This window comes from Hahella sp. HNIBRBA332, assembly GCF_030719035.1.
Taxonomy (GTDB): domain Bacteria; phylum Pseudomonadota; class Gammaproteobacteria; order Pseudomonadales; family Oleiphilaceae; genus Hahella.
The window spans coordinates 4,150,858-4,208,528 of record NZ_CP132203.1; the positions used below are offsets into that span (position 1 = coordinate 4,150,858).

The 57,671-nt window shown below is 53.1% G+C and carries 45 protein-coding genes, 2 tRNA genes and 3 rRNA genes (2 of these 50 only partly in view); 22 read left to right on the forward strand and 28 right to left on the reverse strand.

The genetic code is table 11. The features are described 5' to 3' along the window. The 4 genes from O5O45_RS18285 to O5O45_RS18300 all read right to left on the reverse strand — a co-directional run. Window positions 1-291, reverse strand: partial view of an XdhC family protein gene (locus O5O45_RS18285; protein ID WP_305900801.1) — the 5' portion only. Its footprint begins 645 nt before the window's first position; the window shows 291 of its 936 coding nt (coding positions 1-291); it begins with the start codon at window positions 289-291; its stop codon lies beyond the left edge, outside the window. A 13-nt stretch (window positions 292-304) separates the two neighbouring features. Beyond that, the gene (locus O5O45_RS18290) at window positions 305-2,491 is read right to left on the reverse strand and encodes a xanthine dehydrogenase family protein molybdopterin-binding subunit (RefSeq protein ID WP_305900802.1); all 2,187 of its coding nucleotides are present in this window, start codon (window positions 2,489-2,491) and stop codon (window positions 305-307) included. A gap of 9 nt (window positions 2,492-2,500) precedes the next feature. Beyond that, window positions 2,501-2,959 (reverse strand): (2Fe-2S)-binding protein, encoded by a 459-nt coding sequence (locus O5O45_RS18295; protein ID WP_305900803.1) that lies wholly within the window; start codon window positions 2,957-2,959, stop codon window positions 2,501-2,503. A 214-nt stretch (window positions 2,960-3,173) separates the two neighbouring features. Beyond that, window positions 3,174-5,465: a hypothetical protein gene (locus O5O45_RS18300; protein ID WP_305900804.1), complete on the reverse strand. Its 2,292-nt coding sequence runs from the start codon at window positions 5,463-5,465 to the stop codon at window positions 3,174-3,176. Between the two features lie 292 nt (window positions 5,466-5,757). On the opposite strand from O5O45_RS18300, the gene O5O45_RS18305 reads away from it, so the two are divergent. From O5O45_RS18305 to O5O45_RS18325, 5 genes are all read left to right on the forward strand, one after another. Beyond that, window positions 5,758-6,915: a M48 family metallopeptidase gene (locus tag O5O45_RS18305; protein WP_305900805.1), complete on the forward strand. Its 1,158-nt coding sequence runs from the start codon at window positions 5,758-5,760 to the stop codon at window positions 6,913-6,915. A gap of 54 nt (window positions 6,916-6,969) precedes the next feature. Continuing rightward, a complete protein-coding gene (locus tag O5O45_RS18310) occupies window positions 6,970-7,632 on the forward strand; it encodes a TIGR00266 family protein (protein WP_305900806.1) in 663 nt (220 codons plus the stop codon). Window positions 7,633-7,643: 11 nt separating this feature from the next. Next, a complete protein-coding gene (locus O5O45_RS18315) occupies window positions 7,644-8,327 on the forward strand; it encodes a TIGR00266 family protein (protein WP_305900807.1) in 684 nt (227 codons plus the stop codon). A gap of 11 nt (window positions 8,328-8,338) precedes the next feature. Further along, the gene (locus tag O5O45_RS18320) at window positions 8,339-9,394 is read left to right on the forward strand and encodes a TIGR00266 family protein (protein ID WP_305900808.1); all 1,056 of its coding nucleotides are present in this window, start codon (window positions 8,339-8,341) and stop codon (window positions 9,392-9,394) included. A 189-nt stretch (window positions 9,395-9,583) separates the two neighbouring features. Continuing rightward, the gene (locus tag O5O45_RS18325; protein ID WP_305900809.1) at window positions 9,584-9,706 is read left to right on the forward strand and encodes a hypothetical protein; all 123 of its coding nucleotides are present in this window, start codon (window positions 9,584-9,586) and stop codon (window positions 9,704-9,706) included. Between the two features lie 129 nt (window positions 9,707-9,835). Here O5O45_RS18325 and rrf read toward each other — a convergent pair. The 5 genes from rrf to O5O45_RS18350 form a co-directional block, all read right to left on the reverse strand. After that, window positions 9,836-9,948, reverse strand: a 5S ribosomal RNA gene (gene rrf, locus O5O45_RS18330). A 117-nt stretch (window positions 9,949-10,065) separates the two neighbouring features. Continuing rightward, a 23S ribosomal RNA gene (locus O5O45_RS18335) occupies window positions 10,066-12,956 on the reverse strand. Between the two features lie 320 nt (window positions 12,957-13,276). Then, a tRNA-Ala gene (locus tag O5O45_RS18340) sits at window positions 13,277-13,352 on the reverse strand. A 47-nt stretch (window positions 13,353-13,399) separates the two neighbouring features. Next, window positions 13,400-13,476 (reverse strand) — tRNA-Ile (locus O5O45_RS18345). 113 nt (window positions 13,477-13,589) lie between these two features. Continuing rightward, window positions 13,590-15,124: ribosomal RNA gene (locus O5O45_RS18350) — 16S ribosomal RNA — on the reverse strand. The 16S, 23S and 5S rRNA genes sit together here with 2 tRNA genes alongside, the layout of an rRNA operon. Window positions 15,125-15,765: 641 nt before the next feature. Here O5O45_RS18350 and O5O45_RS18355 point away from each other — a divergent pair. Continuing rightward, a complete protein-coding gene (locus O5O45_RS18355; RefSeq protein WP_305900810.1) occupies window positions 15,766-16,236 on the forward strand; it encodes a GNAT family N-acetyltransferase in 471 nt (156 codons plus the stop codon). Window positions 16,237-16,469: 233 nt separating this feature from the next. On the opposite strand, the gene O5O45_RS18360 is transcribed toward O5O45_RS18355, so the two are convergent. Continuing rightward, entirely contained in the window at window positions 16,470-16,958 is a 489-nt protein-coding gene (locus tag O5O45_RS18360) for a DUF5063 domain-containing protein (RefSeq protein WP_305900811.1), read from the reverse strand. Window positions 16,959-17,239: 281 nt separating this feature from the next. Between O5O45_RS18360 and O5O45_RS18365 the strand changes: the two genes are divergently transcribed. Then, window positions 17,240-18,127 carry an alpha/beta fold hydrolase gene (locus tag O5O45_RS18365; RefSeq protein ID WP_305900812.1) on the forward strand — a complete coding sequence of 296 codons (888 nt, stop codon included), beginning with the start codon at window positions 17,240-17,242 and terminating at the stop codon, window positions 18,125-18,127. 65 nt (window positions 18,128-18,192) lie between these two features. Here the strand turns inward: O5O45_RS18365 and O5O45_RS18370 are convergent, their stop codons facing one another. Together O5O45_RS18370 and O5O45_RS18375 are read right to left on the reverse strand one after the other, a co-directional pair. Beyond that, complete coding sequence (locus O5O45_RS18370) at window positions 18,193-18,798, reverse strand: hypothetical protein (RefSeq protein WP_305900813.1); 606 nt, start codon at window positions 18,796-18,798, stop codon at window positions 18,193-18,195. Window positions 18,799-19,104: 306 nt separating this feature from the next. Then, a complete protein-coding gene (locus O5O45_RS18375; RefSeq protein WP_216739527.1) occupies window positions 19,105-19,857 on the reverse strand; it encodes a TIGR00266 family protein in 753 nt (250 codons plus the stop codon). A gap of 283 nt (window positions 19,858-20,140) precedes the next feature. On the opposite strand from O5O45_RS18375, the gene O5O45_RS18380 reads away from it, so the two are divergent. Continuing rightward, complete coding sequence (locus tag O5O45_RS18380) at window positions 20,141-21,319, forward strand: hypothetical protein (protein WP_305900814.1); 1,179 nt, start codon at window positions 20,141-20,143, stop codon at window positions 21,317-21,319. A gap of 50 nt (window positions 21,320-21,369) precedes the next feature. Here the strand turns inward: O5O45_RS18380 and O5O45_RS18385 are convergent, their stop codons facing one another. Both O5O45_RS18385 and O5O45_RS18390 read right to left on the reverse strand, forming a co-directional pair. Continuing rightward, entirely contained in the window at window positions 21,370-21,852 is a 483-nt protein-coding gene (locus O5O45_RS18385; RefSeq protein ID WP_305900815.1) for a GreA/GreB family elongation factor, read from the reverse strand. Between the two features lie 266 nt (window positions 21,853-22,118). Next, window positions 22,119-23,753, reverse strand: a complete 1,635-nt coding sequence (locus tag O5O45_RS18390; protein ID WP_305900816.1) for a M28 family metallopeptidase — start codon at window positions 23,751-23,753, stop codon at window positions 22,119-22,121. 390 nt (window positions 23,754-24,143) lie between these two features. Between O5O45_RS18390 and O5O45_RS18395 the strand changes: the two genes are divergently transcribed. Further along, window positions 24,144-24,833, forward strand: coding sequence for a crotonase/enoyl-CoA hydratase family protein (locus tag O5O45_RS18395; RefSeq protein WP_305900817.1), 690 nt, complete (start codon window positions 24,144-24,146; stop codon window positions 24,831-24,833). A gap of 31 nt (window positions 24,834-24,864) precedes the next feature. On the opposite strand, the gene O5O45_RS18400 is transcribed toward O5O45_RS18395, so the two are convergent. After that, window positions 24,865-25,503: a helix-turn-helix transcriptional regulator gene (locus O5O45_RS18400; protein ID WP_305900818.1), complete on the reverse strand. Its 639-nt coding sequence runs from the start codon at window positions 25,501-25,503 to the stop codon at window positions 24,865-24,867. Window positions 25,504-25,685: 182 nt separating this feature from the next. Here O5O45_RS18400 and O5O45_RS18405 point away from each other — a divergent pair, with 182 nt between their 5' ends. Both O5O45_RS18405 and O5O45_RS18410 read left to right on the forward strand, forming a co-directional pair. Continuing rightward, window positions 25,686-26,093: a VOC family protein gene (locus O5O45_RS18405; RefSeq protein ID WP_305900819.1), complete on the forward strand. Its 408-nt coding sequence runs from the start codon at window positions 25,686-25,688 to the stop codon at window positions 26,091-26,093. 225 nt (window positions 26,094-26,318) lie between these two features. Then, window positions 26,319-26,561, forward strand: coding sequence for a hypothetical protein (locus tag O5O45_RS18410; protein WP_011395499.1), 243 nt, complete (start codon window positions 26,319-26,321; stop codon window positions 26,559-26,561). Window positions 26,562-28,436: 1,875 nt separating this feature from the next. Here O5O45_RS18410 and O5O45_RS18415 read toward each other — a convergent pair. Continuing rightward, the gene (locus O5O45_RS18415; RefSeq protein ID WP_305900820.1) at window positions 28,437-29,999 is read right to left on the reverse strand and encodes a vWA domain-containing protein; all 1,563 of its coding nucleotides are present in this window, start codon (window positions 29,997-29,999) and stop codon (window positions 28,437-28,439) included. Window positions 30,000-30,646: 647 nt separating this feature from the next. On the opposite strand from O5O45_RS18415, the gene O5O45_RS18420 reads away from it, so the two are divergent. Further along, the gene (locus O5O45_RS18420) at window positions 30,647-33,511 is read left to right on the forward strand and encodes a di-heme oxidoreductase family protein (RefSeq protein WP_305900821.1); all 2,865 of its coding nucleotides are present in this window, start codon (window positions 30,647-30,649) and stop codon (window positions 33,509-33,511) included. A gap of 82 nt (window positions 33,512-33,593) precedes the next feature. Here O5O45_RS18420 and O5O45_RS18425 read toward each other — a convergent pair whose 3' ends face one another. The 4 genes from O5O45_RS18425 to O5O45_RS18440 form a co-directional block, all read right to left on the reverse strand. Then, window positions 33,594-34,658 carry a glycosyltransferase family 28 protein gene (locus O5O45_RS18425; RefSeq protein WP_305900822.1) on the reverse strand — a complete coding sequence of 355 codons (1,065 nt, stop codon included), beginning with the start codon at window positions 34,656-34,658 and terminating at the stop codon, window positions 33,594-33,596. Window positions 34,659-34,680: 22 nt separating this feature from the next. Beyond that, the gene (locus O5O45_RS18430; protein WP_305900823.1) at window positions 34,681-35,658 is read right to left on the reverse strand and encodes an alpha/beta hydrolase; all 978 of its coding nucleotides are present in this window, start codon (window positions 35,656-35,658) and stop codon (window positions 34,681-34,683) included. Window positions 35,659-35,908: 250 nt separating this feature from the next. Further along, window positions 35,909-38,029, reverse strand: coding sequence for a hypothetical protein (locus O5O45_RS18435; protein WP_305900824.1), 2,121 nt, complete (start codon window positions 38,027-38,029; stop codon window positions 35,909-35,911). 376 nt (window positions 38,030-38,405) lie between these two features. After that, window positions 38,406-39,290 (reverse strand): LysR family transcriptional regulator, encoded by an 885-nt coding sequence (locus tag O5O45_RS18440; RefSeq protein WP_305900825.1) that lies wholly within the window; start codon window positions 39,288-39,290, stop codon window positions 38,406-38,408. Window positions 39,291-39,446: 156 nt separating this feature from the next. Here O5O45_RS18440 and O5O45_RS18445 point away from each other — a divergent pair, with 156 nt between their 5' ends. The 4 genes from O5O45_RS18445 to O5O45_RS18460 all read left to right on the forward strand — a co-directional run bounded on the left by O5O45_RS18445 (window position 39,447) and on the right by O5O45_RS18460 (window position 42,901). Further along, window positions 39,447-40,757 carry an amidase gene (locus O5O45_RS18445; protein WP_305900826.1) on the forward strand — a complete coding sequence of 437 codons (1,311 nt, stop codon included), beginning with the start codon at window positions 39,447-39,449 and terminating at the stop codon, window positions 40,755-40,757. Between the two features lie 95 nt (window positions 40,758-40,852). Continuing rightward, window positions 40,853-41,644 (forward strand): hypothetical protein, encoded by a 792-nt coding sequence (locus O5O45_RS18450; protein ID WP_305900827.1) that lies wholly within the window; start codon window positions 40,853-40,855, stop codon window positions 41,642-41,644. Window positions 41,645-41,653: 9 nt separating this feature from the next. Beyond that, window positions 41,654-42,193, forward strand: coding sequence for an XAC2610-related protein (locus O5O45_RS18455; RefSeq protein WP_305900828.1), 540 nt, complete (start codon window positions 41,654-41,656; stop codon window positions 42,191-42,193). 171 nt (window positions 42,194-42,364) lie between these two features. Further along, on the forward strand, window positions 42,365-42,901 hold the full coding sequence (locus O5O45_RS18460) for an XAC2610-related protein (RefSeq protein WP_305900829.1): 537 nt from the start codon (window positions 42,365-42,367) through the stop codon (window positions 42,899-42,901). Window positions 42,902-42,910: 9 nt separating this feature from the next. On the opposite strand, the gene O5O45_RS18465 is transcribed toward O5O45_RS18460, so the two are convergent. Together O5O45_RS18465 and O5O45_RS18470 are read right to left on the reverse strand one after the other, a co-directional pair. After that, window positions 42,911-45,430 (reverse strand): DNA polymerase II, encoded by a 2,520-nt coding sequence (locus O5O45_RS18465; RefSeq protein ID WP_305900830.1) that lies wholly within the window; start codon window positions 45,428-45,430, stop codon window positions 42,911-42,913. Window positions 45,431-45,435: 5 nt separating this feature from the next. Further along, a complete protein-coding gene (locus tag O5O45_RS18470; protein ID WP_305900831.1) occupies window positions 45,436-46,125 on the reverse strand; it encodes a class I SAM-dependent methyltransferase in 690 nt (229 codons plus the stop codon). Window positions 46,126-46,395: 270 nt separating this feature from the next. Here O5O45_RS18470 and O5O45_RS18475 point away from each other — a divergent pair, with 270 nt between their 5' ends. Further along, window positions 46,396-47,106 (forward strand): cyclase family protein, encoded by a 711-nt coding sequence (locus O5O45_RS18475; protein WP_305900832.1) that lies wholly within the window; start codon window positions 46,396-46,398, stop codon window positions 47,104-47,106. Between the two features lie 12 nt (window positions 47,107-47,118). Here the strand turns inward: O5O45_RS18475 and O5O45_RS18480 are convergent, their stop codons facing one another. Together O5O45_RS18480 and O5O45_RS18485 are read right to left on the reverse strand one after the other, a co-directional pair. Further along, window positions 47,119-47,658: a DUF2058 domain-containing protein gene (locus O5O45_RS18480; protein ID WP_305900833.1), complete on the reverse strand. Its 540-nt coding sequence runs from the start codon at window positions 47,656-47,658 to the stop codon at window positions 47,119-47,121. 61 nt (window positions 47,659-47,719) lie between these two features. After that, window positions 47,720-48,709 (reverse strand): phosphatase domain-containing protein, encoded by a 990-nt coding sequence (locus O5O45_RS18485; protein WP_305900834.1) that lies wholly within the window; start codon window positions 48,707-48,709, stop codon window positions 47,720-47,722. Window positions 48,710-48,886: 177 nt separating this feature from the next. On the opposite strand from O5O45_RS18485, the gene O5O45_RS18490 reads away from it, so the two are divergent. Together O5O45_RS18490 and O5O45_RS18495 are read left to right on the forward strand one after the other, a co-directional pair. Beyond that, a complete protein-coding gene (locus O5O45_RS18490; protein ID WP_305900835.1) occupies window positions 48,887-50,950 on the forward strand; it encodes a VIT and vWA domain-containing protein in 2,064 nt (687 codons plus the stop codon). Window positions 50,951-51,102: 152 nt separating this feature from the next. After that, window positions 51,103-51,789, forward strand: coding sequence for a metal-dependent hydrolase (locus O5O45_RS18495; protein ID WP_305900836.1), 687 nt, complete (start codon window positions 51,103-51,105; stop codon window positions 51,787-51,789). A 72-nt stretch (window positions 51,790-51,861) separates the two neighbouring features. On the opposite strand, the gene O5O45_RS18500 is transcribed toward O5O45_RS18495, so the two are convergent. Together O5O45_RS18500 and O5O45_RS18505 are read right to left on the reverse strand one after the other, a co-directional pair. After that, window positions 51,862-52,704: a metallophosphoesterase gene (locus O5O45_RS18500; RefSeq protein ID WP_305900837.1), complete on the reverse strand. Its 843-nt coding sequence runs from the start codon at window positions 52,702-52,704 to the stop codon at window positions 51,862-51,864. Beyond that, complete coding sequence (locus O5O45_RS18505) at window positions 52,701-53,171, reverse strand: DUF1801 domain-containing protein (RefSeq protein WP_305900838.1); 471 nt, start codon at window positions 53,169-53,171, stop codon at window positions 52,701-52,703. Before O5O45_RS18505 ends, O5O45_RS18500 begins: the two co-directional genes overlap by 4 nt. A 199-nt stretch (window positions 53,172-53,370) precedes the next feature. Between O5O45_RS18505 and O5O45_RS18510 the strand changes: the two genes are divergently transcribed. Then, window positions 53,371-54,495, forward strand: coding sequence for a DUF4124 domain-containing protein (locus tag O5O45_RS18510; protein ID WP_305900839.1), 1,125 nt, complete (start codon window positions 53,371-53,373; stop codon window positions 54,493-54,495). A gap of 6 nt (window positions 54,496-54,501) precedes the next feature. Here O5O45_RS18510 and O5O45_RS18515 read toward each other — a convergent pair whose 3' ends face one another. Next, window positions 54,502-55,551, reverse strand: coding sequence for a hypothetical protein (locus tag O5O45_RS18515; RefSeq protein ID WP_305900840.1), 1,050 nt, complete (start codon window positions 55,549-55,551; stop codon window positions 54,502-54,504). 189 nt (window positions 55,552-55,740) lie between these two features. After that, window positions 55,741-56,556, reverse strand: a complete 816-nt coding sequence (locus O5O45_RS18520) for an SGNH/GDSL hydrolase family protein (RefSeq protein WP_305900841.1) — start codon at window positions 56,554-56,556, stop codon at window positions 55,741-55,743. A gap of 226 nt (window positions 56,557-56,782) precedes the next feature. On the opposite strand from O5O45_RS18520, the gene O5O45_RS18525 reads away from it, so the two are divergent. Beyond that, window positions 56,783-57,265 carry a helix-turn-helix domain-containing protein gene (locus O5O45_RS18525; protein ID WP_305900842.1) on the forward strand — a complete coding sequence of 161 codons (483 nt, stop codon included), beginning with the start codon at window positions 56,783-56,785 and terminating at the stop codon, window positions 57,263-57,265. 124 nt (window positions 57,266-57,389) lie between these two features. Continuing rightward, window positions 57,390-57,671: the 5' portion of a right-handed parallel beta-helix repeat-containing protein gene (locus O5O45_RS18530; RefSeq protein WP_305900843.1), read on the forward strand. Its footprint extends 981 nt past the window's final position; the window shows 282 of its 1,263 coding nt (coding positions 1-282); its start codon is at window positions 57,390-57,392; its stop codon lies beyond the right edge, outside the window.

A 57,671-nucleotide genomic window follows, 5' to 3' on the forward strand; every position in this document is an offset into this window, starting at 1 on the left:
ATCGATCCCAGAGCCGCAAGGCAATCGGATGTCGAAGAAAGGAGAGTCTTTACCGTAACGCAGCTTGCGATTACGTCCGTCCGCCAGTGCAGCGACTGCTTCATGGATTAACGCCGCCTCAACACAGCCTCCCGAAATCAACCCTATCGCCACGCCGTCTTCACGCACCGCCATTTGACTCCCTAATGGGCGCGGCGAGGAACCGTCCACACCCACCAGGGTAATCAACGCCACCTTGGCGCCCTGAGCCAGCCAGGCGCAGGCCGCAGGTATCACGTTTTCCACAAACATCGGCCCGCTCATATCAGGCGAACAGGTTCTTGAACGGGAGGCTGCGTGGGATTTCTCCCGTCGCGGCGAACAGCGCATTAGCCACCGCCGGCGCCGCAACCGGCGTACCCGGTTCGCCAACGCCAGTGGGCGGCTCCGCTGAAGGCACGATATGCACCTCCACGTCCGGCATCTGATTCATGCGCAACACCTGATAATCGTGGAAGTTGGATTGCTTGACTGCGCCATCCTCCAGGGTGATCTCACTGACCAGCGCTGGCGATAAGCCATAGCCAATTCCTCCTTCCATTTGCGCTTTAATAATGTCGGGGTTGATGGCGAGACCACAGTCCACCGCGCAGGTGATTTTCACGATACGGAAGCGATTGTCGTCCACCGCCTCAATCTCCGCCACCTGAGCCACGTATGAATTGAAAGATTCATGCACCGCCACGCCGCGAAAGCGACCTTTCGGCAGAGGTTTACCCCAGCCGGCCTTTTCAGTGGCCAGCTTCAGTACGTCCTGATGACGCGGATGGCCCTCCAGCAGCTTCATGCGATAGGCGACCGGATCCTTACCAGCGGCTTTGGCCAGTTCGTCGATAAAGGTTTCCGTGGAGTACGCCGTGTGAGTCGATCCAACAGAGCGCCACCATAGGACGGGTACGCCCTCCTTGATCGTATGCAAATCCACCTGCATGTTGGCAATGTGATAAGGCAAATTGGAAGCGCCTTCCACAGAGGTCGGATCAACACCGTCTTTCATCATGCCCTCAAAGCCAGTGCCGGAAATAATCGACTGGCCCACAATGCGATGACGCCAGGCGGAGGGGTAACCGTCCGCCCCCAACGTCGCGGATATCTGATGGACGTACATGGGGCGGTAGTACCAGCCACGCATATCATCTTCGCGGGTCCACACCAGCTTGATGGGAACAGGCTCCGAATAGGCCTTGGCGATTTGCGCCGCTTCACCAATATAATCGGAATGGGAGTTGGCGCGACGCCCAAAACTGCCTCCCGCCAGCAGCATATTGATCTTCACATTTTCCATCGGCACGCCCAGGATCTGCGCAACCTGCATCTGGTCTCCCGTTTGAAACTGGCAACCGTACCAGAGCTCGGCGCCCTGCTCCTTTTTCTGGATCACGCAGTTCATCGGCTCCATCGCAGCATGCGCCAGAAAGGGAAACTCATAGATGGCGTCAAACTGCTTTTCCGCCGCGGCGTATGTCGCATCGAAGTCGCCGTTGCGCACGACAGGCGTTCCCGGTTTATTCAGCTCTTCGCGGTATTCCTTGAGAATAGTCGCTGAGCTTTTACGAAATGCGGCGCTGTCGTCCCACTCCACTTTGAGAGCGTCCCGACCCTTTTTCGCAGACCAGAAGTCCTGCGCCAATACCGCCACGCCAGCGGGAATCTGCATAACTGAAACGACGCCGGGCACTTTACGTGCGGCGGAGTCGTCCACTGTTTTGACCTTACCGCCTGCCTTCGGAGCATGCGTGATCAACGCGGTCAGCATACCCGGAAGCTGGACATCCTGGGTAAAAATCGCCGTCCCATTGGTTTTGCCCGGATCCTTGCGCACCAGCTTCTTACCAATCAGGCGAAAGTCCTTGGGATCTTTCAAGGTCGCCGTTTCCGGCACTGGCTGCATGGCCGCCAGTTCCGCCAGATCTCCAAAGCTAGCTTGCCTGGACGTACCACTGTGACTCAATTTGCCGGATTCGACCTTGACCTCCGCAGCAGGAACCTTCCACAAGGTCGCCGCCGCAGCGACTAACATTGCTTTGGCTTTAGCGCCCGCCTCTCTCATTTGTTGGTAAGAATTCGCCATAGCGGTACTGCCGCCTGTGCCCTGGAATTGCCCCCAGAATAAGTTGTTGTAACGCTTGGCGTCCGCCTCCGCGCCTTCGACAACGACTTGGGACCAGTCTGCATCCAGCTCTTCCGCCAGCAAGGTCGCAAGTCCGGTGTAGGTTCCCTGCCCCATCTCAATGTGCTTGCTAATCACGTACACTTTGTTGTCTGGGCTGATGCGCACGAATGCGTTGGGAGCGAAGTCCTGAATAGCTGCTTCGCCCGCGGTATTGCCCGGACCGGATTCCGCTGCGCTGGCCAAAGAAGGCAGTGATAGCGCCAACGTCAGCCCGGCTCCGCCCAGAGTGGATTTGCTGATAAAGGAACGACGGCTCAGGCTGGGATTCATGGTTTTCATAGAGCCTCCTTACGCTATTTTTTCTGCTGCGGACTTGATCGCAGCGCGAATACGGACATAGGTGGAGCAACGGCAGATATTGCCTGACATAAAACTGTCGATGTCACTGTCGCTGGGCTTGGGGTTGCTTTGCAAAAGCGCCACCGCGGACATGATCTGCCCTGACTGACAGTATCCACACTGCACGACTGCTTCTTCTTCCCAGCTTTCCTGCACCGCCTTTGCGACTTTCGACTCCAGCCCTTCAATCGTGGTGATAGACTGCCCCTGAACAGAGCCAACCGGCGTCACGCAAGAACGAATCGCGGAACCGTTCATATGCACCGTGCACGAGCCGCACTGCGCCATGCCGCACCCGAACTTGGTTCCAGCCAAATGCAGATGATCCCGGATCGCCCACAACAAAGGCGTATCCTCAGGCACATCCAGCGAGCGCTTCTCTCCATTAATAGTCAGTTCGATTCCCATAATCGCCCCCCACAGAGTATTCGTTGATTCTTTATATCCCTGACCCAGGATGTGGTTGATAGGCCTACACAGCTCAGCAAAGTGTAGTCCTTGTCAGACAGAAGCAACTACATCATTCCTGCGGGAGACTTGCCTAATACTGCGGAATTGGGAGAAGTGAAGGAAATAGAAAGGGGGCGGAAAAGAACTTCCCCGCCCGAAGAAAAATATAACGTTAATCAATCACAACAGGAACGTAGCCATTTATTTCAATGCGTTCGTCTGACTTTGTCACAACCGTATAATCGCCTTCGCTACCAAACACCGCGATTGGAGCGCCTTCATATTCCTGTTCAGCAACTTTCTCGAAAGCGGGGTTCAATTCCGTCAAGAGTGTCCCGCCATCTTCTATCTCCGAAACAGCCAGAAGGCCGCTGCTTTTGGTCCAGGTAGCGCCTTTTAACGAACTCAGAGGCAAGCTAACGGCATTGGTCAACTGACGCCCCACCTCCTCAAAGCTGTATACAGCCCTTTCGATAAGCAACAGATCTTTGAATGGGTTGTACGCTAAAAAGCCGGCTGATACCGGAGCATCGACTTGGGCGATGTAATTCAAATATCCAGAGCTGGAAAATGAAATCATGAGTTCAGGGAAGTCGTGCGAGAAAAAGTATAAGGCATCGTCTTTGCCCGAAGCATACCAACCATTCAAGGCCGGCGGTACACTGCTCTCAGACAGAATGCGGCCATTATTGTCGTACAACCAGGCGCTTTCTGACATTGGAGACGCCATTACAATAACCGCATTTCCTCCGGCTAATATAGTGGTGGGATTGCCGACCATGTATGCAAAAAAGCGATTCTCATTTTCCTCATCGAAGTATCTGACTTCACCATTCTTGTACAGAACATAAAGCCGCTTAACGCTATCGGAATAACTCATATCGACGACAGGCTGACTTAAACGCCATGGATTTTTATATCCCTGGTCGACAGCGGACCAACGATAGATGGCGTTGCGATCGCCATTCAGAGCAAACACATCCCCTTGCCGATTACCCTGAACGATTGTCGCGACAACCTCAGAATGCATTCTCGCGATATCACACAGACTGACGTCTATGGGCGCGCCATGCTCAATCAGAGCGCAAGACGAATCATTGGGATAGTAGTCCAGGGACAATCCTGTCGTCGTATCAGCATCGGTGAAGCCGGGGTTCCATTCATCGGGATAACCGTCGTTATCAGAGTCTTTAGAGGCGGAGATGTCCACTGGAAAAGCATCGTCACGATTTGGTGCGCCGTCGCCATCATCGTCCAGACGGATATCGTAGCTATAAATAGATGTTTCACCGCCATCTTCAACCACAAGCGCCACTTGATTTCCGGCGTCAACCAACGCCTTTGCAACTCCCGGGTATATCCGGTAATCCACTACCTGACGAGTATCGTCCCATCTAATGAGATAGGTTTTTCCCTCATGAATGTAGGTCGCCAGAATATGTCCTTCAAGCCAGAGAGTCTGATTGTATTTGTACTCCCCAAACCCGAAGGCATCAGGATCAGTAAAAGGACTTCTAAGCTTAGTTAGAGCGGAGTCTCCGTCTGAGTCATGAATTTGGGCCCGCAGATCAACCAGCTCCCCCCCGTCAGGACTCAACGAAAAATCTCCGTCTTCCAGGCACCTCGCCAACTCGGAGGAGTGCTCAATTGTCGCGGCATCCTTGTTGTAGCGTCTCCAATAGAGACCGCCTTTAGTCACATAATCACCTGATCCGCAGAAATAGTATTCCGTGCCCGGAAATGTCTGGTAACCAAAGAAATAAAGACGGCCAGTCTCAGAATTCCACTGCAGAGTGTATAGATGATTATCAATAGAAGTACTGCTCTTAACTTGCCCGACTGCGTCCAATAAATAGAGAACATCGGGGCTGTAGTAAGGATCGCGGTCACCAGGGACCACAACCCACAAATCGTCGCCGGCCGCGACAAGTTTAATGATATTAAGGCCAGGCTTAGCGAAAGGGCGTTCTGTTTTATCTTTAGTAATATCGATCGCCGTAATTTCGCCGTTCTGATGCCCTAAAAGCAGGCGTTCATGCGACGCGGAATATTCAAAATCGGATATTGGATTTAACAGCGTAATAGGATTGATATAGCGCTGGGTAGTCAGGTCCCATCTATATATCTTGTTTGCATCCTCGCTACTTAGGACATACAAAAGACCGGAAGGGCCCGCCTTAAACCTATCGGGAGAGCTTGCCGGTTCCCAATCTTTCGTTCGGCAATCTTCAGATAGATCAGCTTGTGTTCCGACAGGGGCGTCACAGGGATTAGAAGGATTGGTGGGATTAGATGGGTTGCTCGTGTCTCCAGAAGTATCTCCTTGCTCCCCGCCAGTTTCCACGCTCCCGCTATTGCTGTTATTGCTACCCGAAGTTCCGCTTCCGCCTTCACCACCGCAACCAGGCAAACAAATAAGCGCTCCCAAGAGCAAAAAAACAGACAAATAACGGGGCAGCATCATAACTTTACTCTAACTTCCACAGACTACATTTGAATAAAAAGCGCGCGATTCTAGCATGCCGTGTATTAAGTAGTCAGCGAAAACAAGATAGTTCTTCACAATAAAGTGACCGCCTTAACATGCAGGTCACGGCGTTTGCGCCAGCTAAAGTTTGCAACTATTTTAAATCAAAGCCTTTTTCCCCGTTTCTGCTTTACGGCGATTAAGAAAGAGGATTTAATTCCGTCCCTGACAACTTATCCTTTTTATCAGACCTCTTCAGCACTTCAGAATTTCATACAGGAAGGGATGAATGGAACCAACGCAAAACTATCAGGCCCATGCGTTTCACGAGCAATTCAATAACGGCAGAGCTTCTGGCTCCCTGACTGTGTCCGGCGGGTTCATCGAGTTCTCCAATGGCGAGAGTAGCGTTCGCTTTCCTGTCACCGGCGCGCAGGTCAAAATGGGCGGAGCCAGCGATAGACTGGTTTTTATCACTCATCCCGACTTTCCAGAGTGGAACCTCTACACCAGCGACCGCAGCATCCTCAATCACCCTGCTCTGCATCAGGATAATCATCTGCAGGGCCAGCTACGCAAAGCGCGTAATGTACGTCGCATTAATTGGTCAGTGCTCGTCATCGTCGTGGCGTTGATCATCGGCACGCCGCTTTCCATTGTCGTTTTTATGGATAGCATCACCGCCGTCGCTGCAAAACAGGTTCCCGCCGAGTGGGAAGAGAAATTGGGTAAAACGGTATTCGGCCAGTACCAGATAGAGAATGAGCTACTTGAGTCTGAAGAGGGAAAACAGGCGGTCGCTGCGCTTACCTATCCCCTAATCAGCGCCGTTAGTGACGAGCGCTACACCTACAAGGTTTACGTTTCCAGTTCATCCGATATCAACGCTTTCGCACTGCCGGGAGGGTATATCGTTATTAACTCCGGACTGATATTGGCGGCGGATAACGCCAGCGAAGTTCTTGGCGTCATGGCTCATGAAATATCACATGTCACTGAGCAGCATGGCGTGCGCAATATCATGGGGGCCGCCGGCACTTACGCGTTGGCTCAGGCGCTGTTCGGCGACGTCAGCGGACTGCTGGCGACCGTGGCCAACGCAGCGCCGCTATTGCTGAACCAGAGCTATTCCAGAGGGTTTGAGTCGGACGCCGACGCCAAGGGACTTGAATTGCTAAAACGCGCCAATATCGACCCTAAAGGCTTGATTACCTTCTTCGACAAAATCATCGAAGAAGAGAAAAAGCGCCTTGAGCAAATTGAAGATGAAGACGCCAGGGATCTGATGAAAGACACTATGGGATTCTTGAGTTCGCATCCAGCCACTGAGGATCGCATCGCCGATCTTCAGGAGCAGATCAGCGATCAGGAAGACGACTACCGCGATCTGGAGCCGGAATTCCAGAGACTGAAGCAACTGGTCAAAGAGTTTGTAGCGGAAAAATAGAGTCCGCTCCATCGAAAATCGAAGAAATAAAGTTATCGACAACGGAGATAGCGCATGAAGGCAGAGATAAAAGGAGGCGCCGCGTTCGGTTACGTGGACGTCGAACTGGAGCCTGGCGAACAGATCACGGCTGAGTCTGACGCCATGTCCAGCATGTCGGCGGATCTGGACATGGAAACACGCACCAATGGGTCGTTCTTTATCGCCATCCTGAGAAAATTTCTGGGAGGCGAAACCTTCTTCATTAACCGCTTCAGTAATAACACCAGCGGCGTGCGAAAGCTGACTTTGGTGCAGCCCACTCCAGGTGAGGTACGCTGCGCTGATTTGAACAATGAAACCTTGTGTTTCCAGCCGGGCGCCTTTCTGGCTGCGACAGAGGGCGTCACGCTTGGCGTTCGCTGGGCGGGTTTTAAATCCTTCATCGCCAAGGAAGGTCTGTTCAAACTGGTTGTCTCCGGCACAGGCAAAGTCTGGTACGGGGCCTACGGCGCCCTGCTCGAAAAAGAGATTGATGGCGAGTACATCGTCGACACCAGTCATTTGGTGGCCTACGATCCGGGCCTGAGCCTGCATATCCAGCTGGCTGGCGGCCTGTTCTCCAGCTTCTTCAGCGGCGAAGGGCTGGTAACCCGGGTCGAAGGCAAAGGCAAAGTTATCATTCAAACTCGCAGCATTTCCGGTCTGACCGACTGGATCAACCCGAAACTTTTCTAAGGGGGCGCATTATGGACATCGAACTTATCCATCGCCCTGGCAACACCGCGGCGAAAGTCAAATTGGCTCAAGGTGAGATCTGCACAGCGGAATCTGGAGCCATGATCGCCATGAGCGGCAATATGGACGTCACCACGACCACTCATAAGAAGCAGGGCGGCGGCCTGATGAAAGCGATCAAACGCATGGTCGCAGGCGAGTCTTTGTTTCTCAACCACTTCGAACCCAAATCCGGTGATGGTGAAGTCTGGTTCGGCGCCACACTCGCTGGCGATATGATGGCTTACGAGCTCGACAACGAAAGCCTGATCGTCCAGGGCGGCTCCTTCATGGCCTGCGAACACAGTGTGGAAATCGATTTGGGCTGGCAAGGCTTCAAGTCTATCCTCTCAGGGGAAAGCGTTTTCTGGCTGCATATGAAAGGGAAAGGCAAAGTGCTGCTCAACTCTTTTGGCGCCATTTATCCGGTCGAAGTAGACGGCGAGTATATCGTCGACACCGGCCATATCGTCGCCTTCAACGAGACGCTGGATTTCACCATCACCAAAGCCGGCAAAAGCTGGATGCATTCGTTTCTCGGCGGCGAAGGGTTGGTGTGTAAATTCCACGGCAAGGGCACAGTCTGGTGTCAATCGCACAATCCATCCAGCTTCGGATGGGCGATGTCGTCAGGCTTGAAGCCGCGTAAAGCTTAAGGAGAGTGATGATGAGTACAGCAGCATACCAAGTCACAGTGACAGGTGAGTTGAATCCTGGCGTTACCCGGGAAAGCGCGGTGGTGGCTTTCGCCAAGTTATTCAAGGTTGCTCCAGAGACCGCTGAGCAGATATTTTCCCGCGCCCCGATGGTCGTGAAAAAGGGCATTGATGAAACCACGGCGGATAAAATTCAAATGGCGTTGACTAAAATCGGCGTACAAAGCCAGGTGGGAATGAGCGAAGCGCCATCTCCAGCACCTGCCGCAGAGGGAGAGCCGCAGCCAAGCAATGAAATTACCAGGCCAGTCTTTCCACCTGGTCCTATACCGCCAGCCTCACCGCCCCCCCCCAGGAAAGAAGGGGCTGACGCATCTATTGACCGTGAAGACAAGCAACCCGGCTTTAAGTTCAAAATCGAAGGACGACCGGACTTCGCCTTCCTGACAGTACAAGTGCCCGGCGGAAAAACGCTCAGAGTGGAAGCCTCCGCAATGGCGACCATGGACACCAACATGGTTATGAAGACCAAGGCGAAAGGCGGCCTGGGCCGCTTCTTAACCTCCGAGTCCATTTTCATCAATGAGTTCACCGCTCAAAACGGTCCCGGCGAAATTGGCATCGCGCCCGCCTCTCCTGGCGATCTGGCGCACGTGTTTCTGCAGGGGGAAACGATCTTTCTGCAGAACTCCGCATTTGTCGCCTCCGATATGGGCGTGACGGTGGAGACCAAATGGCAAGGGCTGACCAAAGGTTTCTTCTCGGGAGAAAGCCTCTTCCTTATCCGCTGTAGCGGCGATGGCGACCTCTGGTTCAACACTTACGGCGGCATGATCATGCTGGACGTGGATGGCGACTATGTCGTGGATACCGGAAATATCGTCGCGTTTACGGAAGGGCTGGAGTACAGCATTACCAAAGTAGGCGGATACAAATCCCTCTTCTTCTCCGGCGAAGGCTTTGTCTGCCGCTTCAGCGGAAAGGGCAAAGTATGGATACAAACCCGCAGCGTACAAGCCTTCACCAGCTGGGTTTACCCATTCCGCCCTGTGCAGAGCAAGGGATAATCCTTCCCTTCCCGCCTCTGCTTCACTTGCCGAAATACCGGCAAGTGAAGCTTCCTGGTCCTAATTCCTTCATCAGGCCACATAACTTAAAGCGGATTACCACACCGGCATCATTGCGCATTCCCGCGGGTTGCCCGAATTATTCCTACAGAGCTTTAGCTCTGCGCCAAGATCAAAGCGCGACAGCTAATGGTATACGGAGAGATCGATAAGGATGACGAAGGGAGCGTAGCGCACGTCATCGCCCATCGTTTGACGGACCTGACGCCGCACCTGGAGGAACTGGAGTCGCGATCAAGGGACTTTCACTGAGCTTGAAGGGTTTGTTTGTGGTAGATGAAGCGCTCTACGGGAATAGTAAGAGGGGCTCTGACGCCTGGCCTGGGCATAAACTCCAGGCATAAAAAAACCCGTCACGAGGACGGGTTCTTCGTATTAAGAGCCTGACGACGACCTACTCTTGCATGGGAATCCACACTACCATCGGCGCTGGACTGTTTCACTTCTGAGTTCGGAATGGGATCAGGTGGTTCCAGTCCGCTATGATCATCAGGCAAAACCGTTAAGCTTTGTCTTAGTTCTAGCTTGTCTAGTTGGCGCTTGGTCAGAAGACCTTTAACTTGGATAAGCAGTTATACTCAATCAATACCGGTAAATTACTTCGGTGTTATATGGTCAAGCCTCTCGGGCAATTAGTACTGGTTAGCTCAACGCCTCGCAGCGCTTACACACCCAGCCTATCAACCTCGTGGTCTACAAGGGCCCTTTAGGAGGATCAAGTCCTCAGGGAGATCTTATCTTGAAGGGGGCTTCCCGCTTAGATGCTTTCAGCGGTTATCCCGTCCGAACATAGCTACCGGGCAATGCGATTGGCATCACAACCCGAACACCAGCGGTTCGTTCACTCCGGTCCTCTCGTACTAGGAGCAACTCTCCTCAAATCTCCAACGTCCACGGCAGATAGGGACCGAACTGTCTCACGACGTTCTAAACCCAGCTCGCGTACCACTTTAAATGGCGAACAGCCATACCCTTGGGACCGGCTTCAGCCCCAGGATGTGATGAGCCGACATCGAGGTGCCAAACACCGCCGTCGATGTGAACTCTTGGGCGGTATCAGCCTGTTATCCCCGGAGTACCTTTTATCCGTTGAGCGATGGCCCTTCCATACAGAACCACCGGATCACTAAGACCTACTTTCGTACCTGCTCGACGTGTTTGTCTCGCAGTTAAGCGCGCTTTTGCCTTTACACTAACCGTACGATGTCCGACCGTACTTAGCGCACCTTCGTGCTCCTCCGTTACTCTTTTGGAGGAGACCGCCCCAGTCAAACTACCCACCACACAGTGTCCTCGACCGGGATTACCAGTCAGAGTTAGAACCTCAAACATGCCAGGGTGGTATTTCAAGGATGGCTCCACGAGAACTGGCGTCCTCGCTTCAAAGCCTCCCACCTATCCTACACAAGCAGGTTCAAAGTCCACTGTGAAGCTATAGTAAAGGTTCACGGGGTCTTTCCGTCTAGCCGCGGATACACTGCATCTTCACAGCGATTTCAATTTCACTGAGTCTCGGGTGGAGACAGCGCCCCCATCGTTACGCCATTCGTGCAGGTCGGAACTTACCCGACAAGGAATTTCGCTACCTTAGGACCGTTATAGTTACGGCCGCCGTTTACCGGGGCTTCGATCAAGAGCTTCGCTTACGCTAACCCCATCAATTAACCTTCCGGCACCGGGCAGGCGTCACACCCTATACGTCCACTTTCGTGTTTGCAGAGTGCTGTGTTTTTAATAAACAGTCGCAGGGGCCTGGTATCTTCGACCGCCTTCCGCTCCAGCCGCAGGGCCTTCACGTACATGACGGCGTGCCTTCTCCCGAAGTTACGGCACCATTTTGCCTAGTTCCTTCACCCGAGTTCTCTCAAGCGCCTTGGTATTCTCTACCTGACCACCTGTGTCGGTTTGGGGTACGGTTTCGTATTGCCTGAAGCTTAGAGGCTTTTCCTGGAAGCTGGGCATCAATCACTTCACTCTCTTAAAGAGAGTTCGTCATCACCCCTCAGCATTGTGTGTCCGGATTTGCCTAAACACACTGCCTACAGGCTTAAACCTGGACTACCAATCCCAGGCTGACCTAGCCTTCTCCGTCCCCCCATCGCAGCAATACAAAGTATCGGAATTTTAACCGATTTCCCATCGACTACACCTTTCGGTCTCGCCTTAGGGGCCGACTCACCCTGCGCCGATTAGCGTTGCGCAGGAACCCTTGGTCTTCCGGCGTGCGGGTTTTTCACCCGCATTATCGTTACTCATGTCAGCATTCGCACTTCTGATACCTCCAGCAGACCTCTCGATCCACCTTCATCAGCTTACAGAACGCTCCCCTACCACTCATCCATTGGATGAATCCGCAGCTTCGGCGCCATGTTTGAGCCCCGTTACATCTTCCGCGCAGGCCGACTCGACTAGTGAGCTATTACGCTTTCTTTAAAGGGTGGCTGCTTCTAAGCCAACCTCCTAGCTGTCTGTGCCTTCCCACATCGTTTCCCACTTAACATGGACTTGGGGGCCTTAGCTGGCGGTCTGGGTTGTTTCCCTCTTCACGACGGACGTTAGCACCCGCCGTGTGTCTCCCGGATATCACTCTACGGTATTCGGAGTTTGCATGGGGTTGGTAAGTCGAGATGACCCCCTAGCCCAAACAGTGCTCTACCCCCGTAGGCGTTCGTCCGAGGCGCTACCTAAATAGCTTTCGGGGAGAACCAGCTATCTCCGAGTTTGATTGGCCTTTCACCCCCAGCCACAAGTCATCCGAATCTTTTTCAACAGATTTCGGTTCGGTCCTCCAGTTGATGTTACTCAACCTTCAACCTGCCCATGGCTAGATCACTCGGTTTCGGGTCTACGCCTAGCGACTAATTCGCCCTATTCAGACTCGGTTTCCCTACGCCTCCCCTATTCGGTTAAGCTCGCCACTAAACGTAAGTCGCTGACCCATTATACAAAAGGTACGCAGTCACAGAATAAATCTGCTCCCACTGCTTGTACGCATACGGTTTCAGGTTCTATTTCACTCCCCTCACAGGGGTTCTTTTCGCCTTTCCCTCACGGTACTGGTTCACTATCGGTCAACTGGGAGTATTTAGCCTTGGAGGATGGTCCCCCCATATTCAGTCAAGATAACACGTGTCCCGACCTACTCGATTTCACTTTGATAAGATTTCAGATACGGGGCTGTCACCCACTATGGCCGCACTTTCCAGAGCGTTCTCCTATCTGTCACAAAGCTTAAGGGCTGCTCCCCGTTCGCTCGCCGCTACTAAGGGAATCTCGGTTGATTTCTTTTCCTCGGGGTACTTAGATGTTTCAGTTCCCCCGGTTCGCCTCCTACACCTATGGATTCAGTGCAGGATACCTGATAAATCAGGTGGGTTTCCCCATTCAGAGATCGCCGGGTCAAAGGTTGTTTGCCACCTCGCCGACGCTTATCGCAGGCTTCCACGTCTTTCATCGCCTCCAGTTGCCAAGGCATCCACCGTATGCGCTTATTCACTTGACCATATAACCCGAAGTAATTTCATTACTGCCATCACTTCAAGCTATACAGCGCTGGTTTCACCGTAACAATAATTTGCCGATATTGCGCTTGAGTATAACTACTCAGTAAAACCTATCCGTTGTGTGACAAACAAACTTCGTTCATCACTACGTGTTGGTTTTTACTTTGCTTATCCAAATTGTTAAAGAGCTTCTCTGACCAAATGCCAGAAACCAATACAGTCATCTTTCTGAAACTTTCATGCTGTATTCGTTTCTAACATCTCAAACCGTCAGCTTTCACTTACTTAATCGTCAACCGTACTACTACCATTCATGGAATGGTGGAGCTGAGCGGGATCGAACCGCTGACCTCCTGCGTGCAAGGCAGGCGCTCTCCCAGCTGAGCTACAGCCCCATAATCTTCCTAATCACACTTAGTTTTCACCAAGAACAAGGAAATTCTGGTGGGTCTGGGTGGACTTGAACCACCGACCTCACCCTTATCAGGGGTGCGCTCTAACCACCTGAGCTACAGACCCAGAACTTGCAATCTCTCGATTGCGTCACGGGTCTGATGACCCTTAAGTAAGCTCTCTACTCGCCAATCAAGCAATTTGTTGTGGACGCCAAACTGAGACAGTTGGATATCGTTTAAGGAGGTGATCCAGCCGCAGGTTCCCCTACGGCTACCTTGTTACGACTTCACCCCAGTCATGAATCACACCGTGGTAACCGTCCCCCCGAAGGTTAGACTAGCTACTTCTGGTGCAACCCACTCCCATGGTGTGACGGGCGGTGTGTACAAGGCCCGGGAACGTATTCACCGCGACATTCTGATTCGCGATTACTAGCGATTCCGACTTCATGGAGTCGAGTTGCAGACTCCAATCCGGACTACGAGACGCTTTAAGAGATTAGCTCCACCTCGCGGCTTCGCAACCCTCTGTACGCCCCATTGTAGCACGTGTGTAGCCCTGGCCGTAAGGGCCATGATGACTTGACGTCGTCCCCACCTTCCTCCGGTTTGTCACCGGCAGTCTCCCTAAAGTTCCCACCCGAAGTGCTGGCAAATAGGGACAAGGGTTGCGCTCGTTACGGGACTTAACCCAACATTTCACAACACGAGCTGACGACAGCCATGCAGCACCTGTCTCAGAGTTCCCGAAGGCACCAATCCATCTCTGGAAAGTTCTCTGGATGTCAAGGCCAGGTAAGGTTCTTCGCGTTGCTTCGAATTAAACCACATGCTCCACCGCTTGTGCGGGCCCCCGTCAATTCATTTGAGTTTTAACCTTGCGGCCGTACTCCCCAGGCGGAGAACTTATCGCGTTAGCTGCGCCACTAAAGTCTCTAAGGACCCCAACGGCTAGTTCTCATCGTTTACGGCGTGGACTACCAGGGTATCTAATCCTGTTTGCTCCCCACGCTTTCGCACCTCAGCGTCAGTTTTTGGCCAGAGGGCCGCCTTCGCCACTGGTATTCCTCCAGATCTCTACGCATTTCACCGCTACACCTGGAATTCTACCCTCCTCTCCAAAACTCTAGTCGCCCAGTTCTAAATGCAGTTCCCAGGTTGAGCCCGGGGATTTCACATCTAGCTTAAGCAACCGCCTACGCGCGCTTTACGCCCAGTAATTCCGATTAACGCTCGCACCCTCCGTATTACCGCGGCTGCTGGCACGGAGTTTGCCGGTGCTTCTTCTGTGGGTAACGTCAACTGCAGCTGATATTAGCAACTGCCCTTTCCTCCCCACTGAAAGTGCTTTACAACCCGAAGGCCTTCTTCACACACGCGGCATGGCTGGATCAGGGTTGCCCCCATTGTCCAATATTCCCCACTGCTGCCTCCCGTAGGAGTCTGGACCGTGTCTCAGTTCCAGTGTGACTGATCATCCTCTCAGACCAGTTACGGATCGTCGCCTTGGTAGGCTCTTACCCTACCAACTAGCTAATCCGACATAGGCTCATCTGTTAGCGCAAGGTCCGAAGATCCCCTGCTTTCCCCCGTAGGGCGTATGCGGTATTAATCCGAGTTTCCCCGGGCTATCCCCCTCTAACAGGCAGATTCCTATGCTTTACTCACCCGTCCGCCGCTCGTCAGCTCCCGAAGGACTGTTACCGCTCGACTTGCATGTGTTAAGCCTGCCGCCAGCGTTCAATCTGAGCCATGATCAAACTCTTCAGTTTAAAGAGTGTGAATCATTAAGATTCTTAATCTTGCTCAAGTTAAAACTACTGTACTCTTGAGTGATTACTCACTCATGAATTGTACGAGTCACTAACTTAAGACTTAATCTTTTCCAGATCCGCCTCAGTTAGCGCCCACAACAAATTGCTTGATTAACTTTTTAAAGAACTTTCTCTTTCGGAGACTCTCTCCGACCGAGGCGCGCATTCTACACTTTCGTTTCTCAGTGTCAACTCCTTTTTAGCGCCGCCGGCTCTCTCAAACCAGCTTCTTTCCCTCCCCTCCGACCGGCTTCCCCGTCGAAGTGGGGCGCATTATACGCACCCCTCGATTTCACGCAAGCACTATTTTCGTTATTTCACAAAAACCTGCGATCTTCTTCTTACCCGCCTGGATCACGTGCTCGCTTCCTCTTTGCACCATGAAGCTCGCATCTACCTGCGCACCGTCCACGTATACCGCCCCCCGGCCCAGAACATCTTTCGCCACTGCGCTAAACCCGTGAAGCAAATAGAGGCCAACTCTACACATGGACCTTTTGAAACTTCAATCTCACTGCTACGAAAAAGAGCAGATCTTTCCCTCTATGACAATGTTATAAAAGCCTTTCGTTGTAACGAATCGTCAGGTAGCAGCATATATGATCAGTTGGACGCGCAAAGCTTTTAGTGAACTAACGCTTGATGAACTGTACGCATTACTGCGTCTACGGTCAGAGGTTTTTGTTGTGGAACAGAACTGTCCCTACCTGGATGCGGATGGTGCGGATAAAGACTGTCTGCATTTGCTGGGCTGGTCGGACATTGAAGGCGTAGAAACGCTAACCGCCTACCTACGCTTAGCCCCGCCAGGAATAAAGTATACCGAGACTTCCCTGGGTCGAATTGTCACCGCACCTTCTGCGCGAGGCGGCGGTTCAGGTAAGAAGCTGATGACTGAGGGCTTGAGTTGGGCGCGGGAGCTGTATCCGCAACACAACATTAAAATTCAAGCACAGGCTTACCTGGAAAAGTTTTATCAAAGCTTCGGTTTCGTCACCATTTCCGAACAGTATGACGAAGACGGCATTCCTCATATTGATATGCGCCTTGAAAATAAGTCCTCAAATTAGACAGAGTTATTTCCGTTTTTATAGATGAGGGCGACGGGCGGCTTCCATGCCTGGGTTTAACAGCGCTTCTGCGTCAATTCCGTTTATAAGTCCGTTTCGACCCAGCCGGGTCTGCGGGCTAATCCTTTTGTGAGTCCATTTGTGAGTCCTTGATGGGAGACTCCCTCTCCATCCCGTCGCAGGAGTAATATTACTTCTTACAACGACCAATACTGTCGCTGACTCGGAATTTTTTAGCGATTATGACGACGCCAGTGCAACGCTTTTAATGCATCAATAGCATGCTGACCCCAATGTATGCGAAAGCTTTCTTCCCAATAGCACACGGCCTCTTTGGTGTGATTGTGATCCCATAAGGACAGGCCGTCTTTCATGTCGCGATAGATATCCGCCAGATCATCGGCAATGTCTCCCGCATTGACGGAAGCGGATTGCATATCGAATGGATCGTCGATATCGCGATACTGAGTGAATGGCATCGAACTGAATCGCTGGTAGATTTTTTGCCAAGCGTCGTGGGTCATGGTTTCAAATTCCAAATCCGTACCCGCCGGTTCAAAAGGCAGTTCCAATATCGTTGCGTAAAGACTGGCCAGCAGTCTGGTAGCTGTCGCCATTTCTTCATCTTCGGAGCCCGGCGTCGCTTCGCTCCATTGACAATATTCCCGGGCCAATTCTACAAAACGTTGAGTTTGCTCACTGCTGGGTTCTATTGTTTTCAAGTTCAGTTACCTCTGAATATTAGGCTCGTTGTAATTCTAATGTGCAGGCCATTGCACAGTTACAGCTGCGATTATCGCCGCCAACTCATTCTTTGTTATCCAAGCAAGGACAGGACGCCTTTCGAGTTAATTTGTCACCAACGTTATCAAATACCCCTTTGATTCGACAGCTAGTATTAATGCTAGTCCTGTATTCATACCCCCGGATAGAGAATAATTGCTCTCCCTTGCATAATGCTGACAACACACCCGTTAATCAGCTCAATACAGGATGTTATGACATGAGCAAAGACCTGCACTGTTGGACCCATAACCCAAAGCAAAACAACGCGATCATTTTATTCGTACACGGTGGCCCCGGAAGTCACTCGCACTATTTCAAAGAGTGGTTGCAACGTTACCCCATTTACAGCGAAGGATTTGGCTGGACCTCTTATGACCAGCGCGGCTGCGGGCTTTCAGCCCAGACGCCAGCGCTCACTCATCAAGATAACGTTGACGATCTTATCGCCGCTATTCATCGCCTTAGCACTTGCCATCCTGGCTTTTGCGCCGTGGTGGGGCACAGCTACGGCGCCAGATTGCTTTATGACGCACTCAGACAGGATGAGTCCATTGAGACTAAGGCCGTTTTTCTGGGGAGATCTTTGCGACCAGACATTCCCGCCAAGAGGAACTTCCTCATAGATCAGATCCTGATGAAGATTTTCCAACGCGACGACTACGCCACTCTGATGCAGGAGGTTGAGTATGATATCCAGAATCCCGCCAGCTTATGGAGCGCCAAACAAGCATTTCGAGAAAAGCTGGAAAACAGGGATCTGCGAACCTTGTTTTATTGGTCGAACTTTCAGGCCATGGATGACTACGCCGCCATGAAAGCGCAGACGGAGTTACAGGAAAGCGATGAGGTGTTTAAGCAGATTACCAGCTCAATTCACAGTCAGTCAGGGCCTGACGATGTATATGACTTCGCCAGCTTGAAACAAGACTCTTTGCACATTATGGGCGCGAGCGATTTCGTCATGGCGGGAGACACTTACACAGCGCCGGCGGACAACGCCTATAACGCCAGGCTGTTTTCCAAGTCAGGCCATTATCCGCATCTGGAAGAGCCGGAACAGTTCGTCGCTACCTTGGCGCGCTTCCTTTTACACAACCGCTCATAACCACCCGCCGCGACTTGATGGAAGCGCGGCGAGTTCTTGCTCGCTCCGCTATAGGGCGCAGTCTTTCAATAACTTCTCAGCCGGACTTTGTTTAAAAACTGAGTCCGTTCATGCTCGTCAGGAATGCACTCCGCCATCGCCTGATAGAGCTTGATTTCCGTCGGCGACTCTTCGCGACATTTGCGAACGATACAGCCCGCCAAGGGGCCGACATACCGACTGAGGAGTTGGGTCAGACGTTGCAGTTTTTCTTCGCTCAAGGCGGTGCCAACACTACTTTTATACTTGGGCTTCGGCCTGTTCGCCACAGGCGCGGCCGCTTTCTGACGCGCTACGGAATCCAGGCTGCGTCCAGGGTGGGTCATTACGTCATTTCTGTGGGCGCGATCAAGAAAAGTATCTCGTTCCGCGCCTTTGGGAATATGTAATGACAGCGTATCTATCATTTCCGGCAGAGAGCGGGAATGCGAGGCGGCATTGCGAATAAGGTGAGTTGAAACCGGCCCTAAATGCCGCGCCAACGCGACGGTGAGGATGCCATAGATTTCCGCTGACAGTTGAAGTGGCGATGTTGTTTCAGATTGACCATTGCGCGCACTGCTTCGGCTTGCGCTCTCTTCGGCCGTGTGACCTCCATTCTTCCCATAAACTCTGGTTGCCAAAATATCCATACCATAGCCGCCTGTAATGTTGCTTTCGTTTTTAGTATCAGGAGATGTGAGAGAGTTTCACATTAAGAGAGGCAAGGCCTTGCAAGGCAATACAGATTCGACCGCATGACATCCCTCTCATACGCCGCGAACACTGCTGGGTTCTGGGCGTGCGACGGCTCAAAGAAAGCATTCCAGGCTTCATGGGCCGCCAATTGAGCAAGCGTCGCATCAAGCGGACAACCGTCATTAATGTGATATACGATCGCCCGCACGATGACGTTAAACGCCTACGACGTCACACTCTATCATGATAAAACGTCAGTTTCAGTCCTCTCCTACTTCTACGCCGCCATTTTGTTTGGGCGCATGAGCCAAAATTCGATCCGCCAGCCGGGAGAATGGCAAACTTTGAATCCAAACGGTTCCGGTTCCCCGCAGCGTCGCCAGAAACATGCCTTCTCCGCCGAAAAACATGCTGCGTATGCCTTTCACCATCTCGATTTCATAGCTGATGGAAGGCGTAAACGCGACCAGACAGCCTGTGTCCAAGCGCAGTGTTTCATTATCGAGGCGCTTTTCCACCACCGTTCCGCAGGCGTGGATAAAAGCCATGCCATCCCCTTCCAGCTTTTGCAGCACAAAACCTTCGCCGCCGAAGAATCCACTGCCCAGTCGACGATTGAATTCCACGCTGATGCGGGTTCCCATGGCCGCCGCCAGGAAGGAATCTTTCTGGCAGATTATGGTTCCACCCTGATTGGCCAGGTCCACCGGTACGATGCTGCCCGGATACGGCGCTGCGAATGAAACCTGCTGCTTGCCGTGACCGCTGTTGGTGAAGTGAGTCATGAACAGCGATTCCCCGGTCATCATGCGTTTGCCCGCGCTGAACAACTTGGAAAAGAAACCCTGTTCAGGGTCCGAGCCATCGCCCATCTTAGTTTCGAACTCTATTCCGCCGGTCATGTAGTTCATGGCCCCGGCTTCCGCAATAACAGTTTCACCTGGGTCCAGCTCCACTTCCACCATTTGCATGTCGTGGCCAATGATCTTGTAGTCAACCTCATGGCTGCGCATATCAGTTTTTCTCCTTGCGATTTTGTTGATACCCTCATAACGCCATAGTTATCAAACAGATGCAAGCCTCCCTCTTTCCACACAAGACAGGACAGGTCGTTGTGTTTTATATCCTTGGCAAGGATCAACACAGCCATTGATAAAAGCAGTTTCATCATCGTTTTGCACTCAGCGCACAGCCAATTTCATCACTGCAATTGTCTCGCCGCTGAGGTATAAAGGGAGCGCAAAAATGTTCGGATACAAAGACGACAACAGGAAGCTTTTAGGCAGGATCAGAACCATGGAACGTACTGAAAGGGAGCAGACTTCGGACAGCAACAAAGCCTTGCGCACGTTACGCACAGCCATGATGGCGGGTGCAGTGGCGATAGCGCTCTACGCACTGCAATTTTCGGCGGTCTCGCAAAAAACGGCTGTGGCCAGCGTTGGGTTGATGGTGGCGGGCGCTTTCCTGCTTCTAGGCGGCGTACTGGGCTTTATCTTTGGCATTCCCCGCACCTTGCAGCAGGAATCAGGCCCCATTAAAACCAGCGACAACCAGGGAGCAGGCTATCTCGCCAACACCAACCTCGAACAAATATCCGACTGGCTGACTAAGATGCTGGTTGGCGTCGGCCTGACTCAATTGACCGCCATGCCATCCCACTTGCGCGCGGTGACCAGCTACATTGCCGAAGGCATCGGCGGCGGGCGGGACGCCTCCATCTTCGCATTATCGGTGCTGTTGTACTTTTCCATCATTGGATTTTTATTCGGTTATCTCTGGACCCGCCTGTTTCTTGCCGGCGCTTTTCGTCAGGCGGATCAAACTGCCCTGGGCACGCTGTCCGAGCGCATGGAGCGGGCGAACCGCGACATAGAAGAGATCAAGAAACAAACCAAGCTGGATGCCGAAGCTCAAAACCTGGTGGACCGCCAGCTTAACCCGAGCTTTGAGCTGCCTCCCGCCCCACAACCGGAGCTGGATGAAGCCGTCGCCGCCGCCTCGCCGGAAGCCAAGGCGAAAATCTTTTACCAGACCTGGAAAGTGCGCGGAGAAAATTGGCGCAACAATAAACAACTCATGGAGAAAACCATTCCCATATTCCGCGCGCTGGTCAAATCAGACCCAGACGGACGCTACCATATGAACCACGGGCAACTGGGCTTCGCACTGAAGGATAAAGTGACGCCGGAGTGGGAGAACGCGCTAACAGAGCTGTCCTGCGCCATCGATATCCGCGGAGGTAATAAGGAAGAGGGCTGGAGATACTATGAGTTCAATCGCGCCATCTGCCGCATTAACCTGGATGAGGACTTTCGCAGCAACCAGCCCTCTGCTCTGTCTGTGCGCAAAGCGATAGTGGCGGATTTGAAGGAAGCGGTCGCTCACGACTTTACGGATTTAATCAGCGCCAATGAAAATATTCAGGCATGGATGCAGTTGAATCATGTCAGCATGGCGGATATCACCGCCTGATTGGGCAAGACGACGCGGGAAGTCTGATCCAGGCTTCCCGTAAAATCCGGCTACTCTATCTCGATAATTTCAAACTCTTTCTCTCCGCCCCCAGCGACAAGCGCAACCACATCCCCCACCATTTTCCCCATCAGTTTCATACCGATAGGAGAATGTCGCGTGATGACCAACACTTCTTGCTCATCCAGCAAAAACTTAAATCCAGCCGCATCAGGGCCCACAAACAAACGACGTTCTGAACCATCTTCCGCTTCCAGGGTGACTAACGCAAAAACGGCGACCTCGTCTTGATCAGTAAAGCGCTTGGGCGGGGTATTTTGATAAGAGGCTAGCGCCTGTTCCAATTCCCTTACACGCCGGGATTGCCCTTCCGCCAGATAGGACGCTTCCAGACCAAATGTGTCATATTTGTTTTCCGCTACGCTTTCTGTATGGGTGGCGGTTTCATGAGCGGTATTGGCCGCCTGCTGGGCGACGGCCAGGTCGTCCTGTAGTTTGGCGATAATCAGTTGATGAATTTTCTCTTTTCGCATGGTCCTAAAGCACAATGGCGCAGAAAACGAAGACTGTGATTAACATGGCGACACGCCGCGAGAGACAGGCGTTGACATGAAAAGACCCGTCCGTTCAGACAAATAGAGGGATGCAGTTTGTCCGCCGGATGAATAAATAAACCAGATTCGGATTCCTGTCCATATCCACTATGAAAAGAGCAGTCTATAAGCCACAAAAAAGCCCGGAACCGCACGAGTCGGCGCCGGGCTAAGCGCTATGGGTCTATCAACCAAGGATCAGTGGATTATTTAATCCAGTGTTTACCCCAGTGAGTAATGTCATAGGAAGAAGCGCTGGAGCTCGCGCTGAATGCGCGCATCGCCGCCACGCCTTCGTCTTTCTTCGCCGCCGCCTCGATTTCATCATCGATGACTTTGGTGGACAGAGACAACCAGCTGGTTACGAACGCCACAGCGTCGATATTGATTTCCAGTGCGTCCTGCGCGATGTTGTTGATGTTATCGCAAGCCTGGTGGTAGCAGGGGTCCAGAGCGACACCAGCGTCGCCGCCATATTTCTCCGCCTGCTCTTCCGTCTTCGCGACTTCCGCGCCAGTGAACAGACCGCCGAAGGCTACGCCGTCAGTAAAGAACTGCGCATAGTCGGAACGGAAGCTGATCTCGGTGCCTTCATAAGGCAGCGCACGCAGCTTGTAGTAGTCTTCGAACAGTTTTTCAGTGGCTTTGGATCCAGGAGGACCTTCCAGACCAAAGTCAGAACCGTCGCCGTCATAAATCATGTAAGCGAAGTTCGGAGAAGCGATCATATCGAAGTTCAGGTAGACCTTAATCTTCTTAAGCTCGTCTTCCGGCAGGTTCTGCACGTAGTGTGTGGAGCCAACCAGACCTGACTCCTCCGCACCCCACCATGCGAAGCGGATTTTGTTGCGTGGATGCGCGCGACGCATTTGCTGCGCCAGTTCCAGCAACGCAGCGCTACCAGAGCCGTTATCGTTGATGCCAGCGCCTTCGTAGACGGAGTCAAGGTGCGAGCCGACCATGACCACGTTGTCCGGGTTGCCTCTTCTGGACTCAGCAATCACGTTGACGGTTTCAGTTTGCTTTCTCACCACGTCGGTTACCACATGCATCTGCAGCCCTTCAGCGCCCGCCCATGCTGCGCCGTTGTCGTAGGTCGCGAACACAACAGGAATGCCCCCAGTGTAATCATCGCCCAAAGTAGCGTTCATCAGACCTTTGCGGTCTTCAGTATTACCCTGGTTGAAGATGATGACGCCGATTGCGCCAGCCGCCGCTGCATTTTCCGCTTTGATCTGGAAAGTACAGGAGCCGCGCTGAACCAATGCGATGGAGCCGGCCGGGAAGCCGGCGAAGTCTTCCGCCTCACAGCCGCTGGTGGAGGCGTTATCCGGGCCCAACGCCAGATCAACCGCAGCCACAGGGCCGGTTACATCGCCTGCGTCGGTTTGCGACAGATAAGTGAAGTCAACTTCCCATTCATAAGAAGTGGTGTCAGGAGCGGTGGTCTCCAAAGTTCCTGGGCCCTGCGGATAGAAGGCGTTGAACGGGAATGGAGCCAGCGTTACGTCATAACCCGCGCTTTCCAGCGTGGATTTGATGTAGTCGACGGAAGCGTCGTAACCCGGCAAGCCAGCAGCGCGAGTGCCGTCGTTAGCGCCAGCGATGTCGTTCAACATTTGCAGGTGCGACATGACGTTTTTAGCCTGCATACAACGAGGCAGTCCCCAAGGGGAGTTATTCAAAACGCCAAAGCGGCATTCCAGTGGGTGCAGGCGGTCTGGGCTCCAGAACTCATTCAAAAGATCGCTGCGTGAAGGGGGCGCCGAATGAGCGGCGGTGGCGAGAGCAAGAGTAAGGGAGCTCAAAGCCATGGATAGGCTTGTCTTCTTCGTTAGCATTTATTCCTCCAGTCCATATAGGAGATTTCTTTTTATCTGATAGGCCTGCTTTTGGCCGGCTATCATTTTCGCCCTATACAACTCCTCCTAGGCGCGATCAGTCTATAGTAGTCAGATTGAGTCTATGCGGAAGGGGTTAGTCCGGGCTTTAGATAGGTAATTACCGAAGGCCCTTATCCCTCACGTTTAATTAATGTGAAGGCGCTCACACTTTATAATGTCAACCCTTAGCGGACTAAGCCAATAGTCTCGATTGGACAATAAGTTAGCACGCACAAACCGTTTTATCGCCCAACTCAATCGCCGTCCTGAAAAGGTTTATATGCCATAATACGCCGCCTGATAAACCACATAACAATATGACAATCACACACAGTTAAGGAGTCCGCGATGAGCGAATTATTGAGTTATGAACTCAAGGACAATGTTGCCGTCATTACGCTGAACAACGGCAAAGTCAACGCCTTTTCCCCGCAATTGATCGAAGAGTTCAACGCCGCATTAGACGCGGCGGAGCAGAATAAAGCCGTGGTGGTGATTACAGGAACTCCGGGCATGCTCTCCGGCGGCTATGACTTGAAAGTCATGACGCAAAGCATGGAATCAGCCATGGCGCTGGTTAAACAGGGTTCCACCCTGTCTCACCGCCTGCTTTCCTTCCCCATGCCGATTATCGTCGCCTGTCCTGGCCACGCCGTCGCAAAAGGCGCTTTCCTGTTGTTATCCGCCGACCTGCGTATTGGCGTCGAAGGCCCCTATAAAATAGGCCTGAATGAAGTAGCTATCGGCATGACCATGCATCACGCCGGCATCGCCATCGCCCGCGCGCGCCTGGCGCCGGTATACCTCAACCGTTGCGTCATTAACGCAGAGATGTTTGCACCTCAACAGGCCAAAGAAGCCGGTTTTCTCGACATCGTCGTAGACGAGCCTGAACTGATGGCGCGAGCGATGGAAGAAGCCAAGAAAATGACAGCGTTGAATTTGAAAGCGCACAAGAACACCAAACTGAAAGTGCGCAGCGCGTTCTTGAGCGAATTGGCGGAAGCCATCGAGAAAGACGCGACTGGATCACTGTAATCCCAAACTTCACAGGCGCGCCCGCTGACGGTTAAGTTTTCAAAGTAAATCGATAACAGCAGCGACGCGCGCCTTTCAACACATGTTCTGTCCGCTCTACCGTTGCAAGCTCTTCAAAGCAACGCTGGAAATTTTGCAGCTCCGCTCGACATAATCCCTGACAATGCTGCGCCGCCACGCAAACAGGACAATGGTTTTCCACCAGATACCAAACTCCCTCGTCCTGCTCAAAAAAAGCGTCCGCCATATACCCTTCCGCGCTGCGTAGCTCCGCCAGTTTGGCGATTCGCCCCGCTACATCAGGATACACAGATAACGCGGTTAAGTAGCTCTGCAGTTGTCTGGCGTTACGCGCCTCAATGAGCTTCTCCAACCCCTCTTCCCCAAACACCTCACGGGTGGACGCGATCAAGTCGACGGTCAGATTGGCGTGACTATCCGGAAACCGGCTCTGCGCCTTTTCCGTCAGACGCCAGACCGCTACAGGACGTCCACGCGCCTTCCTTTCCTCTACGCTATACAAAAGACCTTCCTGCTCCAGCTTAGCTATGTGCTGCCTGGCGCCCATCGTGGTCATGCCCAACATCCCCCCTAATTTGGGGGCGCTGGCCGGCCCTCGGGATTTAATCAAGTACAGAATACGCTCGCCGCTGTCTTCCTGCGTCGTCAAAGAAGTCTCACTCTTACAATAAATGGGTAGCGTCTCAGTATACGTTGATAGGAAAAATTTAGTAAAGCGATAGCTTTACTAAAGACAGGAACAGGAATAATCTATTTTGGAAAGCAAAAGCTTTACTAAATAAATCCAACAACAAACACGACCCTGCCCGGGGCGACAATGGAGGACGAACCATGTATCTGGAACACGCTAACATCACCGTTGAATCCATCGAAAAATCCACGGAGTTTTTGCAAGCCGCCTTCCCTGACTTTGTATTACGGGGCGAAGGAAATCTGATGAATCAAAACGGCAGATGGGCCCATGTGGGCAATGACCGCTTCTACTTCGCGCTACAGCAGTGCGATAACCATCTAAGCGATGTCAGCACCCGCTATATCAACGACGGCATTAACCATATTGGCATGGTGGTGGAGGATCTCGATGGAGTGACAGGCCGCTTGCAGCAGCGCGGTTACGACGGTTATGAAACAGAGTCTAATCCATTCCGCCGTAGAGCCTACTATTTCGACCCTAACGGCATCGAGTGGGAATTTGTACAATATCTGAGCGAAAGTCCTGCGGAGAAAAACCGTTATTAAATAGCCCAGTCAAAGCCGCACCTTTAACACGTTAAACGCCCCGTTGATGGGGCGTTTCATTGCGATACCAGAAAAATTGTCGGTTTAGCGATCAACGTGCAGGAAAAGTCCATTTATAAGGCTTTTATTTAACAAAGTTTCACAAATAACCGCGAAATAATTATCGGAGAATCCCGCCGCCTTCGGATACCATGACTCAACATTACTACAAGAATTGAGAGTGCTATGACCAAGTTAGTCTTTCGGGTCGCAGTCAAGCAAAGTGAGAAAGCGGACTACTTCTCGTCGATACCCGGACTTCTGGTTTGCGGCGTGGGAGGCACGCTGGAGGAAACGCTGGCCAACACCCAGCTCATCATCGCTGACTACCTAAAAGACAGCATCAATGCCCCTGTTGCGGCGATAGCGGATACCAAAGTCACTTATACTGACGTCACTTGGCATATCGTCGAAATTAACCGTCCATAACTTCAGGTTACTCTGGGCGTAACATCGCACGAACGCAGCTTGCGCACGTTTAGGCGCTGAGTTTCGGTTCACGCTACTGACAGCCTAGCGACATTTCTTCATACCCAACGATAAGATCAGCGGAGACGACGATCCTTCGCAAAGTATCGCTGCTTTTCTCATAAAACCAGAGTGACTGATCTACGCCTTGGGAGTCACTAACCCGTATATCGCTGCTCTTTAATACCTTGTCACAAGAAGGGACCGGAAAGCGCATTAATAAAGCAATTTCTCGACTGACGGCATCTTCAACCCGCCCAGCGAACTCGCTCCCACTGAATAAAATATCCAACTCCAAACCCTAGCGAGAGGCAAAGCACCGCCACAATAACTGTCTTCATCTGCACACTCTGATATCCAACAAGCTTCAGACAGACAATTTACAGCATCAGAGAAATTGAATCGAAGCTGGATAGAACGAAGTTATAGAAGAAAGCCGACGACAAAGATTTGCATGACAATCTCGCGAGCTCTACCTACTGAGCTACAGTCACAAAAGACTGCCGGGGCTCGAACCCGGGACCTCGCGAATCAATGTAGTCATACAGGCATTCGTCAGCGCAAACCAAAACGCTTTTCCATATTCGCCCAATGCTGAGACTCAGGATATTCCTCAGCTCTGGCGTTATGGAGAAACGCTCTTGTGAGCGCTTCCCTTCAGCGACAAAAATGCATAAGACGCAGCATGGTTTCAGTATGTAGTCTTATACGCATTCGCTAAAAAGAGCAAAAATGGCCAACAAGCGCAGTGCAAGGCCCGAAATATGTAGCCCTGCAAGGTATTTGGCCTAAAAAGCCGGCGACAAAAGTTTGTATGACGCATATACCGCGCGCCTTTACCAATGGGCCACAACTGTAAACAGTCGCCGGGATTCGAACCCGGAAATTCGCAGCCCCGATGTAGTCATACGGGCATTCGCCGACTTACCAAAGAACCCTTGCATCAGATGCAAAAGCGCTTTCCCATAATTTACTCATTATGGGGAAACGCTCTTGCAAGCCTTTCCCTTCGGCGACGAGAGTGTGTGTGACAGTCCTGCTCTCCCGACTGAGCTACCACGCCATTTTAAGCGTGGGCGGGACTCGAACCCGCGACCTGGCCATTAAAAGTGGTGTAGTCACACAGGCATTCGCCAAAACTCAAATAAGGCGGCCAACAAAAAACAGCCAGGAAGTTATTTGGGAAAAATGTAATCCTGACCAGCATTTGGCCTAAAAAAAGACCAGCGACAATAAGGGCGTATGACATCTAAACACGCGCGCTACCACTGCGCTACGGCTGTCAACCAACCGCCGGGATTCGAACCCAGGGCCTCGCGTCCCCATGTAGTCATACTGGCATTCGCCGGTTTAACTTTTAAAAACGTCTGTTTATCTCTCCTTAAAACGCTTTCCCATAACCTTCGTGTCATGGGGAAACGCTCTCACGAGCCTTTCCCTTCGGCGACAAATGTGTGTGAGATACTTTCCTGCTCTATCCAATTGAGCTACCGCGCAAGACTTCCGCGCGAACGGGACTCGAACCCGCAACCTGGTCGTTAACAGCGATGTAATCCCACTGGCATTCGCCAAAATCAACATTGGGCGGCCAACAAGTTATGGTCTGGATGTTTTTGGATGTAATCCTGACCGACATTTGGCCTTAAAAAACACGGCGACAATAAGGGCGCATGACATGTCATCTGCTCTACCAACTGAGCTACGGTCAGAGACCGCCGGGACTCGAACCCGGGACCAAATGGTTAATGTAGTCATACTGGCATTCGCCGATATCAATAACTAAGCCTGCGAATCAGGCCGCCCGCAGACGGCCTTTCTCTTTACCAAGATCCTTGGCTACAGTTCGATTTCCTTGATGGTGCGCACCCAGGTCTGTGGGTTATCGCTCAAAAAGGACTTCATCACTGTGAACACCTGATCGGAGAATCCTCCCACGTTCAGGATGTCATCACGCTCCATCGCCTGGGTGTATGCGTTGGGCACAACATCGATACACACCATTTTTGCGTTGGGGTTACGCTGCTTCAGCTTCAGCCACTCCTGCATCACCGCCGTCCCTGAGTTGTACCCCGCATAACGGCTGTTCGTATCAATCCATGACTCGTTATCGCTAACGAAGACCAGCGTATCCACTTCCGCTTTGCGCCGGTTCAGCTCTACCAGAGGCGCGGAACAGTTCGTTCCGCCGCCGCCCAGTTGCGCCAGCTTGGTCGCGTTGGTCATCACCGAATCCCGAGGATTCAAACGCACCTGATGCACTGATGTCGCGAACGGGAGAATCTCCGCATCCTTGTTTTTCGCCAGGATAGCCGCAGCCACCAGAGCGGCGACATCGATACACCGCACCTTACTGGAAGCGCCGGGACGATAACCTGACACCGACTGAGTCATAGACCCGCTGGTATCCGGCAACACGACAACCCGACCTTCCAGCGCCGGAACATTCTGCAGCGCGATCTCCATCGCGTCCTGCAAGGCCTCCGTCACCATTTTAGGCACACCTTCGCCCGCCATGGTGTAAGCAGCCATCAATTGATACGGAAACGCCTTGGCCTTGCGAATGGCGTTCTCATCACGCAGACGGTCAGCGATCACACGGTCCATTCCTTTTTCCTTGAACACGCCCTGCCGCGCAAAGGTATTCAAGTTCATCCGCGTCATCTGCCATCCCGCATTGCGGGCGATGCCAGCCCAATGCGCTTGTGTCAGGTTCAGCGCTGTCAGCAACCGAAACTCCACTTTCGGCAGCGGCTGGGACTGATCCGCCTTAAAGGCCTCATAATCCCGCACAACCTGCGGCAGCTTCTCCGCATCGTATTCTCTATCGATCAGATAACCGTACAGCGCCTGCCGCATCAGGTTTTCCGGCTTTGGCCGCACCATCTTGATGACATCCTTCATCGAAGGCGACGCACCGACAGAATCCATGAACAAAGAAGACTCGCCGCGAGCGTTGATCCATTCTTTCACCAGCCGCTTAGGCATGGTTCCCAGAGATTTACGCCCAACCACGCCGGAACGCATGATCTGTACGAAGTTTCTCACCATACGGCCGTTATCAATGACCCGCTTGAACACGACGGGAACCATTTCCGGCGCCCGCACAGTCAGTATCGCAGTCAACAGCGCCGGCATATCTTTCATGAAGCCGCGCTCCCGAGCGAATACCGCCAATTTAGCGATAAATTCTGGCTCCACTTGAGCGGCGAACTCCATGACTTTTTCCAACTGATCTTCAGCGGAAGCATAGAATGTACTCGTGAAACATCCGGTCACCGCGTACTGCGCCAGCGCATGCTCTGCGGAATATTTATAAGCCAGGCCACCGGCCTGATTAACGGTGTCCGCCGCAGGCGCCATTTTTCCGCGCCGGGTGTTGAATAATGTTTTACTCGCCATTTCTTTACTCCCGCCGACAATACATTCGGCTTTACTGAATTTCACTGCTATCTAATCTGGTAATCAGACTCTGTCGCAGTGTTCCAAGACATTGTTTGTTTACTTGCCAGATGTATTGCAGCCCACATGCCAACTTTCCAAAATCATCCGAAAATATTTCTTAAGTTACTGATACCAAACAACTTAATTTTTATTTCTTGATTTTTTGCAGAGAAATTAAGAAATTCATAAAATGGATTTTATATCTATAAAAATAAAAAATTATCTAAATAAATAACCGCAATTATCCTAATCCACTTTTAATTGGCCTCGTGTCTCGTAATAACGACTATACTTAACGCCGCAATGAAAACGCTTTCACAAAATTCATAAAAATCAGATCGTTTGAATAGCGAGTTAATAACGGGTTAACAAGGAGGCAACATGGAGATAACCATTTGAAAGTAAAAGCTAAAAAAGAACAGGCAACGCCAGTTCCGTCAGCGCTTCCGTTTGGCGCAAAGGCAAATGCTAGTCCGGATTACCGATTCATCTCAGAGCCTGAGCGTTGTATAAGCCTGAACTGGCCAATACCAAACAGGGATTGCTTTAGATGTATGCGCTTTCCTTAAGATAAAAATGGTAACGCTTTCATAAAGAGACCGCCTATGAAAACCAAAGACTCCATCATGGACAAGCTGCTGACGACTCTACTGCTGCTTTCAGGAACCGCCTACGCCGCTGATCCCGGCGACCCTCGCGAGTTCACGCAAACACTACAGATGAATGGCGGCTCAGCCATGCTGCGCTTCCACTCTCCCCAAGCTCTCAATTTGCGCTCCCCCACGGAGCGGGTATATATCAACTACCGCATCAATGGCTCGCAAATACAGGTTGAAGAACTGACGGAAACCGCAGCACAGACCGAGTTTGAGACCCAGATTTCCGGATTAAACGACGGCGACCGCATTGAGTACTACTACACACAGGTGCTGGACGCCCAGTTCGCAGAGCTGCCGGTGGATAGCGGCTGGTTCAAATACAAAGTCGGCGAAGGTTTTTCAAAGCCCGCCTACCCGCTTACCTTTACCTTCGGCGGCCGTTTTCGCGACCGGCATGAGGGCGAAGGTCGCTTCGATCACTATGTCGCCGGATATACCAGCGGCACCAGCTATATCGCCACCTTCAAAGACTGGGGAAATCGTCTGGAGATGACCGTCGTGACCGACGACCCCACCGACAATAGCGACATCCGCTGGAGTGACCATATCGGCGTGCCCGACCCGCTCAACAAACAGGATGTCTGCTATCGCGCGGAATTCGATAAAGGCGGCGACATGGAGCAGGTCAACGCCAACACCTGGCGCTATGTCATTAATGACGTCACAGAGGGTCAACTGATTGATCTGGAGTGGACGTTCAAACGCGCCAGCACGGACCAACAGTACTACAACGATATTTTTCGCATCCGCATTGGCGAGGGACATCTATCCCAGGAACGCCAGCATCCCTATTTCTCTCCCGGCGGCTCCACCACGCCGAACATTATTCAGGATAAGCAGTTTCTATTCGCCCAGCATCTGGTCAACATCGGCGGTCAGGAAATGAAAGATTTCCTGGCGGGAAAAACGTTGTTCGACACCGACTTTGGCGAGAGCAATCCAGATATCGCCCTGCATGCGCCTCAGACTAAATACGATTGCATCGGCGACCAGCCCTCTCCCAAGCAATATATCGATTTCCCCCAACGGGCGCGCACGCCGGTGACGCTGGCGAACCAGCTGGGGCCGCAGTTTAACAACAGCTCCTGCTTCGCCTGCCATACCAATGACGGCCGCGGAACACCGCCAGAACCCGGACAACCGATGCAATCCATGCTACTGGCGCTCAGTGTCGAGGGAACGGATGCTCATGGCGGCCCTGCGCCGCACCCCACTTACGGTTCACAGTTACAGGACAAAAGTGTGAATGGAGGATCTGGCGAAGGCCAGGCTAGCGTGACTTACCAAAGTATCACTCGCAACCACATTGGCGGGGGAACCTACACCCTGCACAAGCCAATTTACGACTGGACGCTGGACGCCCCCATCAACAGCGGCGATATTCTGTTTTCACCGCGCATTGCGCCGCAGCTGACCGGTATGGGATTGATCGACGCCATCTCTGACGCAACGATATTAGCTTTCACCGATCCTGATGACGCCAATGGCGACGGCATTTCCGGCAAAGCCAACTATGTGTGGGACAGACAGTCGCAAAGCATGCGACTGGGCAAATATGGCTGGAAGGCCGGACAACCCAGCGTATTGCAACAGACCGCCAAGGCCGCTCATGAAGATATGGGGATAGCCAACCCCATATTCGGAAACGGCGCGGAGTTTTCCATGGAAGATCTACACAAGATCGAATCCTACGTACGCCATCTCGCCGTGCCGCCCAACCTGGAGTTTTTCGCCGACGAGGCGTCCCAGGCCAGCAAGCTAAGAGGCAAAGCGCTGTTCAAGGAAGCTAACTGCAGCGGCTGTCATATCCCCACGATGACCACCTCATCGGACTTTGAAGTCGCCTCGCTCCGCAATCAGGTCATCCAGCCCTTCTCCGATTTCCTGTTGCACGACATGGGACCGGATCTTGCCGACAATCGCCCCGAATACGCCGCTACGGGTTATGAGTGGAGAACGCCGCCGCTCTGGGCGATAGGCCACTTCGCGGAAGTTAACGGCAATGCCCGCTATCTACATGACGGTCGCGCCACCTCTATCGAAGAGGCGATTATGTGGCACGGTGGTGAAGCCGCCGCCTCTCGCGACGCCTTCTCCGCCATGTCCTCCTCCGAGCGGGAAGATCTGATCGCCTATACCCGTTTTCCGTTCGTTGATCCTGTCGCAGATGGCGGCCCCGCTGTGAAAACGCCATCGGCGTCGATTGTCTCGCCTACGCAGGGCAGCCAAGTGGAACGCGATGTCGAGCTAGCGTTCACATTGCGCAACTGGGAAATGAACGTTGACGGCCGCCATTTGCACTGGTTCGTGGATGGCGTCGACCAGGGCGAGCGCTATGACGCCTCCCCAATCACTATCTCTGAACTCTCTGACGGCGAACACACCATCGCCGTGAAGCTGGCGAACGCCGACCATCAGTTTGTAGGCGGCGCGCAGGTCAACGTGAAAGTTGGCGGCGATGCGCCCGGACCAGATCCGCAGCCGCAAGGCATTACTAAAAACGCGGATGGCAGCGTCACCTACGCCATCACATTCGCCGGCAAGATGGAGCGCGTACAGTTGTTCGTGGAGAAAAACGGCGGCCCCGGCTATTTCTGGGCTCCCTTGTTGAAAGCGGATGGCGGCTTGCAGAACGGCGCACAGGAGACCGCCAACAGCGACGGCTCCTACCGTTACAGCATCACTCACCCTGCATCGCATTACGGACCGGCGCAGACATTGCGCCATCGCTTCTACGCCTATAGTCCAGCGGCGGGGCAGCTGTTTCAGCCCGGTCCTGGCGACGCGCTGGGCGAGGTGTTCAACTACTGAAGCCGAGCACACAACGCACAACATAAAACTGTCGCAAACAATCAAGGGGCGCTAGCGCCCCTTTTACGTTTTCTTATCGACCTCAGTCCAATAAGGCGAGTATCTCCGAGACAGCCTCGTCAATTCCCGTCAAAGCTGGAGGCTTCATGGGCGGCGCGGCGCAGATCTGATTCAGCTCATCGACAATCGCCCCACTGAATAGTTGCTTCTCATCGATTTCCTGGCACGGGACATGTTGTCGCAACCACTCAATCTGATAAGGCTCTTCCGGCCAATCCCGTCGCGGCAGGTACAGCACCGGCGTCTGATTCACCGCCGCCTCCGCCAGCGTGCCGTAGCCTGGCTTGGTGACCACAGCGTCGCAGCTGGCGAGAAGGTCGATATGCGCAATTGCGAAGTCCTTGTAGCAGATAAAGTCATCCCGGCCGTTTACCGGCTCCCCTGTCAGCCAGAGCAGCCCGGGAGTGCTTGGCCAGTCGTGAAAAGGGATGGCGTAAGGCATGCCGCCCATAGACACCAGCACAAATCTGTCTGTGTCCGGACGCTGCAACGCCTCACGCAAATCGCATCGGCGACCGGACCGCGATATCGGACCAATAGACTTCACATGGGCCATGCCCGTCATCGGCATGCCCGGAGTCACCCGCAAAAATAACTGGGCCTGGTTATAAGCGTCGCATATCCACTCGTATATCTCTCGACTCCTGGGTTTGTCGCCGCAGTAGGAAAGAAAAATATCGGCCCAATTCAGCGAGCAGAAATGCATGGAAGGAACACCCAGTTCCGCCGCTGCGGCGGATAATCGATAGCTGATATTGGTTAACACCAAATCCGGCTTCTGCTCGCGCAAATGCGCCGTTTCCGTCGCCAGCGTCTCCGCCCAGGTTTCATATTCATTCAGGTACGCGTCATAAGTGGCTTGAACATTGACCTTGAGAGCGTCAAACATGGGCATGCCCAAATCCGTTCGTCTCAGCACATGACGAAACGGGCCCTGCAACCAGGTTTGCAGAATAGGCAGCGGCGCTTCGCTTTGAATGGCCAGCCTGATATCCGAGCGCCCGCTCATCAGGCGATTCAGCACGGGCGCTACTTGCGCCAGATGCCCGAAACCATGAAAGGAAATCGCGCAATAGACGGTTTTCATCGCGCCCCCGCTGCGCCAAGGATCACTTCAGCGCCCAATAGCCCACCGGCTTCAGATGCTTGGTGAAAAACGCTTTGGTCAGTTCGACTACTTTTACGTCATTGAAACGACCATGCTGCCCGCCTTTTACCGTGTAAAAGGACACCGGCACTTCCGCCGCTTTCAGCGCCGCCTCCAGCAGTTGGCTTTGATGGTGGGGGACAATGGAGTCAGCGTCCCCATGCACAATCAGGAAAGGCGCGTCGCCTTCGTTGACATAGGTGATCGGGTTGGCCCGCTCGACTTTGTCCTTGTTGTCCTGAATCGCGCCGCCGATCAAACGGGATTCAGGAGAGTCCGCTTTGTCGTGAGACTGGCTGGCGGGAAGACGGTTCTCATCCATCTGCAGGAAATCCGTGGGGCCGAAATAATCCACCACCGCTTGCACCCGGCTGGAAACATTCAGATTCTCGCCCACGTCAAAGTCCTCCACATCCCCCGTCGTTCCCAGCAGCGCGGCAAGGTGACCGCCGGCGGAAGCGCCCCACACGCCAATGCGCTCAGGGTCAATGTCATATTGCCCGGCGTTGGCGCGCAACCAGCGCACCGCCGCCTTGACGTCTTCTAACTGTGCGGGAAACTTGGCCACATTACTAAGGCGATAGTTGACGCTGGCGACGGCATAGCCTTCATCCACGTAGCCGATGGGAACGCCCTGGGTTTTATCGCCATTCATCCAACCTCCGCCGTGAATCCAGATAATCAGGGGGATATTTTTACCGGCTGAAGGAAGATACAGGTCCAACTTTTGTTGCGCATGGCCGTTACTCACATACGCCATGTCTCGATGTGAAATAACGCCCTGCTCCGCGGGAGGGATAAATCCGGAGTCAGGCGTCGGCGCCGACTTTTCCTGCGCGGGCGGCTGCGCAGGCGAGGACGTCGTCTCAGGGGAACTCTCGGTCGCCGCCACCGAAACACTTACCATAAAAAAGGAAGCAATGAATGCTTGAAGCCGCATCAGACTATCTCCTTTCGATGCAGTGACCACGCGTCGGTTTTAAGCACATCCTTTTTCCGTACGCGCTAATAGCATAGGCCCGCGCAGAAAAAGCGCCAGAAAATCCGACGACGCCAAATGGCGCTGAACATAACATGCAGGAGAATGCAGTGACAACCAAGCCTGTTCGTCGCTAAATGCGGAGAGAAAATGAGAATGCAAAGGGCCGGGTATGCGCCCGGCCCTGTTCAGAGGTTTACATAAAATGGCGTTATTGCAGCGTTACCGTTGCGCTATCCGAGGGCGACACTGGCGCTGAACCATCGTCATCCACAACGGTTGCGGTGACGGTATTGGTATGCGTCGCACTGTTCACCCAGGCCTCGAAGCTACAGGTGTAACTGTCTCCAGGTTGCGCGGCGGGCTGCAGTTCCTGCGGCGTCACACAGGTGGTGTTATAAAGGTCGCCCTGAACCACCGTTACGTCGCCGAACATATCGTCCACCAGAGCCGTGACCGTCAACACTTCCGCATCGGAAGTATTGGTCACCGTCACGTCGAAGGTCACCAGCGCCCGCGTCGCCGTTTTAGTGAGCGCCGCCGCTGGAGGCGCATTGATGATGTCGACAGTGGCGTCGCTCATGGCGCTGAGCACCTGTCCGTCATCATCCACGCCAAGCGCCAGCACCACGTTGGTGACCGAGGTATTGCCGTTGCCGCTGACAAAAGTGGTCACTGAACAGGTGAAGGATTGCGAGGAGTACAGGATTTGCGTCAGCGCGCAGTCGCCCAGGCCATTTAGGTCGCCCAGCTTGTCGTCGTCCAGGTTTTCAATGGTCACTGCATCGACGGTAGACAGGTTGGTCACGGTATAGGTATAGGTGACATTGCCTCCCGGCTCATCAACCTGCTCAGGATCCGCGGTTTTGGTCACGGAGATTTCCGAGGGCACATTAACGATCAGCACTGTCGCGGAGTCGCTGGCGCTCACCATATTGCCTTCGTCATCCGCGCCAGAAGCGGTGACGGTGTCCGTTTCGGATTTACCCGCATTGCCCATGACATTGGTGGTAAAAGAGCACAGGTACTCCTGCCCCGGCGCAATAACAAGCCCGGACTGACAGTCGCCCTGGCCATTGAGGTCGCCATGGATGTTATCCACTAATGATCCCAGCGTGATGGGATCGCTGGACGCCGGGCTGGTATTCTTCACGGAAACAGTGAAGGTGACAGGGCCGCCGGGCTCCAGCAACTGCGTGGGTGAGGCGGTTTTGACGACTTCCAGCGCCGGGGGCGAATCCAGAATAGTAACGCTTGCGCTATCCTGCCCCGCCAGGGTGTAGCCATTGTTGTCAACGCCGCTGGCGGTGACGGTATCGGTTTCCACGGTGTTGGCGTTCGCATTGATCTGCGCGGTGAACTGACAGCTATAGGTATCCACGCCTCCAGGGTTGCGATCATCCGCCGGGATCGTCTGCGGCGTCGCGCAAGTGGTGCTGATTATGCCGTCATGCCCCGCCATGGTGATATCGCCGTAGATATCGTCGGTCAGGGTATCCATTACCACAGAGTTGGACGGATCAATCCCCACATTAGTGACGGCAATGGAGAACGTCACGGCGCCGCCTGGCTCCGTCAGCGTAGTGGGCGAAGCAGTCTTTGACACCAGCAGTTCCGCTGGCGGCACATCGATTGGCACATTGAACCCTTCGTCGCACTTACACTTTGACGGCGACCCTGGGAAAGCGTCCGTGGGAGTCACACAAAGCTCATTAGCCCCCGCCTGCCGCCAGCTGGTGCAGTACGGCAGGTTTAACTTACCGTCAGCGTCCGGGTCGACACACACGGCGGTAATAGTGATAGTCGGATACAGCGGATTATGGCCGGGTTTGTCTATGTCGCCACAAGTGTCCTGCACCCCGGATGGTCCTGATGTGCCTGGAAAAGGGTCGTTAGTTCCGTCCAAATCCAGCCACGGTGGATCGGGTTGAAACGGCAATGTGGAAATTGCGCAGGAACCGCTGATGGCGCCATCGCCTTGCGGGTCTCCGTCAGTGACGAAGTAGATGCCGATATCGTGTCGTTCTTTCGCTGACGACACCAACTCAAACGTAGCGGTGAACTCAACCGTATCTCCCTGATAAGCGCAACCGTCATCCAGTATTTCAAGTTGCGGCGTTCCATCCGGGTTGGTGGCGACACCCGCTATCTGAATATCGTTAGCCGAGCATTGCACACTGAATCCCGCGGTTTCCTCCATACAGCCCGCTTCCACCAAGTCCTGCGCAAAAACGGGTGAACCCATAAGCATGGCCGCAGCCAGCGCCGCCATACCACTCACCTTTCCGCGCTCCTTTCTCGTACCTGATAATTTCGCGTTAACTGACTGCATATCCTTTTTTTCCTTTGTGATTAATTTTCACTCCGGCCCGGCGCAAACCGACAAACCAGCCGGACCTCCAGCAACACAAAGACTAGTCCATTACGCATAGTTCATATTTTTAATTTAACGTTCGTATGTAACCCAACGTTTGAGGGACGAGGAAGTTCACCGGTTTTAGAGAGAGACTGTATGCCATCGGTGACAGACTTATGGGGATAAGGGGCGGAAATCGAACACGAAAGACAAGAATACTGCTATTTGTCACCAGAATCAGACACTGGAAAGCGAGATGCATCACATTGTCTTTCTCGCCTTCCGTTCTGCTAAAAGAGGTAAAACATTGTTATGAACGCAAGTAGCAATCATTGTCATAAAAAGCGTTCTATTATTTGCTGTCGGTTGTTTCATACAACTCGCGAGCGGCTTCGCCAAGAGCGCGAGAGAACTGGCTGAATACAGTGGAGCGGGGCTCTGAGCGTTCAATTACGCCAATACGCCGATAAAAAACATCACCCTTTAAGTCAAAAACACGCACTTGACCGACATCTAATCCCGGCGAGATCGGCAACAAGGCGACGCCCAATCCTTCCTCCACCATCTTGACGATCCCAGTGAGCTCATCCATCTCGGCGCAATCATTTACATGCAGACGATGTCGACGCAGAAAACGTTCCACCAGGCGACCGCCAAATGCGCCGCGGTCATAGCGGATAAAACGATGCGTCGTCAGTAGCGCACGCCAGTCGCTTTCATGCACATCATGGGGCGCAATCAACGCGTAACGCTCATTCGCCAGGGGCGACCAATTCAACTCACGAGGCAACGCAAAAGGCGGCTCCACTAATATTGCAGCGTCGATTTCGCCGCTATCGACCAGCGCCAGCAGTTGCAACGATGAGCCAGGAATAATCCGTAGCGATATTTCGCTTCCCGCACGACGCAGATGAGACATCGTTGCCGGCAGCAGTCCGGCTTGCGCCGTGGAAACAGCCCCAAGTCGAACCTCGCCTCGCACAGGCCGAAGCTCCGCCCCCTCGCACATACCGCCGAACAGATCGAGAATCTGCTCCGCTCTACCAATCGCCGCCCGGCCTTCCGCCGTCAGTTGCGCCGATCTTCCCACACGCTCAAACAATGAGTAGCCCAAAGCATCTTCCAGGCGCTGCATCTGCGCGCTAACCGCAGACTGGGTCAAGCCGATACGATCGCCTGCAGCGGCGAATGTGCCGCATTTAGTGACTTCCAGAAAGGTTTTAAGCTCTCTCAACATCGCCGATTGGCCCTTTACAGCAACATAACCAGACAGTACCGAACAACTAATTGATCAATAAAATTTGATAATAAGCTAAAAATTAATTGTTTTAAATTCCAAAAATTAATCAATAAAGTGACTCCGCTGATGTCCAAAAACTTACGGAGAAACACAGTGTCCCTACCTTTAACCAACGATGGCGCGCAATGGGTGAAATCCATTCAGGGCGGCGAATACGCAGCGGAAGAAGTCTGTGAAGCATTAATCGCTCAGATTACTCGCTATGAGCCGGACATCCGCGCCTTTGCGGCATTTGACCCGCACAAGGTTTTACAACAGGCCCGGGCGATAGACACCCGTCCAAACAATGGAAAGCTGAGCGGATTACCCATCGGCGTAAAAGACATCTTCGACACTGTCGACTTTGCTACGGAATATTTCTCTCCTATCTATCGAGATCATCGCCCCTCACGGGACTGCTCCGTGGTGGCGCGACTACGGCGAGAAGGCGCTATCGTCATGGGTAAAACGGAGACCACTGAATTCGCCTTTATGCATACCGGACCGACCCGCAACCCACACGCACTGGATCACACGCCGGGCAGCTCCAGCGCCGGCTCCGCCGCGGGATTAGCTGCGGGTTTTTTCCCGGTGGCGTTGGGCTCGCAAACGGCGGGCTCATTACTCAAACCTGCTTCCTATTGCGGCCTGTTTGCTTTCAAACCAACACGCGGAATTGTCTCTCTGGAAGGCGTCAAACCCCTTGCTCCCAGCTTCGATACCGTCGGCTGGTACGGACGCAGCATGGATGATTTGCAGTTACTCGCAGACGTTCTGCTGGAGCCCTACTTATCGCTGCAGACGCCTCCCGTCAAACGACCTCTCCGACTGGCCTGCGTCATTGACGAGTTATGGTCTACGGTGGAAACGCCGATCAAAGAAGCGCTCCTGACCAGCCTGCTGACTCTGCGCTCCCAAGGACATCACATTCAGAATACCTCCACGCCATTCAGTCTGAAGCAGTTAGCCGACAGCCATAAAATCGTGAACGACAGGGAGGGCAGCCGCGCGCTGGCTTGCGAATACGCCAGCCGCTGTAACCAACTCAGCGCATCTACGCTGGAAATGATAGAGAACGGCTTGCGCCTGACTTTCGCCGAAGAACTTGCGGCCAAAACCACAATCACCGCCGCCGCCAACGCCTACCCTCAATTCATGGCCGACTACGACGCCATCATTACCCTCAGCACCCCCCACTCCGCCCCTGAAGGACTTCTCTACACAGGCACATCAGATTTGATCAAAGTCTGGAACGCCCTGGGCGTCCCCCAACTCAACATCCCCCTCCTCCTCCCCGGCCGCCTGCCGGTGGGACTGCAAATCGTCGGGACGCAAGGTGGGGATGGAAAATTGCTGGACGTAGGTCGAGTAGTCGCAAACGCGTTGGGGGTGAGATCCTCGATGGTGACCTTAAAGCCTTACTGACAATGTAGATTAGACCTTATACCCGAGTGACCCGTTTTAGCTATTCCTCTTAGAATTTGGTTTCTATTCGCTTACGCATACAAGGATGTTACTCAATGTGCATAAAGAGCAGTGTGGGCCTGCACGGGACCAACTCAACAACAGACGTAAAAGTCATTCAAGCAGCATTAAATCTTTATACATCTGACTCTTTTCTTTTGGAGTCAAAACTAGCTGTAGATGGACGGATAGGCCCAAAAACCATACAAGCCATAACGCTATTGCAAGAGTCCTCGGTCCAAATATCCAAACCTGACGGAAGAGTCGATCCAAAGGGAAATACACTTAAAGCTCTAAAACAGGGCTCCACGAAAGGATTAAGCGAAGACGCTTTGACGGCAATCATGGCGCACGGAAAATCATCAACTATTAATAAGTATCTTCCTTTACTCCAAAATAATCTTTCCCGATACCAGATAAACTCACCGCTTCGCACAGCCCACTTTCTAGCCCAAGTCGGCCATGAAAGCCTGTCTTTTAGATACACAGAGGAACTGGCCAGCGGCGCCAATTACGAAGGCAATTTAGCGCTCGGAAATACGCAACCGGGCGACGGAGTTCGATTCAAAGGGCGAGGGTTAATTCAGTTAACCGGTCGCAGCAATTACTCTGAGTATGCCGAATACTCCAGAATAGACCTTATGAAAAAGGGAAATGAGGTATTAGTCGCGTTAACTCCCGCCTACGCATTGGATGTAAGCCTGTGGTTTTGGAATAAGCGTCGCTTAAACATCAAAGCTGATAAAGATGATCTCCGTGGAGTTACTTATCGTGTAAACGGTGGTTACACTGGTTTACAGGACAGGCGAGACTATCTTGATCGCGCCAAATTCTTTCTCATGCCTTAGAGTCAAATTATGCGACAAGTGTACATACTATTAACCATCTTCCTAGCCGCCTGCTCGCAGGCTCAAAATCAGCCGGAGCAGAAGGCCTCGCCAGTGATTTGCGCATTTGAGTCTGAGCAGATAGATACCTGTCACTTTGAAGACGGCGGCAATGAAATATCCGCAACGCTGACAACCCATCTCAGTAATGACGATGAGCTTCATATCACTGCGATCAACATCTCTCGGGGCAAGCGTCGGCAAACTCTGACACTGTCGCCCGATGCATTACTATTGCCGGGAGACAGAGGGTATATCTCGTTCGAAGATATTAACTTTGATAACCATGCAGATATCGCTGTCACTACCAGCTTAGGGGCCGCCAATCTTTATCTGGATTACTGGGTCTACTCGGAGGAGCAGAAGCGTTATGTGAAGGTTGGAAACTACCCTGTATTTAAACTCCATCCCGATACGCAAACGCTCACCACAGAAGTCCGCGTCAACGCCGCGCAATACGATAGAAAAGCTTACCAATGGCGCGGATTAGAACTTGTGGTGGTTGAATAGTTGATTACACGCCAAACGCCTTAGCCCTTACAGACGAATTGCCGTTGCGGCGTCTCGCGCTTAGCATAAATGCGCCCGGGAAACGGGGAGTTATTAATGTGAGTACGACTCCTCTATGTGAAATCAGACGCTCAGGGCGTCTGACTCTTGTCTCGACGAGAAGGACTTTTTATGCGACGCGTTGCGCTTCTTCTATTTCCCATCATCACGTCATGCGGCGTTTCGCCGCTTCAATCCATATCGAAAGACGGAGACGCCTGTCTGTTTGGCGTCGGCCGTATTCCAACCTGTGAGCATGCGTCTACGTCACTTCAGGTTAAGGCTTCACCGGTACTGGCGCCGCTTGCGGATGATCAGGTATTGCTGCAAGCCGTGGAAGCATCCCTCAACGGTCAGGAACAACGCCTGGAGATAGCCCCCGACACGGTGTTCTTCGCTGGCGACATCGGCCATATCGCCTTCGACGATATCAACTTCGACGGTTTTCCCGATTTGGCCATCACCACCTCGGCAGGCGCCAAGCATGTTTTTCTGGATTATTGGCTTTACTCCCAGAACGCCAAGCGCTTCGTGAGGCTGGGCAATTTGCCGGAGTTGTCCGCCGATCCCGCAACGCAAACTCTCAGCTTGCAGGTTCAAGTCAGCGAAACACAGTATGAGAGAAAGCGGTTGAAGTGGAACGGCTCAAACTTGATTCCTATCGATTAGGAAATCAGATCAGAACAAGCCGATTTGTCCGCCGGCGATATCCTGAAAGGAAGCATTCATAAAACGAAGGATACCGTCGGCGATAGGCTCGATCTGTCGCTCCACGTAGAGGTCATAATCCAGCGCGGAACGTCGGTACTCCAGAGGCTCCGGCCCATTCACCGTCACCACGTATTCAATCCATCCTCCGCGCTGATAACGGGGCGCCAGTCCCTGCTCTTCGCGAATGCGATCCGCCGTGCGCGCCGCCTGCACATGCGGCGGCACATTACGTTGATACTCATCGAGCCGGCGACGCAGACGCTTACGGTAGTAGAGCTGATCGTCTTTTTTGCCTGCGCGGATATCACTGACCAGGTCACGCACGTAATCTTCGTAAGGCTCGTTATAAAAAATGCGACGATAAAGCTCTTTCTGGAAGGTGCGCGCCAGAGGCGTCCAATCGGTGCGCACCGTTTCCAACCCCTTGAACACCATTTCCGGCTCGCCCTCGCCTCTGGCGGCCAAGCCGGCGTACCGTTTCTTGCTACCCTTTTCAGAGCCGCGAATGGTCGGCATCACAAAGCGTAAAAAGTGAGTCTCAAACTGTATTTCAAGAAAACTCTCGATGCCATATTCCTGCATCAGATAATCCCGCCACCATTGATTCAGCGTCGCCGCCAGTTTCTTTCCAACGCTATCAATTTCCGCCGCCGCGCTTTGCTTATACTCTTTCAACCTGACAAAGACTGAGTCAGTATCGCCATAGATGACCTGATGGCCCTGCTGTTCAATCAGTTCCTTGGTGCGGTACAGAATCCTATGTCCACGTAATGTGATGGAGCTGGGCAAGCGATGATCGAAGAAACGGCATCCCGGCGTACCCAGCACGCCATAGAAAGAATTCATCAGGATTTTTATGGCCTGCGACATCGCCGCATTTTTATGGCGTTTCGCCTCATCCCGCGCCGCCCACAACTCACCGATAATATCCGGCAGAATATTGTGCTCTTTGGAAAAAACCGCGCCGTTAAAGCCAGGAACCAGCTGCTTGCGGTCCGCTTTCACCGTTTCCTGCTGGTCCCACAGATCTTCACGCAGCACATCCTGCCCGCGTTCGATTTCAACACCTTTGATGCGCGCCAAAGGATCGATTTTGAAGGTGCGGATGATACTGGGATACAGACTTTTAAAATCCAGCACCAGCACGTTGCGGTACAACCCCGGAATCGAGTCCATCACATAACCGCCGGGGCTGCCCACGCCTACCGGATTCTGCGGCAGCATCGGCGCCACGTACCCCGCTCGATGCAATCGCGGCAAATAGCGATTATCAAAAGAGGCGACCGAACCGCCGAAACGGTCCAACGCCAATCCGGTCAATTGCGCCCGTTCTACGGCGAACTCGATCAACAGGGCGTGCTGAAAAACCTCCCACACCAATTGGCAGTCTTCCAGGTTGTACTCGGCCAATCTGGGCTTATCGTGAAGAAACAAATGCGTAATCTCATCGCCCCGGTTGTCCGGGTCATGGATCAGCTTGCCTCGCCCCAGCAAATGCTGGGCGACATACTCCAGAGAAAAACTTTCAAAGTTATAGGTGGCGGATTTGAGCGTATCAATACCATCCAGCACCACCCGTCCGGGAATGCATAAAGTGAAATGCTGGTCGTCGCTGCGGGACTGGCGCCAGTCCATGGGCGTCCCGCCCCGTCCCGGGTGAAAGGACAGGTTCAGATCATCCGCTTTCTTTTGCAGAAAGCGCAGATCGAAGTTAATGACATTCCAGCCAATCAGAATGTCCGGGTCAAAGTCGTCAAACCACGCGATAAAACGCTGAAACACCTGCGTTTCATCTGCGCAATAAATGAGATAATCCGACCCATCCGCCGCCGGCTCTCCCACCATGAACACGCGCCGTTGCACAGCGCCCGCGCCGACATCCGCGCCGTAGGAAGTCGCCACCAAACCGATGGAATATAACTGCGCCCCATCCATGGACGTCTCAATGTCCAGTGACAATACCTTGAAATAAGGCGCATACGGCGCTGGTTTGATGCGTGGATTGTGGAACTCCAACACGCCATCCTTTTCCACCGCCTCGCCATGAACGGCCAGTGAGCCGGTCACAAAGCGCTCCATCAGGAAACGGTCTGTAGGATGAATATCCGCCTCCATTGGCGAGAGGCCCGCCTGCGTCAGCATGTCGCGCACGCGATAAAGGTTGCGTTGCTCGCGCAGATACACGCCATGCACCGGCTGCCCGCCAAAATCCCTCAGCTCAAGCTCTTTTTCGTACCAGGGAGGGCGCTCGCCGCTGCTGTCGCCGAGCAGGTGGGTCAGAATGCGGCGCGCCACGGGCATCGCCGAACTCTCAAGAAAGCACACCGCATATTGGTCGCTAACGATCAGTCGCGCCGGACCTCGATCGGTCAGTATCCAGAATTGCAGCGCCAATGATTTGATGAGCCCGCCCCGCGCCTTATCCTGCTCAGGGATGAGATCATCCCATTGTCGGGTCAGCAGAAAACCTCTCAGCGGCGCGGACATCGATATTATTCAGCCTCAGTTTTACGGTCGCGACAGGCGAACAACGCCACACAACCGACTATTTCCATTTCGACGCGATTAAAATACCGTCGTAAAACGTCATGAAGCGCCGTTGCGCAATCCTCTTCATTGCAGAAAACGCCGGCTTTGTTCAGGCTGCTCATACAGAGTCGGGTGAACATATCTTTCTCTACCCCAACGCTCAGGACCGTGGAGCCGAACAGGACGCCGTCATCATTCAACAATTGACTCAGATTCCCGAACGCCTCGCCTTTGCGTTCAAAGTGGCCCGGCACGCAATGCATGACATAGTTCACCGCAATGGAGTCAAAGCCCTGCGCATCAATCTCGATAGGTTGCAAAATATTGCGGCGATAACACTGAGGATGAAAACGGGAGAGTCGATGTGACGTTTTTTGCAGGCAGCTTTCGCTCAAGTCCATCAACGCCAACCTCGGCTCCCTGGAGGGAAAGGTCGAGTGATCCAACAGGTAACCCGATCCGACGCCCACTTCCAGATGGTTCGCGCTAAGATGGTCGCGATAATGGCGCAGCACCCGCTCTGTTGGACAGCCCCAGGCGTACTTGTCGATGAAACCAAATAACGCCAAATCATAGACCGCCAATGTCAGCGGATTAAAGTAGCGTTGCGACAGCTTTACTCTGCTGTCCACAGGTCGGGAAACTGTTTCCATCTATAACATCTCCTGGAGGCCGACCGTCGTTTCATCCCTTTCCCTGCGCGGGCATCCACAAAACCCGGGCGCGCCCGGCAAGACAAAACAACATGTCTGAATTGAGTTTTAAGGCATCCTAACACTGAAACTCTGTTTTCGCCGCTACTATTTGTTTTAGTAAGAGACGAGCTGTTTTATAACTAACAGATTGATTTATAACTGACAGGCTGATTTATGACTGACAGATTGACTTATAACTAGCGGAGCAAACCCTTGACGAGAATCTCTATGCCCCTTCGAACGCTGCAGTTTTCCAATATCATTGACTTAAGCCACCCCATAGACGCCAGTATCCCCCTGTGGCCGGGAGACCCGGCGGTTCAATTCACCGACGAAGCCAGCATCGCAAAAGACGGTTACTTCCTGCGCAGTTTCCAGATCGGCGAGCACAGTGGCACTCATATGAACGCCCCCGCCAGCTTTTTTGAGGATGGGATGACTATCGACGAATACTCCCCTCAGCAACTAACGCCAGAAGCGGTGGTGATTGATGTCAGCGCTCAGGCGCAGGAGCAACCGGACTACGCAGTCACAATTGAGGATTTACATCACTGGGAACAATACCAGGGCATCATTCCCGCCGGGTGCGTAGTGTTGTTCTACACCGGCTACCAGCATTACTGGAAAACGCCTGAGCGCTTTTTCAATATGGACGCGCAGGGCGTCATGCGTTTTCCCGGCCTGGCGGCGGAAACTGCCAGGTTTTTGCTGGAAAAAAGAAAGGTCGGCGGATTCGGGATAGACACCCATGGCGTCGATCCCGGCGCCAGCGTAGCACATCAGGTCAATCGCCTGACGCTGGCGCAAGCCGGTATTGTGCTGGAATGTCTGACCAACCTGGACCATTTGCCGCCCAAGGGAGTCACGCTCGCGATCGGCCTGCTGCGACTGCGCGGAGGTTCAGGATCGCCCGTCTCTGTTCTGGCGCTCACGCCCTGAGCGCCGAAAGCATTACCACATCAGATCGTCGGGAATCTGATAGGCGGCGTAAGGATCATCTTCGTCGGGCTCAGCATTCTTGTTATCGTTGAGCACCACAACAAACTCTGGAGCGCGCTCGCGGATTTTCTCCGCCACTTTCCTGCTGATCACTTCGTATGCGTCCCCCATTCTGGCGACGGCGAAACGACCGGAAGCCAGACCATCCTGTAGTTCTTGCGTGACGTAAATCTTCTTCACTTTGCCCTCGTCGGCAAACTGATAGCCCACCTCGCCTTTTTTGCGGTTGATGCGATTCATCTCGATCAATTGTTTGACCTGCGCCTTCAACGCTTTACGGTCAGCCTCCTCTTGCCGGAGACGATTCATCTCACGATCCCGTTGCGCTTTTTCCTCACGCGCCTGCTGCGCGCGCAGTTTGGTCTCGTCCTCGACCTGCTGGCCTTTCGGCGTCTGCTTCGCCTGCTTACGCTTTTCCTGTTTTATCTGTTTCGCTTTTTTCTGATCAACCAGCCCCGCCTTGAGGAGCTGCTCTTGAAGAGACTTAGCCATTGTTCGCGTTCCAAACCATTAGTTAACCGAAAAGGATTTTAGCAAATCCAACGCCAGGGTTTCAGTGCTCTTTTGCGCCCGTCCGAGCTTTCTCAATTTTGGCGATCTCCGCCGCCAGGTCCTGTTGCCCCTCGTATACCGGCCGCTCAGGATCAGGAGACACTTTGCGTATATACACTGCGGCGATCCTGTCAGCAAAGCGAGTTTGAATATCCCAGTAAATCTCCGGGTCACGCTCGCCGTCATCGCCAAGCAACACGAAACTCACCCAAGGAAAACGCTGCAGTAAACCTTCAATGTGGGCGGTTTTATAGGCCGCCTGATCCAGCCAGGGCTCACTGTCGGACTCATTCGACACTTTCTTGGCGACCACTACCCCCCGGGGAAAGCCGTTGTGCTCTAAAAACAAAGAAATATTGCCGTAAAGCTGTCGAGGCGACGCGGACAGATAGAAAACCGGCGAGGTCTCTAACGCTGTATTGTTGGCGATAAGGTTAGCGATAAACGCGGAAGCGCCCGGAACAACCTCTCGCTGTAGCGGATTCTTCAAGAACGTATTTTTCAGTAATGACGTTTTCGCCGTCACCTCACTGACCATAAGGGTGTCGTCCAAGTCGGATATCACGCCCAAGCGGTTTTCTGCAGGGGCCATCAATATTGCGCCCTCAGCGGCTTGGGCGTTTTCCGTTTGCGCAGTCACTTGCAACCAGCCCGATGGTGTTGCATCCGTCAGTTCGCCATCCAGTCGGAAATACCCTTCTTCGTCCGTCTTCACACGCCAATGTTGCTGGCCCACCTGAACACGCACTTCAACGTTTTCCTGCTCTGCGTTGAATAATTGCGCCAGATTACGGCGTAGATTAGTCGCGCCGCCGTCTTCGATAGATGCGCCCGCGGCATCCTCATCCGCCTCAATAACACGCCCTTCCAAAGTAAACTTTCCCGCAGAGCCGTAGCCTGCGTACAGGATCAGCGCAAGTGGATCCGCATCTTCTGCGCTTGCAGAGCCAAAGACACATAGCCACCCTAAAAAAATGACAATCCAACGCATAAAAAGCTCCAAAGCCTCACATACCACACCAGAGGTATCGCCAAACGATACTCTCCGCAAAAAAGTTCAATACCTCTAACGCCTGAGTGAGCATGCCCCCAGGCAGCCGCCGGAATCCAACAACTCATCACATTACTCTCCAGGCGGCGTTCTTCCCAATAGCAAAGGTGATTGCATATGTTAAATGGAAAGGCCGGACTAGCATCTCTCTCCGCCTGCGTCTTAATGTTATCCCTCTCCAATCCTGACGCTGCGGAAGCGGCGGGATTACTAAAACCCCAAGGCGCCAGTCTACCAGACCTGGATTTACGCTCCCAAGACGTCAACGTCACTATCGAAGGCGAATACGCCATCACCACTGTCGATCAGGTTTTCTATAATCCCAATGCGCAGCCCCTGGAAGCTATCTACTCATTTCCAGTACCGGAAAAGGCCGCCGTCTCCCAGTTTACTTATTGGATCAACGGCGCGCCCGTTCATGGCGAAGTCGTCGCCAAAAAACAAGCTAAAGAAATCTACGAGCAGGAAAAATCGGAAGGCCGCAACGCTGGCCTGACCGAACAGGACGCCTACAAAACTTTCGACATTTCCATCAGTCAGGTCTTACCACAACAGGAAACTAAAATACGCTTGGTGTATTTACAGCCGGTGCATGTTGACACGGGAGTCGGCCGTTACGTCTACCCGCTGGAAGAAGGTGGCGTGGATGAGGAAAAACTGGCGTTTTGGACCGCCAACGAAACCGTGAAAGAGCGCTTCAGCTTCAATCTTGATCTACGCAGCGGCTACCCGGTGGAAGCCTTGCGTTTACCCGAACATCCTCAGGCGCAGATCGCGCGAATGGACGAGCGGCGCTGGACGGTTTCCCTGCAGTCAAATCCTCAAAGCCAGGCAGCCGCTCAGGAAGGCGCCGCCAATGCGCCCTCTTCCGCTCCCAGCGCCTACAGACTGGATAAGGACATCGTGGTCTACTGGCGACAGCAACAGAACCTGCCTGGCTCCGTCGACTTGATCACCTATAAAGAACCGGGCAAAGACAAAGGGACGTTCATGCTCACCGTAACGCCCGGAGACGATCTGCCAGTCATAACTGAGGGCCGAGACTGGACACTGGTGCTGGACCGCTCAGGCTCCATGTCGGGCAAGTTCTCCACATTGATAGAGGGATTACGCAAAGGATTCGCCAAATTCAACAGCAATGATCGCGTTCGCGTCATCATGTTCAATGACAACACCACCGACGTCACTAACGGCTGGGTGCAGGCGACGCCGGAAAACCTGCAGCGGGTTGTCAGCGCCGTTGAAAATGCAGGCCCCAGCGGCGGCACCAACCTTATGTCAGCGATTCAAGGCGCGCTTACCGGACTCGATGCGGACCGCACCAACGCTATCTGGCTGGTCACCGATGGTGAAGCCAATGTCGGCGAAACCAAGCAGAAAGCGTTTATTGAGTTATTGGAGAAAAAGGATATCCGCCTGTTCACGTTCATTATGGGCAACTCCGCCAATCGCCCTCTGTTGGAAGCGATCACCAAGCATAGCAACGGTTTCGCCATCAGCGTCAGCAATAGCGACGACATTATCGGTCAGCTCATGCTGGCCGCCAGTAAAGTGGACCATGCAGCGCTGCATGGAGCCAACTTGAAGATCTCAGGCATCAAGACCTCAGACGTCTTTCCCAAACAAATCGGCAGCGTTTACCGCGGCCAGCAATTGGTGATGTTCGGGCACTATTACGGCTCAGGTCAGGCGAAAGTGGAGCTGACAGGCAAAGTCTCGGGCTCTCCTATCCGCTATCAGACCCAGTTCGAGGTCATAGATGGAACCTTACATCCAGAGTTGGAGCGTCTCTGGGCCTTCGCGCAGATCGAGGACTTAATGGATCAGCAGCAGGATTATGGCGAGGACGCAGATCGCAAACAGGCGGTCACAGACTTGGCCGTGGAATATGGACTGGTGACGGATTACACCTCAATGCTGGTGCTTGATGAAGGTCGCTTTGAACATTACGGGGTGGACCGTCGCATCGGAGCGCGCATCAGTCGCGAAGAATCCGCCCGGGAGAAACGAGCGCAACAACCCGCGCAGTCTCACCGAGTGGACAATCAGCAGCCGATGTACACCAAAAGCCGTCCATCCTTCGGCGGTGGCGGAGGAGGAGGCGCTATCGATGGACTTATGTTGGCGTTGCTGGGCGCGCTGGCCATAGCCGGCCGCTGCTTCCGCCCTCGTCAGCGTTAACTTCGAAAAGCAAAAAAGAGACGGTCTTGCCGTCTCTTTTTCTTTCTGCGACAAGGACATAAATGTCTACTGCCCAGCTTGATCGGCGCAATGGCGCTGGTATAGCATGGCCGGCCAATCGCGCCATCCCATATAAGGAAAATCGTCGCTAAATGGCTAATTTTAATACACATCTTCTCGGCGGAGCCGCCGCATCGGGCGTGCTGACGTCCACCCTGCTGCTGACCGGATTATTCACTCCCGGACAAGGCATGGCGTTGTGGGTGGCGGGAACCTTGGCGGGTCTGGCGCCGGATCTGGACGCAGATACCACCGCCATACTAAAAGGACTGTTCAGCGCTCTGGGTGTGATGGCGTCATTTGTCGTGTTGTTCACGTTCCCTGATCTGCCTCTGTTGCCGTTGTGGGGCGCTATGCTGGCCGCATTTCTTAGCGTGCGTATCGGCGTGCTGCAGGTGTTCGCTCACCTCACGGAGCATCGCGGCTCTTTCCACTCACTATTGGCTGCCGTCAGCTTTGGGCTGGGTTCGGCGTTTTTATGCTGGCGTTTCATCGATCAGGGCGTGGATTTCGCCTGGGCGTTGGGCGCCATGGTGTTCGCCGGATATATCGTCCACCTTATTCTTGACGAGTGTTACGCCGTCAATCTGGCGGATATGGAGTTCAAGCGCTCATTTGGAACCGCGCTTAAACCAGTGAGTATCGACAACTGGTGGGCCAGCGGGCTCTTTCTCGCCATCGCTATCTATTGCGCCCTACAACTGCCCCCACCGCACAAGCTGCATATTGAAGTGGTCAGACTGGCCACTCTGGACCATCTCTGGCTGTCGCGCGCCTGAAGCTCAGAACTATAGTAGACCTGTTCGGGCATAACATAAGCGTCGGGCCCGAACAGGTATGAAGCGAGAAACCTATCGCGTCATGGACATTAACGTGACCAGGGAAATTTCTGGAGGAACCCGAAAGCGCACAGGAAGAATGCTGGTTCCCACTCCCGGCGTCACAAACATCTGACGACCGTCCTCATCGATATGTCCAATGGCGAAACGCTCGCCGTACTGAGAAGGTACAATAGGCCGACCAATCAATGGCAGGTTAACCTGACCGCCATGGGTGTGACCGGCGAAAGTCAGGGACACGTGACGGGGAATGTCATAAAACACATCCGGGTTGTGAGTGAACGCCAGAATGGGCGACTCCGCAGGAATGTCGGCAAGGGCTTTGGCGATATCATGCGCGCCTTCCCAATAGTCGCTGACGCCGGCCAGCCAAAACTGGCAATCCCCCTGAGTCAGCGCTTTGGAAGCGTCTTCCAGAAACTCGATATGGGTTCCCGTGAAAGCGTCGAGGATCAATTGCGGGCCATGCCACCAATCATGATTGCCCATGACGGCGTACACGCCCAGGTTAGCTTGCAGCCGGTCCAGCTCAGCGGCGATGTCGCGCGGCTCCGCAAACTCGCCGCCAATCACGCCCTGGATAACGAAGTCTCCCGCCAGCAATACCAGGTCCGGCTTCAACGCATTGGTTTCGTCAACCAGTTCCCTCAATCGTGATAAGCCATTGTGCGGCGACCCCACGTGCAGATCAGCCATCACCGCCACCTGTAAACCATCGCAAGATGGCGGCCAGGGATGAATGGCGATGCTGACTTCATTTTCAACCAAAGACGCAGGCTCGATCCAAAACGCCCAGACGCCGAGCGCGATACTCAACATGGCCAAACCCATCATAATACGACGAAAAATTTTCACTGCTTGGGCTCCTGACTGCCTCTCGTTGCATCATCTTTCCGCGCTGGATTTTTTCGCAAGTGGTAGGTCAACGTCATAGCGATGCAATGCCGCAACGCTTCCACGGGAATATCGTCCGCGACATCAAACAACATGCTGCGGTTTCCTTCAAAGCGAAACTCATCGCCATAGATGCGCCGAAACGTCTCCACCAGGTTTGTCTGACAATGAAAATAAACCGCATATCCAGAAGGCTGAGACTTTAAGCCATCGATTCTGAGAGTGCTGCCGCTTTTCGTCTTTGCGGTCAGATAGCTGGGCTGTCCCCATTTCAGCGTTTCTTCCAGTTCGCCCACGCCGTCAGTGTTTCTCGCCACATCAAAAATCAAGTCCCGCAGGAACAACAACTTTGCTCTCACTTCATCCGGGTACGCAGCGAATACCGCCTGAACGCGCGCATCAGCGAAATCCAACCGGGCTTCATTCATAGAATATCCTTCACAAAATATGCGCCCTGAATGAGCGTCAAACTAGACAACAACGCGTTTCAGCGTATGGCGACCGAGCCGCCCTCGCAACGCATCGTTAACAATTTATTGCAACACAGGCTTTAATGCGCGTTGCGCGTGCGGTTTATAATCAGGCTTTTGACGCACCAGCGCACTTTACGAGGACGTAATTTTTACGATGAGAAAATGGTTGCTGCAATTGTTGGTGGTGGTCGCGCTGGTTCCCGCGGTCTGGTTTATCTCGACGCCGGATCAGCGCAAAACCTATCTGACGCTGTTGAGTCTTCCCCAAGATCCCACCTGGCTGCATGAAGGCAATTTACTTGCTTTGCTTAGTCGCACCCCGCAGCAACCGCCTGAAGCACAAGCTTTGACCGACATTGCGTCCGCGCCGGAGACGCCAGCGGAATTGCCTTCCACCTCATCGAAAGAGGCCGCGCCAAACGTTCTGTCCGCGTTACGTCAAATGGCGCACAGCGCCCTGCCGCAAACTATGTGCGGAAAAACCGCCACTCGCGACATCCGGGACGTGGAAACGCCGCAGATTTACAAGTGGACGGACGCCAATGGCCGCGTTCATTTCTCTGATAGCGCCCAGAACAAGAGCGCGCAATTCGTGGGAGAAAGCTACGCCTCACAGAAGAAATATTTTGATTTCAAGTTGACCAGCAAAGGCATGCCCCGCAACGGCTTGGTGGAAGACAGGATCAGAGCCGCCGCCCAGCAGGTTTATACGCAACTGGAAGCTTATCTCGCGCCTGAACGCCGCAGACAGATCATTCTCAACCTGGAGCTTTACGGCGACCGCGCAGAGTATGAAGCCCTGCGCAAGAAAGTGTTCCCAGGCTTCAATGCCGCCGCGTTCTTCTCCCATGGGGCCAACACCATCTACATGGTTAACGAAGACAAGCTGGAAACCACTGTCGCCATCGCCAAGCACGAAGTGGTTCACGCAGTTCTGGCGGGCTTGGTCGGCCCCATGCCAACATGGCTCAACGAAGGTATGGCGGAATACCTGGAACACGGCGGACTGCCCTACAAGACGCTTCCCATTGATCTGAACGAAAACGCCATTAATCAGTTGCTCGCTACGGAGCACCAGGACTTTTATAACGCCAGCGCAGAAAGCAACTATATGGCGTCACATAAACTGGTGGCGTACCTGAACAGCTCCGGCGAAGGCCGTCGCGTCATTGCAGACATTTTCAATGGCCTCGCTGAGGCGCCCTGCAGTCAGGTCGATAGCCTCAGCGCAGTCACCAGCGCAATGGGCGATGTGGGTCACTTGGCGAAACTACTCTAGCGTCCTTCACAACGATTGCGCACCGCTCACATCAAGCGACCATTGCCAAGAACGCTCCCTGGCTGCGCCAGGACGGCTCTCAGTCATGAATAGACCCACAGTTCGATATGGTCGCTCCACCTCAATCGCCCCGTTTAGACAGGCGGCGGAGCGCGGCGGATTAACCATCGCTGACGTCGCCTGCATCCAAATAGGGTTTTTCGCCCCCTCGGGACGTTGGCTGAAGCGAAGCATGTTATAGGGCGTCGGGAAAGGAAGCATGAATCGGCCCGGCTCTTCGTCCAGCTTGTATTCGCCGCTCAGGGAAGCGTCCGTGTCGACGCGAATGACGCTTTCATTGCTGCTGTATGGGGTAGAACTCCAGATATAGCCGATGGCGATCTCCGGCTCCGCTGGAGTGACAATATGCAGTTCATCATCCAGCCAGCATGAATAGGTCACCGCCAGGTGCTCAATATCCTCATAGCGCTTGCCATCCAACTCCAGGCTCAAACGCAGTACCTCCGTTCCGGCGGGCTTTTGTAAAACGACATGCCTGATCATCTCACCATCAGGCATGCGCCATACTTCATTCCTCACTACTTCTATGACGCCTTCAGCCGCCTTTGGTGAAACGGTCAAACTGCGCCTCGCATCCCATTCTCCCTGGATAAAAATACCGGACGTCCCCTCCGCCAACCAGACAGGCGTCGCCATCAATACCAGCATACGAAACAACAGCAGAGCGATATGCGCCATGGAAACGCGATAAGCGGCGGAGAGCCCCCATACAAACAGGGCTAATATGGCGGGCGCCAACACCAATACGCATAGATAGAAAACGCCTAATCCCTCCATACCGGAAACACTGGAAGGAAGCATAATTGTCACGCCGACGGCGCCCGCAACGCCAATAGCCAGGATCAAGTGCGCGCCAATGGCGCTGAACCAGTCCAGAGGATAGTCCGGTCTGCGACGAAGCCCGTTACGACAGGCGAGCAAGAGCAGGACAGCCAATGCCAATACAAACAGGATTTTCAGGCTGCGCAGGACATATAAGTAAAATATCGCCGTCACGGTATGTCTCCAGAAAGGAAAAGGTATCTGAAATCCTAACTTTCACAGTAATCCATAACCAGATCAGCGTTAAAAGTATTGCGTAGTAAGACAGTAAGACGTAACGGCATCCACGCACGCCCAGAGAAACAATCCCGCCCCAGTTAACGCCACGATAGCCCCCGCAGCGTTAACTATAGTCCGCCCGCATCACTGACGAGACGCTTCGTACTCCTGAATCGCCCATAAAATTCTACGCGCCCCTTTCATCACCGTTTCTTCATTAGGATGAATGCCATCGCCGCGATGTTCGAATGTACGCCAGGGGTTCACCAGCAGAGCGCCTTCAAGTTCATCATGAATCCTGCGCGCATATAAGCGACCGAAGAATTTGAAGTCATCATTGCTCATCGCCCAGGTCAGACCGGATAAATTGGCGAAAAGAGACAGATCAAGATCATCTGGATTGGGATAAAGGGGATATACCGGGGTCAGGCCGAGACCTAATGCTTGCCTGCCAATGGCAATTAGACGGTCCACCGCGGCATTCATTTCCGCGTTGCTACATAAGACGGTCTGAGATTGCTCAATACCGAATGAGTCAGAGTGCAAACAATCATTGCCAATGCTGATAATCACATACCCCGCGTTATATCCAGCCAAACCAGACTGATCATATTGGGCTACCCGCATTAACGCTTTTTGCAATTGCGTTGAATAACTGTCCCAACGGGCGGAACCGCATACCGGATTACAACTGACGCGACTGAATGTGGTGGCGCCCGCCTGCGCTTCACTTTTGACTTTCACCCCGTATCGCGTCAACGCCGTTTCCAGGTCGACATAATCCCCTGAACCAACCGATATCCCCGCCAATGGTCCTTGCAGGTCAGAGTTTAGAGGCGTGTCGCCACTAGCGTAGGAAGCGCCAATCAGCAATACGGGCTTATCGATTGCTGCGACGGAAGTGGTCAGAAAAATTCCTGTGGCGAGCAGTAGTCTCACAATCAGTTGTAATGCGTTCACGTTTCTTGATCTCCTTGTGGTTTAACCTGTACCTCACCCTCTTGCCATCCGGGACACCCTGCGCCTCGACAAAATTGGCGACAGTTCGCTATCAGGATGTAACACATTTATAACAACTCCGAGCACATTGAAAAACGTACGATTGTTACATGGAGGAACGTAACAAAGCATATATGCTGAATAATGTTTGTTTTCAGAACATTTCAAAAAGCAGAGCGGTTAAATCATGAATGCGGAATTTTTTCACCAACCCCGCCTCTTTCGAAAAAGCGACTTTGCCCAACGTCTTAAAGAGCTTCGCAGTCATTTCGGCTATACCCAGCAAAAGGTGGTGGATGGCGTCAATGAGCTCCTGCCGTTAATACAGGCCCGCCCCCACCCGCTTTGCCGCAGCCGATACGCCAAATGGGAGCTGAACAATCGCACAGAGATGCCGGACTATCCCGAGCTGCTCGCCTTGTGTCATTACTTTGAGCAGGAACCTTATTACCTGCTCACTGGCGTGAACGGGCCTCGCAAGTCACGCAATAGTCAGCATGCGCTGGACACCCTGTTTAGTCGCTGGGAAGAAGACATTCACTTCAAATACGTCGTAAAAATGTTGCTGGAGCGTACTCCTGAAGCGACTCGAAAACTGGCGGAGTTAATCGACGTGCTGACGTTAGGCGACCGCAGCCTGCTCAATAATCACAAAAACAGGACAAATTGATTTTCAGTCAGGCGGAACCAAACTTTCCTAACTTTCGCCCTTAGGGTAAACCCCATATTGCCCCTCGGCAGCAGAGCCTGCACACTGCTTACTACCCTAAGCATAAGAAACAAAAGGATATTTTATGAAGTCCGCACTAGGAGCCCTGTTGGGGTGCGCGCTCTCTGGCGCCTGTTTCGCCACCAACTTGAATATCGTCGACTACGGCGCTACGCCGGATAACTATAACGATGACGACGCCATCGCCATCAACGCCGCGATTAACGCCGCCCGTGACGGAGACGTCGTCATCATTCCTGAAGGAACATTCCATATTCGTGAAATGATAAACCTGAAAAGTAACGTCGACTTAAAGGGAGACGGTTACGCCAAGTCAGGCATTGCTGCGTTATATGAGGGTGAAGAC

Bases quoted from the DNA above. Each gene is read 5' to 3' on its own strand.
- O5O45_RS18290 (WP_305900802.1), bottom strand. From the start codon at position 2,491: ATGAAAACCATGAATCCCAGCCTGAGCCGTCGTTCCTTTATCAGCAAA.
- O5O45_RS18295 (WP_305900803.1), bottom strand. From the start codon at position 2,959: ATGGGAATCGAACTGACTATTAATGGAGAGAAGCGCTCGCTGGATGTG.
- O5O45_RS18300 (WP_305900804.1), bottom strand. From the start codon at position 5,465: ATGATGCTGCCCCGTTATTTGTCTGTTTTTTTGCTCTTGGGAGCGCTT.
- O5O45_RS18305 (WP_305900805.1), top strand. From the start codon at position 5,758: ATGGAACCAACGCAAAACTATCAGGCCCATGCGTTTCACGAGCAATTC.
- O5O45_RS18310 (WP_305900806.1), top strand. From the start codon at position 6,970: ATGAAGGCAGAGATAAAAGGAGGCGCCGCGTTCGGTTACGTGGACGTC.
- O5O45_RS18315 (WP_305900807.1), top strand. From the start codon at position 7,644: ATGGACATCGAACTTATCCATCGCCCTGGCAACACCGCGGCGAAAGTC.
- O5O45_RS18320 (WP_305900808.1), top strand. From the start codon at position 8,339: ATGAGTACAGCAGCATACCAAGTCACAGTGACAGGTGAGTTGAATCCT.
- O5O45_RS18325 (WP_305900809.1), top strand. From the start codon at position 9,584: ATGGTATACGGAGAGATCGATAAGGATGACGAAGGGAGCGTAGCGCAC.
- O5O45_RS18355 (WP_305900810.1), top strand. From the start codon at position 15,766: ATGATCAGTTGGACGCGCAAAGCTTTTAGTGAACTAACGCTTGATGAA.
- O5O45_RS18365 (WP_305900812.1), top strand. From the start codon at position 17,240: ATGAGCAAAGACCTGCACTGTTGGACCCATAACCCAAAGCAAAACAAC.
- O5O45_RS18370 (WP_305900813.1), bottom strand. From the start codon at position 18,798: ATGGATATTTTGGCAACCAGAGTTTATGGGAAGAATGGAGGTCACACG.
- O5O45_RS18375 (WP_216739527.1), bottom strand. From the start codon at position 19,857: ATGCGCAGCCATGAGGTTGACTACAAGATCATTGGCCACGACATGCAA.
- O5O45_RS18380 (WP_305900814.1), top strand. From the start codon at position 20,141: ATGGAACGTACTGAAAGGGAGCAGACTTCGGACAGCAACAAAGCCTTG.
- O5O45_RS18385 (WP_305900815.1), bottom strand. From the start codon at position 21,852: ATGCGAAAAGAGAAAATTCATCAACTGATTATCGCCAAACTACAGGAC.
- O5O45_RS18390 (WP_305900816.1), bottom strand. From the start codon at position 23,753: ATGCTAACGAAGAAGACAAGCCTATCCATGGCTTTGAGCTCCCTTACT.
- O5O45_RS18395 (WP_305900817.1), top strand. From the start codon at position 24,144: ATGAGCGAATTATTGAGTTATGAACTCAAGGACAATGTTGCCGTCATT.
- O5O45_RS18405 (WP_305900819.1), top strand. From the start codon at position 25,686: ATGTATCTGGAACACGCTAACATCACCGTTGAATCCATCGAAAAATCC.
- O5O45_RS18410 (WP_011395499.1), top strand. From the start codon at position 26,319: ATGACCAAGTTAGTCTTTCGGGTCGCAGTCAAGCAAAGTGAGAAAGCG.
- O5O45_RS18415 (WP_305900820.1), bottom strand. From the start codon at position 29,999: ATGGCGAGTAAAACATTATTCAACACCCGGCGCGGAAAAATGGCGCCT.
- O5O45_RS18420 (WP_305900821.1), top strand. From the start codon at position 30,647: ATGAAAACCAAAGACTCCATCATGGACAAGCTGCTGACGACTCTACTG.
- O5O45_RS18425 (WP_305900822.1), bottom strand. From the start codon at position 34,658: ATGAAAACCGTCTATTGCGCGATTTCCTTTCATGGTTTCGGGCATCTG.
- O5O45_RS18430 (WP_305900823.1), bottom strand. From the start codon at position 35,658: ATGCGGCTTCAAGCATTCATTGCTTCCTTTTTTATGGTAAGTGTTTCG.
- O5O45_RS18435 (WP_305900824.1), bottom strand. From the start codon at position 38,029: ATGCAGTCAGTTAACGCGAAATTATCAGGTACGAGAAAGGAGCGCGGA.
- O5O45_RS18440 (WP_305900825.1), bottom strand. From the start codon at position 39,290: ATGTTGAGAGAGCTTAAAACCTTTCTGGAAGTCACTAAATGCGGCACA.
- O5O45_RS18450 (WP_305900827.1), top strand. From the start codon at position 40,853: ATGTGCATAAAGAGCAGTGTGGGCCTGCACGGGACCAACTCAACAACA.
- O5O45_RS18455 (WP_305900828.1), top strand. From the start codon at position 41,654: ATGCGACAAGTGTACATACTATTAACCATCTTCCTAGCCGCCTGCTCG.
- O5O45_RS18460 (WP_305900829.1), top strand. From the start codon at position 42,365: ATGCGACGCGTTGCGCTTCTTCTATTTCCCATCATCACGTCATGCGGC.
- O5O45_RS18465 (WP_305900830.1), bottom strand. From the start codon at position 45,430: ATGTCCGCGCCGCTGAGAGGTTTTCTGCTGACCCGACAATGGGATGAT.
- O5O45_RS18470 (WP_305900831.1), bottom strand. From the start codon at position 46,125: ATGGAAACAGTTTCCCGACCTGTGGACAGCAGAGTAAAGCTGTCGCAA.
- O5O45_RS18475 (WP_305900832.1), top strand. From the start codon at position 46,396: ATGCCCCTTCGAACGCTGCAGTTTTCCAATATCATTGACTTAAGCCAC.
- O5O45_RS18480 (WP_305900833.1), bottom strand. From the start codon at position 47,658: ATGGCTAAGTCTCTTCAAGAGCAGCTCCTCAAGGCGGGGCTGGTTGAT.
- O5O45_RS18485 (WP_305900834.1), bottom strand. From the start codon at position 48,709: ATGCGTTGGATTGTCATTTTTTTAGGGTGGCTATGTGTCTTTGGCTCT.
- O5O45_RS18490 (WP_305900835.1), top strand. From the start codon at position 48,887: ATGTTAAATGGAAAGGCCGGACTAGCATCTCTCTCCGCCTGCGTCTTA.
- O5O45_RS18495 (WP_305900836.1), top strand. From the start codon at position 51,103: ATGGCTAATTTTAATACACATCTTCTCGGCGGAGCCGCCGCATCGGGC.
- O5O45_RS18505 (WP_305900838.1), bottom strand. From the start codon at position 53,171: ATGAATGAAGCCCGGTTGGATTTCGCTGATGCGCGCGTTCAGGCGGTA.
- O5O45_RS18510 (WP_305900839.1), top strand. From the start codon at position 53,371: ATGAGAAAATGGTTGCTGCAATTGTTGGTGGTGGTCGCGCTGGTTCCC.
- O5O45_RS18525 (WP_305900842.1), top strand. From the start codon at position 56,783: ATGAATGCGGAATTTTTTCACCAACCCCGCCTCTTTCGAAAAAGCGAC.